The sequence below is a fragment of the Microbacterium halotolerans genome (genome assembly GCF_003569805.1).
GTDB classification, from domain to species: Bacteria; Actinomycetota; Actinomycetes; order Actinomycetales; family Microbacteriaceae; genus Microbacterium; species Microbacterium halotolerans.
Map to the genome: position 1 here is coordinate 129,342 of NZ_KZ984052.1, position 57,671 is coordinate 187,012.

54 protein-coding genes (2 of these 54 cut by a window edge) are annotated in these 57,671 nt (G+C 65.4%); 27 read left to right on the plus strand and 27 right to left on the minus strand.

Features of this window, described 5'->3' with window-relative positions:
- The 4 genes from DZG09_RS09895 to DZG09_RS16600 all read left to right on the plus strand — a co-directional run.
- Positions 1-1,804, plus strand: the 3' portion of a protein-coding gene (locus DZG09_RS09895) for a type I restriction endonuclease subunit R (protein WP_119697969.1). It extends 1,403 nt beyond the left edge of the window; only the last 1,804 of its 3,207 coding nucleotides appear in the window; its start codon lies off the left edge, out of view; its stop codon occupies positions 1,802-1,804.
- A 3-nt stretch (positions 1,805-1,807) separates the two neighbouring features.
- Entirely contained in the window at positions 1,808-3,013 is a 1,206-nt protein-coding gene (locus tag DZG09_RS09900) for a hypothetical protein (protein WP_119697584.1), read from the plus strand.
- Positions 3,014-3,083: 70 nt separating this feature from the next.
- A complete protein-coding gene (locus tag DZG09_RS09905) occupies positions 3,084-3,962 on the plus strand; it encodes a GIY-YIG nuclease family protein (RefSeq protein WP_119697585.1) in 879 nt (292 codons plus the stop codon).
- Complete coding sequence (locus DZG09_RS16600) at positions 3,959-5,290, plus strand: hypothetical protein (protein WP_162893261.1); 1,332 nt, start codon at positions 3,959-3,961, stop codon at positions 5,288-5,290. Before DZG09_RS09905 ends, DZG09_RS16600 begins: the two co-directional genes overlap by 4 nt.
- Positions 5,291-5,630: 340 nt before the next feature.
- Here the strand turns inward: DZG09_RS16600 and DZG09_RS09915 are convergent, their stop codons facing one another.
- From DZG09_RS09915 to DZG09_RS09925, 3 genes are all read right to left on the minus strand, one after another.
- A complete protein-coding gene (locus DZG09_RS09915) occupies positions 5,631-5,966 on the minus strand; it encodes a hypothetical protein (RefSeq protein ID WP_162893262.1) in 336 nt (111 codons plus the stop codon).
- Positions 5,967-6,701: 735 nt separating this feature from the next.
- Entirely contained in the window at positions 6,702-6,917 is a 216-nt protein-coding gene (locus DZG09_RS09920; protein ID WP_162893263.1) for a hypothetical protein, read from the minus strand.
- A gap of 397 nt (positions 6,918-7,314) precedes the next feature.
- On the minus strand, positions 7,315-7,545 hold the full coding sequence (locus DZG09_RS09925) for a helix-turn-helix domain-containing protein (RefSeq protein ID WP_119697589.1): 231 nt from the start codon (positions 7,543-7,545) through the stop codon (positions 7,315-7,317).
- 219 nt (positions 7,546-7,764) lie between these two features.
- On the opposite strand from DZG09_RS09925, the gene DZG09_RS09930 reads away from it, so the two are divergent.
- Together DZG09_RS09930 and DZG09_RS09935 are read left to right on the plus strand one after the other, a co-directional pair.
- A complete protein-coding gene (locus tag DZG09_RS09930; RefSeq protein WP_119697590.1) occupies positions 7,765-8,571 on the plus strand; it encodes a hypothetical protein in 807 nt (268 codons plus the stop codon).
- A gap of 151 nt (positions 8,572-8,722) precedes the next feature.
- A complete protein-coding gene (locus DZG09_RS09935) occupies positions 8,723-9,061 on the plus strand; it encodes a histone-like nucleoid-structuring protein Lsr2 (RefSeq protein WP_119697591.1) in 339 nt (112 codons plus the stop codon).
- Between the two features lie 197 nt (positions 9,062-9,258).
- Here DZG09_RS09935 and DZG09_RS16605 read toward each other — a convergent pair whose 3' ends face one another.
- The gene (locus tag DZG09_RS16605) at positions 9,259-9,720 is read right to left on the minus strand and encodes a hypothetical protein (RefSeq protein WP_162893264.1); all 462 of its coding nucleotides are present in this window, start codon (positions 9,718-9,720) and stop codon (positions 9,259-9,261) included.
- Between the two features lie 31 nt (positions 9,721-9,751).
- On the opposite strand from DZG09_RS16605, the gene DZG09_RS09945 reads away from it, so the two are divergent.
- Both DZG09_RS09945 and DZG09_RS09950 read left to right on the plus strand, forming a co-directional pair.
- Positions 9,752-10,666, plus strand: coding sequence for a hypothetical protein (locus DZG09_RS09945; protein WP_205529140.1), 915 nt, complete (start codon positions 9,752-9,754; stop codon positions 10,664-10,666).
- Positions 10,667-11,096: 430 nt separating this feature from the next.
- Positions 11,097-11,960 (plus strand): restriction endonuclease, encoded by an 864-nt coding sequence (locus tag DZG09_RS09950; protein ID WP_162893265.1) that lies wholly within the window; start codon positions 11,097-11,099, stop codon positions 11,958-11,960.
- Here the strand turns inward: DZG09_RS09950 and DZG09_RS09955 are convergent.
- From DZG09_RS09955 to DZG09_RS09970, 4 genes are all read right to left on the minus strand, one after another.
- Positions 11,957-12,421 (minus strand): PIN domain-containing protein, encoded by a 465-nt coding sequence (locus DZG09_RS09955; protein WP_119697971.1) that lies wholly within the window; start codon positions 12,419-12,421, stop codon positions 11,957-11,959. The two genes, DZG09_RS09950 and DZG09_RS09955, sit on opposite strands and share 4 nt — an antisense overlap.
- A 71-nt stretch (positions 12,422-12,492) precedes the next feature.
- Positions 12,493-13,614, minus strand: coding sequence for a helix-turn-helix domain-containing protein (locus tag DZG09_RS09960; protein WP_119697594.1), 1,122 nt, complete (start codon positions 13,612-13,614; stop codon positions 12,493-12,495).
- Between the two features lie 153 nt (positions 13,615-13,767).
- A complete protein-coding gene (locus tag DZG09_RS09965) occupies positions 13,768-14,817 on the minus strand; it encodes a HeH/LEM domain-containing protein (RefSeq protein ID WP_162893266.1) in 1,050 nt (349 codons plus the stop codon).
- 756 nt (positions 14,818-15,573) lie between these two features.
- Positions 15,574-15,957: a hypothetical protein gene (locus DZG09_RS09970; protein ID WP_119697596.1), complete on the minus strand. Its 384-nt coding sequence runs from the start codon at positions 15,955-15,957 to the stop codon at positions 15,574-15,576.
- 423 nt (positions 15,958-16,380) lie between these two features.
- Between DZG09_RS09970 and DZG09_RS09975 the strand changes: the two genes are divergently transcribed.
- Entirely contained in the window at positions 16,381-16,842 is a 462-nt protein-coding gene (locus DZG09_RS09975; protein ID WP_162893267.1) for a hypothetical protein, read from the plus strand.
- 489 nt (positions 16,843-17,331) lie between these two features.
- Here DZG09_RS09975 and DZG09_RS09980 read toward each other — a convergent pair whose 3' ends face one another.
- The 4 genes from DZG09_RS09980 to DZG09_RS09995 all read right to left on the minus strand — a co-directional run bounded on the left by DZG09_RS09980 (position 17,332) and on the right by DZG09_RS09995 (position 19,884).
- A complete protein-coding gene (locus DZG09_RS09980; RefSeq protein WP_119697598.1) occupies positions 17,332-17,985 on the minus strand; it encodes a hypothetical protein in 654 nt (217 codons plus the stop codon).
- Between the two features lie 413 nt (positions 17,986-18,398).
- Positions 18,399-18,941, minus strand: coding sequence for a DUF1643 domain-containing protein (locus DZG09_RS09985; protein ID WP_162893269.1), 543 nt, complete (start codon positions 18,939-18,941; stop codon positions 18,399-18,401).
- Between the two features lie 131 nt (positions 18,942-19,072).
- Complete coding sequence (locus DZG09_RS09990; RefSeq protein WP_119697600.1) at positions 19,073-19,423, minus strand: hypothetical protein; 351 nt, start codon at positions 19,421-19,423, stop codon at positions 19,073-19,075.
- A 2-nt stretch (positions 19,424-19,425) separates the two neighbouring features.
- Positions 19,426-19,884, minus strand: coding sequence for a prevent-host-death protein (locus tag DZG09_RS09995; RefSeq protein WP_119697601.1), 459 nt, complete (start codon positions 19,882-19,884; stop codon positions 19,426-19,428).
- Between the two features lie 90 nt (positions 19,885-19,974).
- Here DZG09_RS09995 and DZG09_RS10000 point away from each other — a divergent pair, with 90 nt between their 5' ends.
- Positions 19,975-20,247, plus strand: coding sequence for a helix-turn-helix domain-containing protein (locus DZG09_RS10000; RefSeq protein WP_119697602.1), 273 nt, complete (start codon positions 19,975-19,977; stop codon positions 20,245-20,247).
- Between the two features lie 115 nt (positions 20,248-20,362).
- Here DZG09_RS10000 and DZG09_RS16880 read toward each other — a convergent pair whose 3' ends face one another.
- From DZG09_RS16880 to DZG09_RS10055, 11 genes are all read right to left on the minus strand, one after another.
- A complete protein-coding gene (locus tag DZG09_RS16880; protein WP_240423919.1) occupies positions 20,363-21,592 on the minus strand; it encodes a TM2 domain-containing protein in 1,230 nt (409 codons plus the stop codon).
- Positions 21,593-21,932: 340 nt separating this feature from the next.
- Positions 21,933-22,835: an Abi family protein gene (locus tag DZG09_RS10010; protein ID WP_240423920.1), complete on the minus strand. Its 903-nt coding sequence runs from the start codon at positions 22,833-22,835 to the stop codon at positions 21,933-21,935.
- A gap of 131 nt (positions 22,836-22,966) precedes the next feature.
- Entirely contained in the window at positions 22,967-23,143 is a 177-nt protein-coding gene (locus DZG09_RS16610; protein WP_162893270.1) for a hypothetical protein, read from the minus strand.
- Positions 23,144-23,308: 165 nt separating this feature from the next.
- The gene (locus tag DZG09_RS10020) at positions 23,309-24,232 is read right to left on the minus strand and encodes a hypothetical protein (protein WP_119697604.1); all 924 of its coding nucleotides are present in this window, start codon (positions 24,230-24,232) and stop codon (positions 23,309-23,311) included.
- Between the two features lie 127 nt (positions 24,233-24,359).
- The gene (locus tag DZG09_RS10025; protein WP_119697605.1) at positions 24,360-24,575 is read right to left on the minus strand and encodes a hypothetical protein; all 216 of its coding nucleotides are present in this window, start codon (positions 24,573-24,575) and stop codon (positions 24,360-24,362) included.
- A 230-nt stretch (positions 24,576-24,805) separates the two neighbouring features.
- A complete protein-coding gene (locus DZG09_RS10030; protein ID WP_119697606.1) occupies positions 24,806-26,959 on the minus strand; it encodes a relaxase/mobilization nuclease domain-containing protein in 2,154 nt (717 codons plus the stop codon).
- A gap of 6 nt (positions 26,960-26,965) precedes the next feature.
- Complete coding sequence (locus DZG09_RS10035; protein ID WP_119697607.1) at positions 26,966-27,469, minus strand: hypothetical protein; 504 nt, start codon at positions 27,467-27,469, stop codon at positions 26,966-26,968.
- Positions 27,470-28,718: 1,249 nt separating this feature from the next.
- The gene (locus tag DZG09_RS10040; protein ID WP_119697608.1) at positions 28,719-29,042 is read right to left on the minus strand and encodes a hypothetical protein; all 324 of its coding nucleotides are present in this window, start codon (positions 29,040-29,042) and stop codon (positions 28,719-28,721) included.
- Positions 29,039-29,308 (minus strand): hypothetical protein, encoded by a 270-nt coding sequence (locus DZG09_RS10045; protein WP_119697609.1) that lies wholly within the window; start codon positions 29,306-29,308, stop codon positions 29,039-29,041. Before DZG09_RS10045 ends, DZG09_RS10040 begins: the two co-directional genes overlap by 4 nt.
- A gap of 26 nt (positions 29,309-29,334) precedes the next feature.
- Positions 29,335-31,269: a DNA primase family protein gene (locus tag DZG09_RS10050; RefSeq protein ID WP_119697610.1), complete on the minus strand. Its 1,935-nt coding sequence runs from the start codon at positions 31,267-31,269 to the stop codon at positions 29,335-29,337.
- Between the two features lie 86 nt (positions 31,270-31,355).
- Complete coding sequence (locus DZG09_RS10055; protein WP_119697611.1) at positions 31,356-31,730, minus strand: hypothetical protein; 375 nt, start codon at positions 31,728-31,730, stop codon at positions 31,356-31,358.
- Positions 31,731-31,998: 268 nt separating this feature from the next.
- Between DZG09_RS10055 and DZG09_RS10060 the strand changes: the two genes are divergently transcribed.
- The 4 genes from DZG09_RS10060 to DZG09_RS10070 all read left to right on the plus strand — a co-directional run bounded on the left by DZG09_RS10060 (position 31,999) and on the right by DZG09_RS10070 (position 35,947).
- Positions 31,999-32,385 carry a helix-turn-helix domain-containing protein gene (locus tag DZG09_RS10060; RefSeq protein WP_119697612.1) on the plus strand — a complete coding sequence of 129 codons (387 nt, stop codon included), beginning with the start codon at positions 31,999-32,001 and terminating at the stop codon, positions 32,383-32,385.
- Between the two features lie 729 nt (positions 32,386-33,114).
- Entirely contained in the window at positions 33,115-33,768 is a 654-nt protein-coding gene (locus tag DZG09_RS10065; RefSeq protein WP_162893271.1) for a hypothetical protein, read from the plus strand.
- A 236-nt stretch (positions 33,769-34,004) separates the two neighbouring features.
- Positions 34,005-34,154, plus strand: coding sequence for a GNAT family protein (locus tag DZG09_RS16615; RefSeq protein ID WP_162893272.1), 150 nt, complete (start codon positions 34,005-34,007; stop codon positions 34,152-34,154).
- 206 nt (positions 34,155-34,360) lie between these two features.
- Entirely contained in the window at positions 34,361-35,947 is a 1,587-nt protein-coding gene (locus DZG09_RS10070) for a HEPN domain-containing protein (protein WP_119697614.1), read from the plus strand.
- 172 nt (positions 35,948-36,119) lie between these two features.
- Here DZG09_RS10070 and DZG09_RS10075 read toward each other — a convergent pair whose 3' ends face one another.
- Together DZG09_RS10075 and DZG09_RS10080 are read right to left on the minus strand one after the other, a co-directional pair.
- Positions 36,120-36,431 carry a MerR family transcriptional regulator gene (locus DZG09_RS10075; RefSeq protein ID WP_119697615.1) on the minus strand — a complete coding sequence of 104 codons (312 nt, stop codon included), beginning with the start codon at positions 36,429-36,431 and terminating at the stop codon, positions 36,120-36,122.
- 346 nt (positions 36,432-36,777) lie between these two features.
- Entirely contained in the window at positions 36,778-38,310 is a 1,533-nt protein-coding gene (locus DZG09_RS10080; RefSeq protein ID WP_119697616.1) for a recombinase family protein, read from the minus strand.
- Between the two features lie 27 nt (positions 38,311-38,337).
- Here DZG09_RS10080 and DZG09_RS10085 point away from each other — a divergent pair, with 27 nt between their 5' ends.
- From DZG09_RS10085 to DZG09_RS10095, 3 genes are all read left to right on the plus strand, one after another.
- Complete coding sequence (locus DZG09_RS10085) at positions 38,338-39,939, plus strand: ComEC/Rec2 family competence protein (protein WP_276116240.1); 1,602 nt, start codon at positions 38,338-38,340, stop codon at positions 39,937-39,939.
- A gap of 54 nt (positions 39,940-39,993) precedes the next feature.
- Complete coding sequence (holA, locus tag DZG09_RS10090) at positions 39,994-41,058, plus strand: DNA polymerase III subunit delta (RefSeq protein ID WP_119697618.1); 1,065 nt, start codon at positions 39,994-39,996, stop codon at positions 41,056-41,058.
- A 194-nt stretch (positions 41,059-41,252) separates the two neighbouring features.
- Entirely contained in the window at positions 41,253-42,200 is a 948-nt protein-coding gene (locus DZG09_RS10095) for a type IV toxin-antitoxin system AbiEi family antitoxin domain-containing protein (RefSeq protein WP_162893273.1), read from the plus strand.
- 143 nt (positions 42,201-42,343) lie between these two features.
- Here the strand turns inward: DZG09_RS10095 and rpsT are convergent, their stop codons facing one another.
- The gene (gene rpsT, locus DZG09_RS10100) at positions 42,344-42,604 is read right to left on the minus strand and encodes a 30S ribosomal protein S20 (protein ID WP_119697620.1); all 261 of its coding nucleotides are present in this window, start codon (positions 42,602-42,604) and stop codon (positions 42,344-42,346) included.
- Between the two features lie 201 nt (positions 42,605-42,805).
- Here rpsT and lepA point away from each other — a divergent pair, with 201 nt between their 5' ends.
- The 10 genes from lepA (at position 42,806) to DZG09_RS10150 (ending at position 55,875) form a co-directional block, all read left to right on the plus strand.
- Positions 42,806-44,653, plus strand: a complete 1,848-nt coding sequence (lepA, locus tag DZG09_RS10105) for a translation elongation factor 4 (protein WP_119697621.1) — start codon at positions 42,806-42,808, stop codon at positions 44,651-44,653.
- Between the two features lie 9 nt (positions 44,654-44,662).
- Positions 44,663-45,307 (plus strand): DUF1990 family protein, encoded by a 645-nt coding sequence (locus DZG09_RS10110; protein WP_119697622.1) that lies wholly within the window; start codon positions 44,663-44,665, stop codon positions 45,305-45,307.
- On the plus strand, positions 45,307-46,524 hold the full coding sequence (gene hemW, locus DZG09_RS10115) for a radical SAM family heme chaperone HemW (protein ID WP_119697623.1): 1,218 nt from the start codon (positions 45,307-45,309) through the stop codon (positions 46,522-46,524). The genes DZG09_RS10110 and hemW overlap by 1 nt, the downstream gene beginning before the upstream one ends.
- A gap of 124 nt (positions 46,525-46,648) precedes the next feature.
- Positions 46,649-47,686, plus strand: a complete 1,038-nt coding sequence (gene hrcA, locus DZG09_RS10120) for a heat-inducible transcriptional repressor HrcA (protein WP_119697624.1) — start codon at positions 46,649-46,651, stop codon at positions 47,684-47,686.
- 55 nt (positions 47,687-47,741) lie between these two features.
- Positions 47,742-48,857, plus strand: a complete 1,116-nt coding sequence (dnaJ, locus tag DZG09_RS10125; RefSeq protein WP_119697625.1) for a molecular chaperone DnaJ — start codon at positions 47,742-47,744, stop codon at positions 48,855-48,857.
- A 9-nt stretch (positions 48,858-48,866) separates the two neighbouring features.
- On the plus strand, positions 48,867-49,598 hold the full coding sequence (locus tag DZG09_RS10130; RefSeq protein ID WP_119697626.1) for a 16S rRNA (uracil(1498)-N(3))-methyltransferase: 732 nt from the start codon (positions 48,867-48,869) through the stop codon (positions 49,596-49,598).
- Complete coding sequence (gene lnt / locus DZG09_RS10135) at positions 49,595-51,187, plus strand: apolipoprotein N-acyltransferase (RefSeq protein WP_119697974.1); 1,593 nt, start codon at positions 49,595-49,597, stop codon at positions 51,185-51,187. Before DZG09_RS10130 ends, lnt begins: the two co-directional genes overlap by 4 nt.
- A gap of 14 nt (positions 51,188-51,201) precedes the next feature.
- Positions 51,202-51,411 (plus strand): SPOR domain-containing protein, encoded by a 210-nt coding sequence (locus DZG09_RS10140; protein ID WP_119697627.1) that lies wholly within the window; start codon positions 51,202-51,204, stop codon positions 51,409-51,411.
- Positions 51,412-51,530: 119 nt separating this feature from the next.
- The gene (locus DZG09_RS10145; RefSeq protein ID WP_119697628.1) at positions 51,531-52,868 is read left to right on the plus strand and encodes a glutamine synthetase family protein; all 1,338 of its coding nucleotides are present in this window, start codon (positions 51,531-51,533) and stop codon (positions 52,866-52,868) included.
- 10 nt (positions 52,869-52,878) lie between these two features.
- Positions 52,879-55,875: a bifunctional [glutamine synthetase] adenylyltransferase/[glutamine synthetase]-adenylyl-L-tyrosine phosphorylase gene (locus tag DZG09_RS10150; RefSeq protein ID WP_119697629.1), complete on the plus strand. Its 2,997-nt coding sequence runs from the start codon at positions 52,879-52,881 to the stop codon at positions 55,873-55,875.
- Between the two features lie 116 nt (positions 55,876-55,991).
- Here DZG09_RS10150 and DZG09_RS10155 read toward each other — a convergent pair whose 3' ends face one another.
- A protein-coding gene (locus DZG09_RS10155; protein ID WP_119697630.1) for a D-apionate lactonase family protein crosses the window boundary here: on the minus strand, positions 55,992-57,671 show its 3' portion. 144 nt of this gene lie beyond the right edge of the window; the window shows 1,680 of its 1,824 coding nt (coding positions 145-1,824); its start codon lies beyond the right edge, outside the window — the gene reads right to left on this strand; the stop codon is at positions 55,992-55,994.

The following is a 57,671-nucleotide window of genomic DNA, read 5'->3' on the forward strand; positions in this document are numbered from 1 at the left end:
CGAGTTCGACGGCCAGGACGTGATCAACCAACTCGTCGAGTCAGACGTGACCCGCGAACGCCAGATCGCGGCGGAGACGGCGGCGCGTGCCGGGGCGCGGAACGTGTCGCTGCTGGCGTTCACGGCGACGCCGAAAGCGAAGACGAAGCAGCTGTTCGGTCGTACGGGCGAGGACGGCAAGCCGGTCTCGTTCGACGTGTACCCGATGCGGCAGGCGATCGAGGAGGGCTTTATTCTCGACGTGCTGCGCGGGTACCAGACGTACCGGACGGCGTTCGAAATCGAACAGCAGGGCAAGGCAGGCATCGCGACGGGCATCGGCCCCGACGATGACGACCTTCTTGTGGATCCGAAGACGGCGACGCGGAAGATCATGCGCTTCGCGAACCTGCATCCGACGAACATCGGCCAGAAGGTCGAGATCATCGTCGAGCACTTCCAAGCCAACGTCGCGCACCTGCTGGACGGGCACGCGAAGGCTATGGTCGTCACCGATTCGCGCCAGGCTGCGCTGCGGTACAAGATCGAGACTGACAAGTACCTCAAGCAGCGTGGGTATGCGTATCAGTCGATCGTCGCGTTCAGCGGCAACTTGAGCGACGAGGACTATGGCATCGAGGATGCGACCGAGGCGTCGCTGAACCCCGGCGTCGGGTCCGACCTCGCACGCGAGTTCCGTCGCCCCGAGTACCGGCTCATGATCGTCGCCGACAAGTTCCAGACGGGCTTCGATCAGCCGCTGCTGTGCGCGATGTACGTGGACAAGAAGCTCCCGGACGTGCACGCGGTGCAGACGTTGTCGCGCCTGAACCGTAAGTATCGTGCGCCGTCGGGCGAGATGAAGGACCGCACGTTCGTGCTCGACTTCGTCAACGATCCCGACGATATCCACGAGGCGTTCTTGATGTACTACCTCGAGGCACACGTGGAGAAGGAAACCGACCCGAACCACGTGCATGTGCTGGCGACGAAGCTCGCGCAGGCCCGGATCTACACGCCGAACGACGTCGAACGCTATGCGGAAGCCTGGTGGGCGCGGAAACAGTCGCACGCCGCGCTGGCCGCGGCTGTGACGCCCGCGCGCGACGAGTTCGTCGCGCGCTGGAATGATGCGCAGGCCGACGAAGACAGTGAGGCGCTTGACGAGCTGCGCACGTTCCGGAAGGACTGCGGCTCGTACGTCCGGTTGTACGACTTCATGTCACAGGTCGTGGATTACGGCACGAGCGATCTGGAGAAGCTCGCCGAGTTCCTGCGCCAGCTGGTGCGGCTGCTGCCGACCGACGGTGCTGATCCGGATGTGGACGTGTCGGGGCTGGAGATGCGGCGCGTCCGCCAGATCGACCAGGGCAAGGCCGACATCGCGTTGTCGGGCGACCAGACGACGCCGGGTCTGCAAGGCATCACGGGCGTCGGATCGCACGTGTCGCGCCAGGACCCGCAGCAGGCGCTGCTGTCGGAAGTGGTGTCGAAGATCAACGAGCTGTTCGGCTCCGAGTTCGCCGACCCGCAGATCGAAGGCTTCGTCCGTGCGGCGGCCGGCATGGCCGAAGAGGACACACGGATCGCTGACCAGATCGACCACAACGCCCTCGACCAGTTCATGTCCTCGCCCGAGCTGCGCGAGACCCTCACTGACGCCGCGGTGCTCAACGAGGGGGCATTCGGAAAGCTCACTGGTGCGCTCACGGGTGAGAGCGACCGTGCTGATGAGTTCATCCGCCTGATCGGGGAGTATCTGTACCGGTCGCGAAGGTGGCGGATGGGCGATGACGAGGACAGCCAAGACAGTCAGGAAAGGTAAGATATGGCGACCGGGAGTCAGCGATACCGCAAGCACAAGGTCTGGGAGACCCTGGATCTCAAGCTGGACGCTGTCAAAGGGGCCCGGTACGGCGACGCGAACCTCGAGCAGAAGCGCAAGGACCTCGTTGAGTGGCTCTCCGAAGCCAAGAAGACGAAGCTTGCCCAGCAGCCCGCACTGTATCTCAGCGCCCTCGACGAGGTGGGGCAAGCCCTCAACGAGCTGCAGACCGGTGACAACGAGTTCCGGCAGTACGCGGGCGTCCAGTACCAGCCGCAGAACCCTCAGCGTATCTGGCGGCTGCAGGCGGCGCTGCGCGCGCTGCCCCTGCCACCGCCGAAGGAGCTGAAGGAGACCTACGTCGAGCTCCTTGACCAGCAGATCAAGTTCAGCACCGCCCGGCTCGACGAACTGGAGCAGAAAGTCAAGGAGACCGAGACGGTTCTCCATGAGCGGCTCGAGAAGCTGAATGACCTCGACCAGGACCTCGACACCCTGCGCTCCGAGATCGCAACGGAGCGCGGGAAGATCGCCGAGGTCAGCGCCGCGGCCGAGACCAAGATCGATGTGGAGTGGACTGAGGCACTCAGCGGATGGCAAAAGGACCGTGCCTCGACGGACGAAAAGCACGACGCTCAGGCCCTTCAGCATGTCACGACCCTCGCTGCTACGGCGAAGACCGGGAACGCGCTCGCTGAGCATGCCGCGGGTGACCTTAGCGCGGCCGACTGGAACGGACGCGCGAAGCGTGAGCGTCGAGCCGCGCAGTGGATCCGTGCCGGTGCCGTTGCTGCGTTCGCGCTCGCGGGCGCTGTCGGCTGGTTCATCGTCAGCGAGGCCCTTGACAACGACTTCGACCTCACGCTTGGCGACGGGGTGCTCCGGTCGACTGTTGCCCTGGTCATCGCGGCGTTCGGCGCGTTGCTCTTGCGTGAAGCAGGTCGGCATTTTCGCGAGGCCGACACCGCGGAGGATGTCGCGCTCTCACTGCAGGCTCTCGCACCGTTCTATGCGGGATCCAAGGAGGACGTGCGGCTCGATGCGCGGAAACAGGTTGGCGATGCCGTGCTCGTGAGAAACGTGCTTTCCCGATTCGCTCACCGCGACGCAGCGAAGCACGCTCTCGAGATCAACCCAACCGAGTTGCCCGCACTGGTCGACGACGCTACTAGGGCGCTACGCGGCGGGCCTGGGCAATCGCAGGCCTGACATTGCGTGGTTGTATTCTTCAACGCCTGTCGCGTTAGACGAGATGACACGGGCACCAACCGAGATCACTATGACCCTGACCCTCGATCCCATCCTCCGCAGCGCGGGGATCGATCCCACTGATATCCAGGCGATCCGACACGCCTTCGTCGAGAGGCACGAGGACACCGGTGAGTCCGGCATCCATCTCGACTCCACCGACGACGAGGTCCTCGCGTACACGGCGAACCAGTCCGCGAGCACGAGGAAGTTCCCCGCGGATCCCCCTCGCTTCTGGCTCGTGTTCATCCGAGAGGGCGGTGACCGCGCGCGGCTGTGGTCTGTCGTCGAGAACCGGGGCGAGACGTCGAGCGACGGTCTTCGACGCACCTTCGACCTCGAGATATCCGATCACCTGGCCGACCTGAGGAACCGGCTCGTCATCGGATGGAGGTCGCCGCGAGCACGGCGTCTCAACGGCCCAACCGCTGCCCGCTATCCGGTGGTGGAGGTCGCGGATGCGAAGCCGATCCCGTTCCCGGGCTTCGATCGCATCGTCCTCGATCACGAGCGCCTCCAGGCGGTGATGCGTGAGCACCGCTACGCCGGATGGCGCACCGCCCTCTCCTCCGTCGCGGGCATCTACCTGATCACGGACACCAGCGACGGTCGTCAGTACGTCGGAAAGGCCGACGGCGCGGAGAGCCTCCGGCAGCGCTGGAGCGCATACGCAGCCAACGGGCACGGCGGCAGCGTCGAGCTGCGTGGCCTCGATCCGTCGAGCTTCCGCTTCTCGATCCTGCGCGTGTTCGATCCGGTGACGCCGACGTGGGAGGTCGACGAGGCCGAAAGTCACTTCAAGCACATCCTGGACACCTGGAAGCACGGGCTGAACCGGAACTGGTCAGCGAGCGAGAAGAGAGGCATGGCCATGGACGTCACAACGCATAGAGGAAGCCACGAACGATGACCGACGAAGAGCCGGTCGAGCGAGCGAAGTGCAGCGAGACAGGTTGCGACCTCGCGGACGCGCATGACCACTATTCTCGCTTTATCTTCCTTCTCCCGGAGCTCATCGGTCTGGAGGACCGATTCGAGAGCGTGCAGGTGTACCACAGTAGCGCTGGCGACCAGCGCCCAACTTTTGCGCGACTGACCGTCCATCAGGTGGAGACACCGGTGTCCGCTTCACTCGCAGCCGCGGACCACTGCACGGCGATTGTCGCATCGCGCGTAGGGCTATATCGCCAGCAAAAAGAACCAACGGATTCCGGTGACTCACCAACCGAGCTGCGCTCGGTCGCAGATGTGATCACACGCGTGTGCTCACCGACAAACCCACCCGTAGGTTGGGATGGAGCGCCAGCGAATCTTGGTCCGCACGAAGATGCGTTTATGCGAGCACTGCATGCAACCCGAACGGTTGTGAGAGCAGCGAATCTCATCGGAGATGGACGCCCAGCGGTCGAACCGACTTATGAACGCATGCCCCCGATCGTAGTGAAAGCGAACTCCGTATGCGACGCTCCTCCCTCTCTAGAAACGGCCATCGGGGCCGTTGACGAGCTGGAGTGGCCGGACATCGGAATCATGATCCTCGAGAACAGGAACTTCCCTGACGCTGCGGCCGAACCCACCAGCCGAGAGGTGTTCGATATCTGGCTAAAGCATGCTGCTGGGCGAACGCCAACCGTTCATGCGCGCGAGAAACTTGTCGAAGCCCGACGTCTTATTCACTATGAAGGCGAGTATGCGGCAGGAGTGACGATTGCAGCGACTGCTGTGGAAGTGCTGTGCGATGCGGTGCTGTCCGCGCTTCTCTGGGAGTCCGCGTTCAGTGATCCTACTTGTGATCTAGAACAAGCGCTCAAAGAGGCCGCATCAGTATTCTCGAACGACGTCACACCCTTGAAGCGCGCGACCAGCGAACTGGCACCCCGCCTGGGCGGTGACTGGACAAGCGAGAAGAGCCCCTGGAAAGAGCATCGCGGATGTGTCGCTGCGCTCAGGAATCGAATCGTTCACGCAGGATATGAACCTGCGCGACAGGAAGCGCTCGAGGTTCTTCAGAAAGCGCATGACACGCAGCATTTCATCATCACGCGACTGGCGGCACGGGCGAAGGATCATCCGCGGGTGACATATCTGTTCGTAGGGAAAGAAGGCCTTGAGAAGCGTGGTCAGTACTCGCATCATATGAAGACCTTCTTTGAAGAAACTGTGTTTCAGGAACCCTCGTGCGTCGAGTCGTTTACTGGATGGCACCAGGCGCTGATAGACATAGTGAACGAGCAATGAGGTGAGTCGGTGCTTCGGGGCGACCCGAGCATCACGCCAGCGTAGCGGTGTCCTTGAGGTGGATGACATGGAGCTGATAGGTGGGACCAATGCGTTGCGTGGCGACGCGTTCAGGCCTTTTCCTACTTTCTTGCAAACCGTACGCTCATAGCGGAGGAAGGGCGGGAAGGCTCGCAAAGTCGTTGTCGTGACATTCACGGACGGGCCGCCAGCGATTCCTCGCTGACAGGCAATCGGCAGTGGGTGTGGGGCTGAGTTAGAGTGGAAGGCGCAGCAGCCGCGCAGTCACTACTTGGAGGTGGTCGACGACAGGTTCTTCAGCTCGCGCGAGCGGCAACTCTCAATCCTCTACTTCCCAATGATGAGTGCAGAGATCGGATACGGCCTTCATGCTGGTGCGAAAAGCGAGCCATCTGCGAGTTGAAATCTCGCCGGTCTCAAGGTACTCGTCTGCGGTATCTGCCGTCTCGGTGGCGAGACTTGCTATCAACATCTCTATGTCGCTTCCGCCCGTGTCGCCGACGTCGAGTGCCTCGTCACCGAGCGTAAAGGCGAGCTTTTGCAGTGCCGCTCCGTACTCTTCTGGCGTTGGCGACTCGCGTGTTGCATCCCCGAATTCGCCGACGGCGATATTGGATGCGACGCAAGCAGCAGCCTTGTTCATTGCTTGCGTCACAGCGGGATTCGGGGTGCTAGCAGGCTCAGCTGGCTGGGAGGTTGCCAGAGGTGTTCGCTCTTCTGAAGCCAGAGCTGAGCAACCAACGGACGCGACCAGCAGTCCGCAGGTGAGCGAGAGGCTCAGACCCACACGCAACGTCCGCGATATCACGAGCTCAATATTATGGTCTTGCCTCGATCTTTCGCCCGTTCGAGAGGGCGTGTCTGCTTTCGTCTCCAGGCTTGAGGAGTGACTCTGTCGCCGAGGTGTGACGAACGGCCGGGTACCCGTCGTGCGCGACAGTCCTCCAGCTCGGGGCCCTCTGGGTCGCGGTGGGTGGACGATGCGAGGGCAACAGATTTCAGGAGTGGGCGCGCACCTGCTCGATCCCGGAGGGTCGAACGGCGTTTTCTATGACGGCGAGAGCCACTACTACATCGACGGCGCAGTCGAGATGACCGGGCAATTGAATGTTCTGCGGTACGACGTGGCGACCAGGGTTCACGAGGGAGTCACAGTCGGCTAATGCGGCCTTCTGCCGCGCGGCCATATTGCGCGCATCTCGGCGCGCTCGCATGCCTGGTGACGTCCACGGGTCAGCCTTCTTCGGTCAACGCGGCGTTGATGCAGTCCCAGACGCGGTGAGTGGCCTCCGAGTTGGTCATGCGACAAAGGTGGGGGAGAGCTCGGGAAACCTCGCCTCCCAGGCCTTGCGGATGTACTCGGGGAGACCGAGGGCGCTCCAGAGCCTGATCAGACTGCCACGATCCACGTACTCGGCGAGTTTGGCAGTGAGTGGGCCGCGCGCAGCACGATGCGGAGCATTGCGCAGAGTTCTTTGTCATCATCCAGGTCGAACGGGTCCGGAGGGTTCCACAGCAGGTGGTTCGGCAGGGTGACCTCCCCGGTCGTCGGCCCATGCAGGTCGTCGAGGGAGTCAGCGACGACGAACGAGGGTGTATACGACACGTGGTCCATGATGATCGCTCCCTCCGGCATGTTGACCCGGTTGCCAACTTGCCCATGAGTACGAGCTCTCGCGGAGCTGCTGCTGGTCCGAACTGACCTGGCGCATGGTTCTGGTCATTGCTGTTCGCATGTTGCTCCTCCGGTCTCCTGTGCGGGACCCCGCTGCGCACGGTTGATGCCGGCGGTCCAAGTGCGACCACAGCGCGGCTCGCGGCAGTCTGATCGCGTGGTCGACGCCATGTAGAGGAAGGCCGTGGGCGAGCACCAAGTCTCGGCTGGCTCCGGCTTCGTTCATCTCAATGTTGTCGTGAACGACGGTGTCGTGTGTCCAGTCGACGAGCATGAGGGTACTGATGGATGCCTCCACGAAGTGGTGCAGGTCCTCCGAATGCTGTTGCTAGTCCTCGTCGGCACTCGCGTCGAGAACGACCGAAGGTGACACCGCCAGCTGTTTCGCCAATGCGTCCACGGAATCGAGCGTGAGGTTCCTCTCACCGCGTTCGACGCCGGCGAGGTATCGCGGCGTCACCTGGAGCTGTTCCGCGAGCTGTTCTTGTGTGAGCCCGCGAGCACGGCGCAGTGCGCGCAGCTGCGCACCGAGCGACGATTTGAGAGCTTCAGAAGGCACTACTCAACCGTCGAATGAGGAATCTATGACTACCAGGTACTCATCAGTTCCACTATGCTCGATATCGCGCTATTGCTGGGGGAGGAAGAGCAGTCGCATCATGACCGAGAAGAATGACGTCGCCGTGTGGCGGCCAGGACGAATCGCACGAGCCCTCATTGCTTCGGCCCGAACCTCGGGCCGAATACAGGGATCCAGAGGCACATCAGGATGCACGCGATGACCGCCGGCAACCGCGCGCAGTTGGAGGAACGTCTCGCGCTGCTGCACAACCTCTTGTCTCAAGCCCAGGAGATACCGGCGCGAGTGGATGCGATCTACGCTCACCACGCACGTCGGTATCTGCCGTTCCGTGACAAGTGGGGCGGTGGGGCTTACATCGGCCTCGTGCTCGCTGGCACGCTCGCGCTGTACGTGGTGCTGGCGATCTTCGTCTTCGGAGCGCTGATGATCCTTGCGCTCATCGACGCTGTGGACGGCCAGTCGCCCGGCCGGACGTGGCTCACGGACGTGCCGCTCATGCAGCTGGCGCTTCTGGTCGCGTTCGCACTATCGTTCTTCGTTGCAGCGTTCGCGGTGAAGCGCCACAACGCCCGACTCGTTCGCGCGAACGAGAAGATCGCGGCGCAGAACGAGCAGATCGCGCAGCAGATCCAGCGCGACATCACTCCTGAGATGCAGTCCCTGGACAACCAGCTCAAGACAGTGCAGAGGCAGTACCGGAGCGAGCGGTTCGCCGACTGGTTCCCCGAGACGTATCAGACGCTTGAGGATGTCGCGGCGTGCTGGCAGCTCGTGCACGATCATCAGGCGTCGACCGTCCAAGAGGTGATCAACGTGTATCGGCAGGAGCTGCACAACCAGTATCTGCGCGATGCCGCCGACGCGCAGCTCGCCGAGCAGCAGCGCACGGCGCGCGCGGTGATGCTCGGGAACGTCATCAACGCCGCGGGTCACGCCGCCACGATCGGCACGATCCGTGACGAAGGGGCGGCCACGCGCGCAGCGATGCCGCGCGTCGAGTAGGCCGCCGTGCATATGACAAAGCCCCCTGACGCGCGCTGCGCGACGGTGAACCGGCCCTGCAGATAACCGGCCTGAAAGACACACACCACAGACCCGAGCGACCGCTGCGTCGCTGTCCATTGAAGAGAGGTAAGAGCGAACAGGAGTACACATGGCAACGCGCTATATCGTGGTGTCGGACCTGAGTGGAGAGTACGAGGCAGAGTCGGTACGAGTCGGATTCGACGGCACGTGGTACGAGCTGGACGCGACAGAGTCGGAGCGAGTCGAGCTCGAGAAGACGCTGCGGCCGTATCTCCAGGTGGGACGGAAGTCGACTTCCACCTCGTCTCGGACTCCGACGGCGCGCGTCGTGCCGCCGATGCGCCATCGCGAGCGTGCGGCGATCCGCGAGTGGGCACGGGGGCAGGGCTTCACCATCGCAGATCGCGGGCGGATCCCATACCGGATCTGGCGCGCGTACCAGGAGGCTGCTGTCACGGTTCAGTAGACGATCTGCGGAACGGCACGTGACGGTCTCGCGAGTTCGTCAGGCGTCCGACTTCTCCAGCCCGAGCGTCTGGTGGCGTGTTATCGGCTTTGAAGTCCTGTACGGAGGTCATAGCGGCACGCGACGCCGCGCCCTCCGGCGCAGTGACGGCACGGCTATCACTGCGCCGGAGGGCGCGGCGTCGTGCGGTCGACGATTCAGGAGTCGATGAGCATGTCTTGAGCCGCCATGCGGATCTTGGCCGCCAACTCAACCACGAGCCGATTCACGTCGATGTCGTGCCCATCGTGCCACGCGTGGATCGACGCTTCGTCGACGTCGACGTCACGGTCTCTTCCGGCAGTGCCGGCAATGCGCACGACGAGTCGTTCCTTCTGCTCGACCGGTTCGAACTCGACCGGTTCGTCGAGTTCGAACGAGCGCTCCGTTTCGCGGATCGCAGCCCTCGTGACGTTGATCGCGTTGATGGCGAAGAGCTCGCCGATCATTGCACGTTCCGGGACGGGTCGATGATGCTCTGGGCCTTGTGCGCGAAGCAAACGACCGCGATGTACTCCAGCGTGGTCAGCACTGACCGTCGGATCGGGTTCGCAGTCGCTACCGCATTCAGCGCACGTGCAAGAGCTGTTGTGCTCGAATCCGAAGGGGGCGATGCTCATGGTTCGACCCGACGTCGACTCGGACTGTCTGATGAAGGCCGACCCTCGTCGTGCGACGGCGAAGTCGGAGCCTGCCAATAGCATGGGCGCTATGGCAGCTAAGGATGAGGTCGAACGCAGCGGGTCCAAGTTCTCCCAGGCTTTGGAAGCCGCGGTCCGGTTGCCGGGCGTGCGGATCAACCGAGCAGCCTATCTTCGCAATGCGCTCAAGCGTCACTGCACCGACGAGCAGATCGAACAGGCCATTGTGGGAAGTCCTGCCGCTGCGGGCATCCCTTTCGAGATCATCACGGAAGCGGCGAACACCTCGATCAAGTACGAAACCGCGAAGGTCACCGGGATCTCGACGGTCGCCGGCATCCCCGGTGGCCTCGCGATGATCGGCACGGTGCCTGCCGATCTCGCTCAGTACATGGGCCACATGGTTCGGATCGTCCAGAAGCTCGCGTACATCTACAGCTGGCCCGATCTGCTCGCTGACGAGGGCGAGGAGCTGGACGAGGCGACCGAAGGCATGCTGGTTCTCTTCATCGGTGTCATGTTCGGCGCGCACCTCGCCCAGAGCGGAGTGACGAAGGCCGCGACCATGATCTCCGCGCAAGTCGCGAAGAAGCTCCCTCAACAAGCGTTGACTAAAGGGGCGATCTACCCCATCGTGAAGAAGGTCGCTACGTACCTCGGCGCGCGCATGACCACGCAGATATTTGCCAGCGGTGTCGCGAAGGTCGTCCCAGTCATCGGGGGACTTGTCTCCGGTGGTGTCACGCTTGGCACGTTCTTGCCGATGGCGAAGCGACTCCAGAAGCATCTCGCCAGCCTCGAGCTGACCAAGCCTGACCTCCGACCGCAGGATGACGACATCGTCACGCAGGAAGTAGTCGACGACGATCCGCAGGAGAGCGAGCACGCTTCGTCTGACCTGATCAGCGAGGACAAGACTCACTGATCAGCTCCTTTTGATGTGTACTGCGTCGGCTGCTCACCCTGTCTGGGAATCTGCGCTCCGAGCATCTCGGCCATCGCGAAGCAGAAGATTGCAGTTTGACGCTACGGACGATCCGTCAGCTGGTCGCGGTCTTGCACGCCACGGCAAGCTCATCTACCGCGCGCACCGCTCTCTCCTCGGGGTACACGATGCGGACCGGCTCCGACACGACGCCTCCTTGGCAACGCTGGAAACGAAGTTGCGCGTTACTCCTGTTGCTCACGTTGTTCGCACGTCGTCGACAGCAGCCCAATACGAACCACCGACATTCCGTTCGTGCACGCTGACCCGTCGGGTGACGCAGACCCGTGACGCCGACGTCCGGCAGAGCCAGTTGTTGTCATTTTCCCGGAGAAGCTGTCGTGTCCGGACCCCTGCATACGATGGGCCCGTGGCAGAACAATGGAATGACGAGTTGAGGATCCCTGCGATCCGTTACGGGGAGCAGCTTGCCGCTCATCACCCCAACGTCTGGGATCCGGCGGACACGCTGAGCGCAGCCGCCAAGGCTCAGGCGGAGTCGTGGGCAGTTAAAGCGGTGCCTGTCAAAGCGCCGCACGGCAAGGTTCCGACGATTCTGCTTTTCTGCATCGGGTTTGTCGTATTCATCACAGGTTTCGTCGTCGGCGATGAAGCAATCACACCGATGCTCGTACTTTGGCTCGGCATCAGCTTCGTGTTCGCGCTCTCGGCGCTCGGCGTGGTGAAGAGCTTCGAGAGGAACACAGCAGAGGCGGAGAAGCGCCGTGTCGACGCCGTGCAGGTCGTCGTCCGAACCTTCTTCGCCACGATCGACGAACGACGCAACGCCGCCCGCAACTACACGCCGCCTGAGCCGGGCGACAGCACCGCCGCCCGGAGATCTCGCGCTCCTGCCCCGCAGCCGCAGCCCTACGGTGTCAGCCCGCAGGGCGCGGAAGAGATCGTCGCGGTGTGGATGCGGTATCTGGGCGAAGACGATGCGGCGACGACCCAGTACTCCGGCGACGGCGGCGTGGACGTGACGAGCCTGCACTACATCGCGCAGGTGAAGCACTACACCGGCACGGTCGGTGTCGGAGAGGTGCGTGAGTTCGCCGGCGTCGCCGGTGTCGATGGCCGTCGTGCGCTGTTCTTCACCAGCGGCCAGTATGCGCGTGGCGCGATCGACTTCGCCGATAACGCCGGCATCGCCCTGTTCCGCTACGACGTGCACCACGGCGAGCTCGTGGGAGCGAATCTGCGCGGGACGCACGCGATGGAGAACGGGCTCTAGAACAGTCCTTGTTCGGCGGCCCACTCGGTGAATCCGCCTCTGTGGAAGGGGAGGCGGTATTCGCCGGTGATGAGATCGTCGGCGAGGTCGGAGACCATGGCCACCGTGAGTTTCTTCTCGTGGATGGCGTCGACGAGAAGCGCAAGCGTACGCCGGCTGTTCAGGCCTGCCTGTTTTGCGATGTTGTGAGCCACCCCGTCGTCGATGAGGAGCTCGTGGCCCCGGGTTCTGCCGAGAGCCAGGACCCCGCACTCACCTCGGTTCCGTTCTCCGACCGCGAGCTGCTGTTCGAACTCGGCGAACGCCTGCAGAAAGGCCTGATCGGTGCTGCGGTCGACCGTGATCCAGTCGGCATCGAGCACCAGCCCCAAGGCTGGATCGGTCCGGCTCTGGTCTTTGAGCTCGACCTCGACACTCTCCGGGATCCACACCTGATGGTCACGCGTCAGATGCTTCAGCACGCCGAGCCATCCCTGTAGCGCGAAGTGACGCAGCGGACCGGTGTCGAATACGATTCCCGGCCGTGGCTCTGTCACGACGCGTACTGCCACAGGTCGACGTTCTCCGGGATGTGCGGCTCAGGCAGCTCGTCTTCGCCCACCGTCCCCCAGAGCAGGTCGAGCGCCCGAGCCTCAGAGATCAGCTCACGCCGCACCAGTTGCAGAACTGCTTTCTGGAAGACGGGGGGCTGGGTGGTCCCCGTCATGTCGTCGTGCGCGTGCAGATCGTGCTCGATGATGTCGGTGCGGGTTGTTCGGACCCCACGGATCTGACCGGCCTGAGCGCCGGTCACCAGATCAAGTTCGGTGAGCCGGCGGGCGAGCGTGGCCATGTCGACACGGAACGTGCTGGCAGTGACCACGGCGGCAGCACGTAGGTCGTCGGCGGACATGCGCGACTCCCACACGGCGCGCAGCCCCTTCTCGGGGAGCAGGAACGCCCGAGCGAATCGATCAAGGAGGGCTTCGGTCTGCTGCAGGTCGTTACCGGTGACTCTCCAGTCGATCGAGTACTCGTCCGCGACGAGGAAGTGTCCGAACTCGTGCGCAGCGGCGAGCCGGCGACGGCCCACCTTCTGCGTGCTGTTGACGATCGACACCCCCGTTCCGTCCCGCAGCAGGACGGTGCCGGCATCCGCGGTGTCGGTGCCGAGGTCGCGGGAGAACACCAACAGACCGGCGGCCTCGAAGAGTCGCTGCAGATCATTCGCATGGGTGTCGTTGTCGAGATCCACGATTTTCCGCGCACGCTGTGCCATCGACTCGGCTTCCGCGTAGGAAGTGGGCATCTCCATCAGCGCGTCCGGTGCGTCGCGACGGTCGAGCCCGCCGAGGTCCTGCACGAGTTCGACATCGACGACGAGCTGATCCAGCAGTGCATCGATCTGGGAGTCGACCACGTCCGTCCCCTGCGACGAGCGATGCGAGACGATCGCGGGAACGGGATCGGTGAAGAACGACGCCATCCGAACGCCGAGCGCTTCCGCGAACTGTGAGAGCTCGAGTGCCGACACCTTCCGGATACCGGCTTCGATCTTGTTCACCACCGTGCGATCCATCTGCACACGTGCGCCGAGCTCGGACTGGTTCAACCCGCGCCGGTCTCGGGCGTCACGGATGCGCGCACCGAGTTCGGCCGACGTCAATTCCTCCATGTGTGCGATTCTCGCACACTGACCTCGGTGGGTAGGCCTCGAGGCGGTACGAGCGTGGAGTTGGCGTGCGCTGCTTCCCTTCTGATCTCGTCACGCGACATCCATCGTTCTCCATGCCCCGAGAAGAGGGATTCACTTGATCGCTACGGAGGTTTACGGATACACCGTGAGCGCAGTGTCGTCATCTGCCCCGATCAGGCGGAGCAGTTCCACGAGGTAGGCCACAGCGTCATCCTCACTCGCCCAGGAGACGGATCTCTCTGGGGCCTCGTAGAAGCCCCAGCCGTTCTGCTGGAAGCCTCTGCTCTCCAACTCGGCGATGGCTCCAGGAAGACCGGCGGGTTGCACCTCGAGGTCTTGCGCCAGGAGTAGCCCGCCACTGGGTGTGATGGTCCATTGGACGAACGGTTCGATGCCATTCCTCGCAGGAAGCATGACGCCCATGCCGTAGGCGTCACCTTCGGCGATCTGCTCGGAGCGGGCGCGACGGACTGCGCTGACGATGTGAGGGTGATCATCGACCTTGAGCATCGTCGGGTGAGCGGCTTGCGGTTGCGGCGTCTCAGTCGCGGTACTGCGCTCGTACCATCTGCCATGGTCGACCCAGGTAGCCCACATCGCGAAGGTGTCGGTGACACGCTGTCTGAACTCGGCGATGATCTGCTCGCCGGCGCTGGACAACGCGTAGATGGGACTTACGTCATGCGCCGCGTCGAGTTGGGCTCCGCAGTGTTGGACTGCTAAGTCGACGAACTGCTGTTTTCGCCCGTGCGTCGGGGCGGACACACCAGAGTCGTGAAGCATCTCGCGCAACTGGGCGACCGTGAGATGCTCGGCTGCGTGCGGACGTGACTCGGCGGGGTCGTCCAGCACTCGGAGGACTCCGAGGTCGACCAAAGTGCGGAATCCCTCTTCTCGGTCGTATCCGGTGAGCCTCGTGGGATTATGCTCGGCGAACACATGTGGCGGCCCTGGACGACCTGTCCGGTCACGGACTCCCAGGTCCACCAGATGCGATCTCACTCCGAGAGGAGCCGCCAAGACTGCTCGATCCTTGACGGGGCTCGTCGTGGGAACGACGTCGGCCGGGCTCGGTCGGAAATCCGGATCCGTAGACGGATCGGTGTTGAAGGTATTGAGATAGGGATTCATAATCTTCAGCTCGAAACGAGCAGATGTTGCTTCCGGGTCGACCAGCGTCACATCGAACGGAGCCATTGCGGCAGCGATGTACGTGTAGTCATCGCTCAGCAGAAGTGCGGTGCGGAGGGTGCGCTCTGCTTCGTCGGTGAGACCGATGAGCCCTCGCAACGGCGCGTCAATAGGGCGAAGTTGCTCCTTTTCGACCATGCCGTAGCGCTGTCGGATGAACTCGCGGATCGCCGGCTTGTCGTTTTCAGTGAGACGCGAAGAGATCCACGGGCTGAAATCGGCGCACGGCATGTGCCTATACGGAGGGAAATCTCTCCGCAGTACCGGGCGTTCCGGCAGTCCTCGTCCAGCAGCGTACTCCACGGCATCTCGTGGTGTGGTCCGATCCATGTCTACTCCTCGTCACCCGCGTAAAGATCCTCTGGCACAGCCTAGATAATCGCGACGGTCCCGTCCCGATCTCGTCACGCGACATCCATCGTTCTCCATGCCCCGAGAAGAGCCATTACCAGGGACCCGGACGAACAGGGCGCGCCGCGACGCGCTGATGTGGGAGTGGATTGTGTCCTGTCTCATCGAGGTTGTCAGGATCTTGCCTACTTGGGGAGATAGGTGACGAGAACTGTCACCTATCCGTGCAGAGGTCCCAAGCGCTGCCGAGAATCTCATTCTCATGCTGACCGCTGTCTTCTTCTCCTTCGCTCCCGATGCGCATGACCGTGCAGCAACCGGCGAAGTGGGTGGATCTTCTCTCAGCGCAACCAGCCGAGGCGATGAGCGAGTTGCCTGCGACGTCGCTCTCGAAAGCTAACTTGTCATGCAGGTGGTGGGCCTGTCTGTATAGAAGGCGAAGACTTCGCCGTGGAACAGCAACTGCGCCATTCCGAGAGCGATCAGGCTCGCGACGAAGAGTACAACGAGAGTGACCCACGTCGCTGTTGACTTTCTTCTAAACGCGACCAATGCGACGACCCACATGGCAAGCAACATCGCAGCGTGGAAGATAAGGAGTGGCATGACGCTGAACCAGATCCCGCTGTCTACGCGATCGTCTCGGATGTTGATGCAGTAGTCATCGAGCATCCCGCTTTGCCATACAGTGAAGAACACCCAGGCCACCGCGATCACGAAGGGGGCCAGCGCGCCCAGGAGCCAGAACCCCCACTGTCCCGCGACTTTGCGCTTGTCCATGACCAGACACTTTACTATGCAAGCCCCTGCTGTCCAGCAACCGTCCGTGACGACATCGAATGTGCTTGCGGAGAAGTCGCTGTCACGGACAATGTCGACAACACCCTCCCGCCAATCGTCCTTGACGTTGATGGTCTCCTGGTGGTCGCCATCGGTACTCTGATTCCACGAACGTGGAAATTCCCCACATGTGCGGCCATTTTCCCCGCTTCGTCAAGATACGCTTCTGCATCACTGGCGCGATACACTTCCAACTGCGCCCGCTCCACTGCGCATAGCCACCAGTGGTGGGCCGAAGCTCGGTGCTCGCGCACGCAAAGACAGAACTTCAGTAGAGCCCGGGTAGCTCACCGCACCAATCGCGCCCGAGTGTCGTCAGGTCAGCGCGTGACACCGCGCGCTGTTTGATTGCGAGGCGGGAGCGTGGAATGCCTGCTCAAAGATTCATTACATCTCGATCCTCAACGTGACGCTGCGATGACTCGCACGGGAAGGTGGTCGATCGTCATTGCGACGGTCGCAGCGGCGACGGTGGGAGTGCTCGCGTCATGTGCGGAGCCTGATACGGAACCGCCAGGCGAGTTCGCGGTCTATGAGAGCGCCGGAGCCGAGAACGGCGGCTTCGCGGCCGGACTCATGGGGACCATGACCGAGCAAGATGGCTGTATCTACGTCACCTCTCAGGACGGTGAACGCTGGCTCCCCGTCTTCGACGAAGCGACGACGTCGTGGTCCGATGAGACGATCAGGCACGGTTCTGAGACGTTCGCGCTGGGGGCGGAAGTGAAGCTCGGCGGCGCGGAGGCTTCTCCCTCATTCGGAAGTGCCGTCCTTCCGGATGCGTGCGACCTGGATGCGCCGCAATGGGCGCTGACCCCACGCTGAGTCCCGAGCTCTTCCGCGCGTGCGCCCCGCGGAGGCACACTGCCTGACGGCATCGATGATCGACGCCACGTTGGCCATCAGCAGGTCGGCCGGGATGGCGTTGTGTTCGTCGATACCGGTTGCGAACTCGCCACACCGGGCGGGAACCTACCTGTTGCTGGCGGAGCGTTTCCGTCCGCGGCGTCGGTCGGCGACGAATGCCGCCAGCGGGCTCACCGCGTGGACGATTCCACACGAGCGTCCGCGTGGTCTGCTCAAGATCTCGACGGGCCCATGAAGCGACCCGAAACGCTTTGCGGTCCGCAGAGTCTCTTAGCGTCATCGGGCCATACAGAATGACTGGCGAAGTACCGCTGCGCGCCTCGTCTGGTGCCGCAGCGGCGCTTTATCGTGGGGGCTTACGAGTCGACGGTGCTGACCCGAAGCTCGGCTTCGTCGCACCGATACGTTGCCCTTGGGGGCTGTCAACTCTCGCTGAAAGCCCGCAGGTCACCGGCAGTCGAAGGATACGGCGCGATTGTCCTCAGAGGTTGTCGCGGGCTCGTCAGACCCGAAAACACCTTCAGGGGCGTGGAGGGTGGCTGATTCGTCGGTCCACGAGACTGCCCAGTCAGGGTCGATGAGTTGTCCGTCATCGTAGGACCACGTGATACCGGTTTCGATGAGGCTGTTCGCGGACGGTGGCTGCAGAAGTACACGTCCGTTCTGACTCGCCGCTGCGGTGCGCGTCTCGAGGACGACCTGACAGCCGCCCTCGCTCGACGGTGCGAGCCGCTGGAACCCCGTGGGGAAGACGATGCTGAGTGCGACATGGAACAGCGCGACAATCATGACGCCGCACGTGATGATCGACAACAGCACCCGCCCCGCCCAGGTGGCTGCCCCGGTTCGATGCTGGTCACGTCGAGATCGCGTCACATCGAAGTTCTTCAGTGCAATTGAGGCGACGAAGCAGAGACACGCGAGGACGAACCCGATCGTCAGCCAGTTGCTCGGCAAGAGGAAGAAAGGCCCCAGCAGCATCGGCAACCCGTATAACCTCTCCTCGGTCGCGTGAACGAGGTAAAAAACCAGGGCCGGCCAGACGAGAGCGTGACCAGAGAGGAACATGATCAGCGCGGCGGTCTTGAACCGGCGTTTCACTCGTGGCACACGTTCACTCACAGGCGCTCACTACTCTTCGAGGCGATCCGACGTATGAACAGCGTACATACCTCCGTTGATTGACAGCTGGCGGTACGGATCTTGTTATAGACGTCCTTCATCCGGCCGAGGATATCCGAGTAGGTTTCAACGTCCGCGTCGAACTGACGGACGTCGCGAACGATCCGTCAGTTCGACTTTGACCTAGGAAGGTCGTCTCCCGCCCGACCACAGTCAGGCGGGAAGGGCATGTCGCGACGAGCACGAGTGGCTGTGTTCGGGCGATCATTTTAGCGGGCTGCTGTGAGCCCAGAGCGAGACCATGCGGGGACCGTTGTTCGCGCGCCAGTGTCGGTGTGGTCTTCCCAGCGCCTCGACGAGACCATGAAAGACCAGTGAATGACCGTCGCGCGCTATGCGGTTCGCAGGGTCTCTCGGCGGTAGCGGTCGATGTCGAATGGCAGGAGCGGGGTGTTCGCTGCGCGCCTCGACGGATGCCGCGGGTGGTTCATCTTCGTCGGCTCCCCGAGCGTCACCCACGAGCAGCCCGCCGCGGCAGTGACCTGCTGGATCTCATCCAGTGTGTCTCGGAGGTAGGTACGTGACGTGATCAGGTTCCCCCACGCTGCGAGGAGTGTCAGAGGACGATCATCGATCAGCGCCCGGATGCGATCGACGTTGGCGGCCATCAGCTGCTTGTCGGCTACGCGTGGAAGGTCGTCAGGATTCGTCGCGCGGAGCGGGTAGACGTTGAGCATGATCCAACTGTCGTAGCCGTTGGTCGCGGCGAAGTTTGCCACGCGTGTCACGGTCCGGTCCGGCTCGCCGGGCTTGGCGGTGCTGGGGTTGACTCCGACGCAGATCAGCGGGTTCTCGCCGACGGTGCCGAGCACGAAACGGGCTGTGTCATCGCTGCTGGGCTCATAGATCCACTTGTGATCAGCGGTCGCGCTCATGACGGCCACTCTATGCGTCTGGTGTTGTTCGGCGAGCCGGCCCGATCGGTGTTGGTGCCATTTCGATGAGGAGCACCCCGGGCGACAGTGCGCTTCGGCGATGGAACACCGTCCCTCCATCGGGGACGCCCCTACTTCGTCTCGTGGGGATGGTGCGTGTGCACCTGTTCGATGTAAACGCTGCGCTCGTTGACGTAGAACCAGATCCGTGCCGTGCCTCCAGCGGTCGGCTTGTGCTGCCAACGCTGATGGGTAGATCCGTTGCGTGATAACGTCGCGAGCTCACCTTTGAGGGGGCAGTTCGTCGGCGTCACATCGAGCGGTGTCCTGGTGAGGAAATCCCAGGTCTCCGCCATGGGGTTGCGCCTCGTCGCAATCAGGTCGTTCCAGCCCTTGCGCGCCTGCGTGGTTGCGAATCGGATCGTGTACTCCGTCTTCTTCGCTGGACGCGGGACGAGGTTGTCTCCCTTGGCGGATGCCACGACTACGGGCGCTCTACCGGATCGGCGTCCTCGATCCATTCGAGGTCAGTGTCGCCGAGGCCGGCAGCGACAGCGGTGGCCGTCTCCTGCCACGACACGAGCTCCGCGAGAGCCCGGTGCGGCTGGTCCGTGGAGAACGACGCGCGTGCGGCATCGACGAGGTCCTGGGCGCAGGCCTTGCGGTCCTCGTTCGAGAGGGCGAGCATCCACGGGAAGACGCGGGACATGCGCTCGGCGAGGGTGCCGTTGTCGTCGAGTGTGACGGTGATCAGCTGTGCGGCCAGCCCCAGCAGCCGGGAGCGTCCGTCTGCATCGCGCTGGGACATGAGCACCAGGTTTTCGCCGTCACGTCGGGTGATGGTGACCGGGTGGTCTTCCGCTTCGGCGAACACGTCGGCCGAGTGCTTGCTCAAATCCGAGGAACGCCGGGTAGCCCGGGGCAGGGATGCGGTTGCTGTCATAGGAGTGATTCTATTCGGAATGTGTTCGGAATTCAGATGCCATCGGTGAAGCCGGGCACTTAGACCCGTGTCCTGTGACATGATTCCTGCATGGCCCGCATCACGTCCCCCGCCGCCGTGCGCATCGGCGAGAACATCCGTGCCGCGCGCATCCGACGCGGTCTCAGCCAGGATCAGTTGGCCGTGGCCACGAGCATCAACTCGTCGAACATTCGCTCCTACGAAACCGGGCGATCGCTTCTGGCGGTGCCGTCTCTGGTGCGCATCGCCGATGCGCTCGAGGTCGATCCTGGCGAATTGCTGGCCGAGGTGACCTCCGAGATGCTGGCACCGCGGGCGAGGAAGGCTCCCGACGCGAGGTGACATGGTCGGCGTCGGGTCTTCGTCGCACGCGACTCAGCCGATGCGTTGCTGCTCAGCGCCGACGTCGGTGGTGAACCGCGTCGCGGCCAACGTGTGTGCCTTGGCGTCAGCCGGTTCACACATCCTCGCGCCGTCGATGACGGCGGTGAGTCCGTAGCGTGCGCGTCATGAGCGGTGCGTTGTGGTCGACAACGTCGCGTGGCAATGCGAAGAGTTCAGGCACCAAGAACATGATCATCAGTATCGAAAGGACAATCGTTACTCCGGTAGTCGCGGACGTCAACATGGGGACGCCGTCGCCAGAAACATCGTTCAGGCCTTCAGCGACTGCGGCTATCCCGAATGCACATGTAGCGAGTCCTGTGAGCAAGATGCCCACGCCGTGTCCGATGTTCCCCATGTAGAAACGGTGAGCGCCGAACCAGCCGAGTGAGAAGAACAGCAGGTATGCCACCGCGAGGCTCTTCGACTCAGGATGAGGGACCGTATACACGGTCTGCACTCTCGGAGGCGGAGGGTAGGGCCCCCACTGACTACCGTCCCACCATTGCTCATCTCCGTCGTGGTTCTGATACCATCCCGGGCCTGGCTCGGGCGGGGCGTTTGCCCGGGTCGCGCCGGTCTTCCCGGTGCGTCCGGCACCGCCGGGCGGTGTCGGCTGAGGTGACTTCGTGCCTGCAGGGGCGAGCGACTCCTGCAAGATCGGCCCCTTTGTCGGGGAGGACTTCGTGACCTGGACGTCGAGTGCGCTGAGCTCTGTTCGGGACTGCTCCCGGAGCCATTCCCGACAGGCAAGGACGACGCCGCGCACGAAAACGGCCATTCGATGAGCGCCAGACTGGGTCAGGGTGTGGCCGTCCGCCTCCAAGAAATCGCTCGGCTGTGCGGAAAGCTGCTTCAGATAGACGTTCCACTTCCGGTCATCCGGGCCTTCGATCCTCAGACTGTGGAGATTGTTCTCATCGGCGACGCGCCGCTCAGCGGCCGCGGCCGCATTGCGTAGGTTGTCGTCTGCGCCCACGAACTGCACACCGTGAACGTTCTCCCCGGCCGCATTCTGCTCGAGAGTGGGGACCGGGACTCCGTTGCCGATCGTGTCCCCGAAGAAGCCAGGGAACGCGGCCAGAACAACGCGTTCCCGCGGGACGTCGATGAGGACCATCACCGGCTCCAGGACGACTCCGCGCTGCGTGTGCAGGGCATTGAACACACGCATGAGGTTTCTTCCGGTGAATGCGGATGAGTCGAATTTTCTCGCTTCGTCGACGATCGCTGATCGCCAGTATTCGCTGTGTGCCGTCCAGCTCGAAACGCCCGGCAGACGGACGGAGAACCATTTCGGCATCAGCTTCCTCCAGAGACCTGCGCGACTCGCCCTGTCAGCGGGTGCGACCAGCATTCTGCGCTACACCCTACAGCGGTGCCCACGGTCCGGACCAAGCTGACGTGATGCGGAGCGACGCCGGCGAGCTCACGGACCTGCGCGACGGGAACCGAGGGGCCGGGAGCGAGATTCTTCACCTGGGTGATGATACGTGCGCTGGACACGTCGCCCCCGCCGTCACACGAGTACTGCGTTACTCGCGCGTCGTGGACTCCGAGGTGCCGCATCCAGTCGGCGGCGAGCTACGCGGCTCCCTGGTGTGGGACCCGTAGGGAAGCGCGTGCCTAGAAGACTGCGGTGGTCACGGGCCCCACAGTCGACTATCACGGTCCCACATGGGCGGCGCACCAAGATTCGCCATCGTCACAAACTGAACCTCGGGGAATCTCCGGAGGACAGCGGGAAGCATGGTTCGCCGCCCCAGGCCGAACCGATCGAGCAGAAACTGCACCAGGGTGAGTTGAGCGAACGTGCGCTGCCATTGCGACGTCGCCGCATCCAGATCAGGATGCACGCCCAGACCGGGGAGCTTGGGGCGTCCATGGACACGATTGAAGAGTCGACCCTGGTGCGCACAGGTGTTGCGCACCAGATTCAGTTTTCGAAGCCAGTCGCCCAGCTGTGGGGCTCGGAGCCCACAGTCACCGGCGACCGAGTCCTGTACCGTGCGCGGAGAAATGCTGAACAGCCACGCAAGACTTCCCCAGTCCAATAGCTCCACAGCCACCCACACGGGAAGCCGTCCGTCGTAGTTCTCCTTGTGATGAACGACGAAGTCTGCGCGAGACTTGTCCAACTCCTTCTCGTACCCCCGCAGCCACTTCGCATAATGTTTGCTTGCTTCCGTACCGAGCTTGTCCGGCATAAGATGCACGCAGGGATCGATTCGACCGAGCTCATGGCCGAGCCGAGATCTGACGAAGGTCTCGATGCGGGAGAGCTCGGCGAACGTCGCAGCGCGAAGCTGAACATCGAAGTCATACAGTGCCTTGACATCGCTCAAACGTGTGCCCGGCCTGAACGTACTGCTGCGACCGTCATCGCTGAATTGGCGAAACGGGTACCAGTACCCGCTGAGACGGTAGTAGCTGACCCGTTGCAGCAATGCCACTGCATCGTCTTCGTCTCCGACGTCCATGCCTCGATCGACAAGGCGTTGGACCTGCTCCGCATACGAGGTGTGCCGCTTGACAGCTTCGCCCACGTGGACCACCCAGAAAGAATGAGAACCGGCCCTGGACCTCCCGAAGGAGGCGGAACCGGTTGTTGTGTATGACACTATACGCTCTAGCGCACATCTCAGCAAGGCGGCGAGACCCTGTCTGCCGGATGATCTCAGCGTCCAGCCGGCAGCGCCGCACCAAGTCGGACCCGGTAGGCCCGCATCACCTTCGCCAGCGTACGCAGATTCTCAGGATGCGCCGTTCCCTCTTCGAGCTCTTTGAGGCGGATCGGGCGCACGCCGGCGATCGCCGCGACCTGTGTGCGCGTGGCCTTGCCGCGCAGCTTCACCAGCAGGTCGGGAAGATCCTCTTCGAGGTCCTCGAACCTGCGGAAACGCTTGTCGTTGCGGGTCTGGTCCGACTCATGTGACTTCCTCTCGTGCCTGGATAGGAGACCTTCGCGGGCTCACGATCAGGATCCTCCCGCTTCGCGAATAGGGAGGGCGTCAATCAATCAAACAGCCCCGGCAGGGACGTCAGCCGATGAAGGCGTCAATTTCCGTTGTCTGAACAGCTCGAGAGCCTGGCGGAAGTGCATCGCGAACGTCTCGATCGCGGTTCGCGACATGTCCGACTTGTTCGTCACAACGGCGGTTACGGTAGGGCTATCGGGTACGTCCCGGGTGATGGTGACGTTATGGGCCGACATGCCCCGCGACAGGGAGGGGTGTGACAGTCCGCTGATCGCGCGCCAGCAGAATTCTGCGGTCGCACCCGGCATTCGGGTGTGCTCTCCAGCTTCTCGAACGATTGTTGCGAAGCCCACGTTCGAGTCGAAGTTCAGCTTGATCCCGAGTTCTTCGCTCACCTGTGTCAGTAGCTTGCGGCGCGCGGCTCGCCACTTCTTCTGTGACTTGCGAACTTTGTCGGTCTTGGACCCGGTGAACGTTTCGGGGTAGAGTTCCCTGCCCATTGAAGTCGCGTGCTTGAAGTAGCTGTCCTCTTCATTCACCTCTCGGATGATGTTCCTCATATGCCGCTCGAGTCGGTGCCTCGGATCGTCGGGTCCGAGTATCCAAAGGGCGAGGGAGGCCGATTCGAGTCCGCTCCGCGCTACCGCGTAGTGCGCAGAGAAAGGCTCGGGCCGAGAGCGATCTTCGGGGTACAGCGCGCGGAGTGCGGTGAGGGCATCGGCGGCCTGAGTGAATGCGTAGTTCACGCCCTGGCTCACGTTAAGCCACCGCATCGTCTGGTCATCAGTCCCGAGCTGGCTCGTGGGTTTGACGGGCGGTTTCGAGAGGCGATTCCACAAGAGGATGGGGTCGGGATCCAAGTGAAGCCGACGTTGGATGGCGGTAGCATCGTCGATGGACGACTCGTCGTTCACGCTCCACTCCGAATAGCCATGGAAAACGTGTGTATCGGCGTACTGCGTCATGGTTCTCTCTACCTCCCGAGTGTCTTCCGCTGGCCTGTGGGCAGGCTAGTCCGGACTCCCGACATCCGCTGATCTCAAGACCTGGTTCAGGTCATCGAATCGGAGTTCGTCGGCCGAAGCCTGCGACTCACGAAAGCGCCAGGGGAGAGTTCAGTCCTCTTCCCAGGTCGCCGCCATGTCCTCGAGCCAGACCTCTGTCGCGCGCCACAGCCCGCTGCCCCGATCGCAGCGCGTCTTCGCCGAAGCGATGCACGACAGCCCGCTCGTTCTCCTTGGCAAGGAGCCGCCGCATCCGGTCGACCTTCTGGCGGTCGACCTTCTGGCGGTCGACCTTCCGTTTCATCCCCGTTCTCCTCTCGTTGTGCCTGTCCGGGCTACGTGCAGGGCCGGCACTGCTCACGTGCGGTGGGACGTTTCACCTCCGCACGGTCGGGCGCGGTCCAGTGGTGGTGGCTCGCCTCGCGCCCGACCATCAACCGTGCGTTGACGAGCGTGTCGTCGCGCTCGGCCTCGGCGGTACGTCGTTCCAGCCAAACCGGGTAGGCACTCGGTGTTGTCATCGTCGTCACCCCCTCACAACTCCATTCCGGCGCTTCGGTCGGGGACGTGAGCGGCCTTGCCGACGTCCGCGTCGAACTCCTTTGCGGCCGCCCGTTTCGACGCCGCCTGCTGGCGATCCGTCTCGCGGTAGGCGTGGGCCGCGCCGACGGCGTCGCCGTAGCGCGCCTCGTCGACCAGGTCTCGCAGCTCCTTGTGCCGTTCGTGGCGCTTGCCGAACTTGCGGTCGGCGCTCTTGAGCCTTTCCCGCACGTCCCTGGCGCGCGCGTTGTCACGCCATCCGATCGGGTCGTGCCTCTCCCCGCTCGTGCGTATCCTGTCGTACTCCTCCCGCATCGCTAGGCGGCCTTTGAACGACGCTTTCGCCCGTGTGAAGGCGTCGTCGCGGACCATCAGAGCCTCCACTCTCAACGTCAGCGTCTCGTAGAGCTCCGGCGAGAGGTGCTCGCCGTACTGCTGCAGGAACTGAGTGTTGACGCCACCGATGTCGTCGTTGTCGAGGATGCGGCGCTCGAACGCGGCGTCGGGCGTCCGATTCTGATAGTCCTCCTCGAGTTGGGCGACACCGTCGATGCGCTGTTGCACCCGCGGAGTCGTCGCCTTCACGCCGCGCAGCCGCGAGCGGAACGCGGGTGCGTCGGGCTCGTCATCGTCAATGGGGGTGGGATCGTCGCGCTCGGCGGCCGCGTTCTGGTTGTGTCTCGCGGTGTCGCTCAGCACAGGGGCGGGCTGGTCGGGAGCGAGGCGCTGCCGCAGATGCTCGATGTGATCGTCGGCAGCGCGGATCTGCTCGTCGAAGTTCCGGCGCGGCGCGTCCGCGGCGGCGGGGATCGATTTGTCCGCAGCAGGCTTGCGAGCGGGTGCGCCACGTGCATCAGCGGGCGACTGTCGCTTGGCGAGCATGCGCTCGATCGTGTCGTCGTATTCGGTGGGGCGTGTGGCGATGTCCTTGAGTTCGCGGTCGATTGCGACGAGCTTCGGTTCGCGCGGCTGCGACTGGTACTCGTCGATCCAGTTCAGGTCCATCGCGAATGGGTCAGCGTGCTTGTCGAGACTGTGACGGTGCGCGGCCATCACGTCTTCGACGTCGCTCCGCCGGAATCCGGCACCGAGACCCTTGCCCGAGCCTTCGACGCCGCCGCGGCGGATGTGCGCGCGGGCGGGAGCGGCGATCGTGCCGTCGGGCCGGGCGAGCATCATGCCGTAGCTGACGTCGCGGCCGCGCGGGGTGATCGTCGCGCCGTGCTCGGGAGCGATCTCTGCGAGTGCCTCCCATGACGTCGCGCGCGGATCCTCGAGCGCTTCCCTGATGCGCGATTCGAGCACGACCTCGCTGAAGCGCTCTGGTTCCGGTTCGATGCCTATGGCCACGGCCGCGTCCCGCTGCTGCTCGTTCAGCACGTAGCGCTCGTACTCGCGCTGCCGCCTGTCCTCGCGCTGCTGGGAGACGTGCTGGCCGGTGCCGCCCTGCAGCTTCACCGTGTTCTCGGCTGCCGTGAGCCTGCGCCGGCACTGGTTCTCGCTCAGACCCGTCGGCATGTTCGCCACGGTGTGAGCGCGCGCGTCGTCGATGCGCTGCCGTGCGTCTGCAGCGATGTCGCGCATATCGTCGCGCTGGTGGAAGCCGTGCTCGGCGAGGATGCGGTCGTGCGCGAGCGCGAGGCGGGAGTGCGTGACGAGGTTGGAGTCGATACTCTTCCCGGTCTCCGCATGGATCGCGCCGACGATGAGGTGGTTGTGCACGCATCCGCTGCGTCCGCTGACCTCCGTGGCGATCAGCACCGGATGGCCGGGGAAGTGCTCCTCGGCGACGGCACGGCCCAACTCCTGTGCGCGTGTCCACGAGTCCGGATCGTCGGGGTCGAGCGCGTCGGGGCCGAAGCTCTGCACGAGCGAATAGGCCTGCACGTAGCGTGACTCGTACACGGTGCGCCCCTGGGCGTCCTTCTTCGCGACCGGTTGGCCGTGCTGGTCTCGAACGATCCGTCCGTCGTCGTGGACCGGCACCGGGCGCATACCGTCCTTGCCGTGCACGATGCGGATCTCGCGGAGACGCTGCTCGAACAGCGGCACCGGTGCGCCGACGGCCGAGATCATCACGGGCCCCTTCTTGCCGTAGCTCTGTGCCCGGCCCGAGGACCGCGTCGACTGCGCCGAGATGGTCGCCATGGCGGATCAGTCCGACTCCGCGGCGGACTGCGCTACCGCTTCGTCCGCCGCCCCCGTCACCAGATCGACGAGCCGATCTTCGATCCGAGTGAGCGCGAGCTTGGACTCCTGCACCGCGGCGAACGCCTCGCGCACTTCGTCCTGGCCCACGACTTCGTCGAAGTTGAGTTTGCGCATGATCGTGTAGATCGAGCCCTGCGAGTGCGACACACGATTCCGGCAGTCGGAGAGGATCGCCCACGCTTCGTCGGGCACGCGCAGCGTGCGCGACGAGGTCCACGCTTCGGGCCGGCCGGCGAGTACGCGGGCTGCCTTCTCGTTCTCGGTGAGCAGGAGGCGCAACGCATCTGAGAACGGCACCTCGTCGACTCCGACGCCGCGGCTCTTGGCGAGTGCCGTGCGCATGCGAGCGACGGCGGCTTCTTCGGCGTCGCCGAGGCGGAGTGCGCGGCGCTGACCGTAGTTGCGCGGCTTCGGCCGGCGGTGTTTCGGCTGCGACGGTGCGGACATCAGGACCTCCCAAAAGCAAGAGTTCCCATGTGTCCGGCGTTCCGGGATTCGGAGGTCGCCGCCACCCAGGTGAGCGTAGTGTGTGGACGGTGACGAAACGCGACCTATCGCGTTTCTATTTTAGAGGGTGTACGGGTCTGCGACAATAAGCGAGGACCAGTTTGATCCGTCATACATATCCCTCGCATTCGCTCGGGCCCGGCCTTCGGCCGATTCCGGATCCTGGTCCATCGCCCTCCGGGCTGAGTGGCTTCCTTCGGCTTCGCCGGGCCTCCCCACCTCGCGAGCTCGGAGGGGCCCCATGGCCCGGCTTCGCCAGGTGAGTGAGAGCGTGCAGGCGCAGCGCGACGTTGAGGTGGAGACGATGGCGAGGCGTCGCCGGCGCGGTGCGGACAGTGTGGGGCCTTGCCGTCACGGTGCGTCGGTCGCATGCGAATCCGCGGCGATCCTGGCATGACCACCGGGAGCGCAGCACTCTCGTGTCGCGTGGCGGACGGTGGGCACATCGAGAGTCACGATGTGGCCTCAGAGGGACCTATCGGTGTCCTTTCCGGGTCACTCGAGTGACTCGGACGCCCGCGAGGTCATTCTCATGCCCTGAAAGTGCTCCGGTGAGAGCACATCGATGTCTCTTCCGTGTCCTCCGAGGGACACAGGCATGCCGAGGGCATCAATGTGCTCTCAGGATGCCCTATTGATGCCCTCCGAAGGACACTCGAGTGTCCCGCCGAAGTGGCAAGCTCCGCGCCGTCGGGATTCGGGGCAGTGTCTCTCCGCTGAGCCTCTACACTGCGCGCTGCTCGATGGGATGCCGCGGTCCGGCTTCCTCATTCCAGCGTCAGTTTGGAGCAACGGCAGGGGAGTCAGGGCCGAGGTCGCTGTCGGCGCGATCGGTGTGCTCGGAGCCGTGACAATGCAACGAAGGACGGCGGTCTCGTTGTGGGCTTCGGGGGACCACAGGGAGACCGCGCAAAGCCCGCCTGGACGCGGTGGTCTTCGGATGGGCTCGGGCTGGTCTCGTTGTGGGCTTCGGGGGACCACGGAGAGACCGCGCAAAGCCCGCCTGGACGCGGTGGTCTTCGGATGGGCTCGGGCTGGTCTCGTTGTGGGCTTCGGGGGACCACAAGGAGACCACGTCCAGCGTCTGTCTCCGTGAAATCTGGTCGGCGGCCCCTCTGCGGTCTCCAAGAGACCACGAAAGGGCCACCGACGGCAGTACTCGTTCAGCACTCAAGCCGCTCGGAGGCGGTCACGTGATCGAGTGCAGTTCGCGCAGTGCAGCTTCCACGCACCTGTACTGCCTCTGCACCTCGCTGTGCGCGAGCTTCTGATCTAAAGTCCGCGAGTTCAGCCTCCTCAACGGCGGCATTCCCGCTTCGCGAATTGCGACATCCCCGAGATCTGAGAGCTCTTCGACTGCTCCCTCGTGCTGATCGAGCTCGTGCATCAGCCGGATCTGCAGACGGGCGAGTGCCTGCGTGCACCAAGCCTTGCAACGCTCGGGGTTGGCCTCACGCTTCGTCCGGATGCGTGCCGGAAGCCACCAGCTGTGCGGAATCGACGAGCGACTCATCGACGGCCTCCGTCCGGTCTCAGCGGGGGTTCCTCCTCGCCGCGTCGAACAGCTTCGAGGCGCGCCTCGATCCACTCGTCCCGTGACAGGCGCGGAACGTCGTCGACGCCGGGCCACGGCGTCACGTTCTCCGCAGCGACGCCCGCGCGAATGAGCCCCGGCTGCCCCGGGCGCGGACGGCCATCGAACTCGGGGTGGCGCTTGAGATGGTCGTACGCCGCGGCGTAGACGAGGCGCAGCATCGGATCAGTGGTGGGGTCAGGCATAATCAGGTCCTTTCGTTGCGTCTGTGTCAGTGCGTTGGATCGAAGAAGCCGGTCTTGCGCAGGTGCCTCTCGAACTCTCGGGCGATGGTCTTGGCCGGGTGGGTATCCCCGGCCAAGCAGGGCGGCAATGGGCCTCTTTCTTTGATCCATGCCTCAGCCGCCTCAAGACATCGGTCGCACTTGTGAAAGTGAGGCATGCCGTTCGTCATAGCTGCGACGTGATCCGCATCCAGGAGGCCGTAGTCATGCTCCGCGGCTGCGGCCCATGCCTCGATCACGTCGGCTTTGCGATTGTCACCTTCAGGCGGCTGCTGGTCATGCTCCGCTGTTGCCATCCGGCCCCGCTGAAGTTCGGCATCGTTGTTGTGATCGGAGGGCTCCTGCTGAGCTTGTTCTGTGCCTGCCCGTTCGATGACGCACGGAGCGCCGTCCTGGTAGGTGTGAGCGACGTTCGACGCCGTCTCCATCGCACGTTCCGTTGCGCGGGCTTCGTCATCATCGGGAAGCAGCCTCAGCCCTTGACGGAATCGACGTGAGCCTGTTCGCTTCGTCGGGTAACCGAGCTCGGTCAGACGGGTGCCGAAATCGCGCTGGCCGAGCGTGTGCTCTCGCATTACGCCGTTGGCCCGACAGTAGCGCAGATAGTCGGCGTGGAGGGTCTTCACTGCATCGCTATGGTGGTCACTGCAACCGTCCTCGCAGCGCTCGCGGATAAACGTTGAGACGGTGTCCTGGTCGGATTTGTAGGCCTCAGTGGCCTCGGCAACGCGATCGGGGGCAGTGAGACCTTCGCGTACGTACCGTTGCAGCCCGGCCAGCGCCCATGCAAGTACGGCGTCGACCTCTTTCGTGAGTTTGCCTTCGAGTCGAGGGTCCCGCTCGTGGGGAGGTACCACGATATCCCACGGCACTAGCCGCACGCGCTCCCAGACGGCTGGGTCGTCTGCGGGGAGCTGTGGAGCATGGTTGGTAATTAGGAGGAGCTGATGCGAGGGGGTGAACTCGACAAGTGTCTTGCTGTGGACACCGCGCGCTTTGATCGGATCGCCGCCGGTGAGAGCCTTGATCTTCGCCGCGTCCATCTCGGCCGACTTAGCCGTCTCGGACATGAAGACAATGCGCCGCCCCTTGAGAGCGAGTAGGGCGGGATTCGGCTTGTCCGCAGTTGCATGGCGATCGACATTGAACAGGTTCGGGCTCGCGACTGCGGCGTAGCTGCCGAGAGCATGCCGAATCGTGCCGTAGAACACGCCTTTGCCATTCCGCCCTGCCCCAGTGAGGATAGGCAAGAAGTGTTCGGGCTGTTCGCCGATGAGGCAGACACCCGCTGCGGTCTGGAGGAAGGCGCGCACATCCTCATCCGGGAGGCTCCTGCTCACGAAGCGGTCCCAGAGCGAGGAATGTGCGGCAGGATCGTACTCGGCATTGGTGATCTGCGTCATCCGAAAAGATGGATCGTGCAGGTGCACTGTGAGCGAGGGCCAGTCCACGCCGTCCTCGAGCTCCCGGAGATCAAGGACACCCGTGGGAGTGTTCAGGAGCCACGGGTCCGCGTCGAGCTCCTGAGGCTCGGCGGTGAGGTGCTTGATCGTGGACATGAGCCGCACGACACCTGCGACCCCTGTCGACGTCTGGGACTTGGTGAGATCCGCCAGCAGCTCCTTGTCGGTGAGAGCATCCGGCGCGAGCTTTCTGACGACACTTGTAACTGCGCGGGTGACCGCTTTGTCCTCGAGATCCGGGACAAAACAGCGCCCGTTCCACTGGTACCAGCCGAGGCCAGCGACGTGGAGGAATCTCCCAACGCAGTCGGCAGCAGCCAGGTAAGCGATCCGAGCGTGAGACCGGAGCAGACCAGCGAACGCGCGCAGATCTTCAGGCGGGGCGGAATCGGTGAGCTCGTCGAGATCGGACAAGCTCTGGTCCCAAGTCTCAAGATCTGAGAACATGGCATCGGACATTAGAGTGACCTCCCTGCAAGGTCCTCGTGTCGGGGTCGCCGAGTTACCGCTCGGTGACCCCAACTGCGTGAAGAGGCGGGAGCAGCTCAGACGAGGAGGAGATGCCCGAGCTCGCGCTTGCGTTCGTCGTCAAGGCGGGGCCACGTCGTGACCAGGCGTGCGGCCATCGTCGCCAGTTCGTCGTCGGGGTGCTCAGAAGCGTGCCCCGGAGGGGACGCGTGGCTCGGCTCGGCGTCCGCGGTGCGGATGCCATCATTGCGGGGTACCGCAAGCAGAGGCAGATCCGAGTGACGGATCTTGTACGCGTTGCCCACCTGCACAGCGGGGATCTCGTCTGCGGAAATGCGGGCGAGCAGCGACTTGCGGCTACCGTATCCGGCTGCTGCAAGCTCGCGAAGCGAGTGGAGAGATTCGGGTCGTTCGAAGACGACAACGGGTGAGTATTTGCTGCGATCAGACATGCTCGGACCTCGCGGTAGAGCGGATAGCCTGGAGTGGCGGCTGGGCTTGCTCCCAGCGTGATTCGAGTCCGTCCCTCGATCCTGCAGCCCCGGCACTCCGTGTGCCTGGCGTTAACAGTCTGACCATCATGGTCTGGATTGCCGGGGTGTATCTCCGTACGCTCGCCCCGACTTGCCTCAAGCGTACCAACTTTACTTCGATATGGGAAGCTCTGCCGTGAACGGTTTCTAATATCGCATTTTTGGCTCGTTTATGAGGAGATTCGCCATGGATACACCAGCAGACGTCTTCGCGCGCAGGCTCCGACATGAGCGCGAAGTGAAGCGGATTAGCCAGTCGGAGTTGGCCCGTCGGCTCAGTGACCGAACCGGCACAGGCGTGTCCGCTACAGCAATCACGAAGATCGAATCAGGCGATCGCTCCGTGCGCATTGACGAGGCGGTTTACCTGGCGGAGATCCTCGACGTGCCGCTTTCAGCGCTGCTCAGTGATCGCGGCCCGGACGAGATTCGCATGAGCGAGCTTCGTCGTCAGATCGAGCAGCAGCGATCTCTCGCCAACACGGCTGAGCACGAATGGAGCCAAGCTAACGCAGCTTGGGCTCGTCTCCATATGGAGCTCGAAGAGCTCGAAGCCAGCTTCGATGACGACTGAACTCTTGCCGTGCCCGTTGCGTCCCTCCTGGCGTGAATCGTGGGTGGAAGGGAGCTCGCTCGGGTGCACGCGCAGACGTGTTGCCCGCAGAGCTCTGCCAGGGCGCGCAGGCACCGTCTCCGACTGGCGTTCGGCGCACAGCTGAGCCGCTCGCTCTCGCTTCGCTCGGAGCTCGCGCTCGAGCTAGACCCCTGGGCCCGGCCGGACTGTCCCGAGCGGGGTGGGCGGTGCAAATCGGGGCCGGGGTGACGCAAGTGACATGTCAGCCAGGTTCTTCCTTAAACGCCTGCGTGTGGGAACTTGTGGCTCTCAACGTCACTAGCGTCACTTTGTCAGAGCAGAGGCACATTCTGTGACACATCGCCATGACCCGGCACATCCGTTGAAGGGCTCACGACTTGCATCCACGTCCAGCCTGGCGCGGAGCGCCGCCCGTGGAGGGCAAGACTGGGCGCGAGCAGAGGCGAGCAGCCCCGCGTGACCGGTGCACGGGTCGTCGGCCCTTCCTCGACGAGTCTGACGGGGCTTGAACCACCCTCGGTCGGGAGGGCTCCATCAAAGGAGCCTGCAAAGTGCGCTTGAGTACTCCATGACTACTCAGTAGGCTTCTGTTCTATGAATGAACGCAGTGCGCGCCGTACCGAGCTGGGGTTCACCCAGAGCTCCGCTGCTCAACGCAGCGGAGTCAGCCTCGCGACCTGGCGGCGCTGGGAGGAGAATCCGGATTCCGTGAGCGTCAAGACGCGTGCCGTGTGCGAGCGAGCTCTCGCCGCCGTTCCGTATGCCTCGTCTGCCGAGGTTTTCGAAGCTGTCTGGGGAAGCAGCTCGAGCCGCTTGACTCCACGACAGGCCCACGCGATGGCTGGGGAACTCGCTTTCTGGGCTGATGGCGAGATCGCCGATTGGATTCTGGACGCGAATGGTCCCCTTCATGACGTGCGACCCTTCAATCTCTTCGATCTCCGAGTGATGATGTTCGTGGGGGAGAGTCGCTCCTGGGCGGAGGCTGTGAGGCAGCGCTGCTACAAGCTCTCGGAGGAGATCGAGGCGGGCGTGCTGCCGTTCGACCGTCCCGGCCCGTTCATTGACGAAGTACTGATTGGCATGGCACTCCGCGCCGTTCAGATACTGCGCGAAGAGGATCCCAGTCGTCCCGATGACGTCATGCCTCGTGAGGGCCTCTCCGACGCGGAGAACGACGTATACGTGATCGGTGACGATGACTGGGGCATGGTTTTTGACGAGTTCGATGAGCAGTGTCGTTGGGGGGACTGGGACATGCCGATCGCGATCGGACACTCGCTACTACCCGCGTTCCTCGCGGCCAATCATCCATTCAGGTGGTTCGACGCAATCGAACCGTTCGGCCTCAGCGAAGCGTGATAGTTCGTGGTGAACTGACCGGCCTGCGCGGGCATGCTCTCTCGTTTGAGGCTTCACTCGTGTCGTTTCGGGTGTTCTGCGATAGGAGTCGCGGCATCTTCGCCTGAGGCTTCCTCAATAGCGGCCGCAACACCTTCGAACGGGACATCCGCGTACATGCTGTGCTGCTCGGTGGCGGTGTGATCGGACGAAAGCGCCTCGAGTCATCTCCTGCGTGCCCGTGTAGCGTGGAATCGATGAGCGGCGATGTTCAACTTCGCCCGACGACAGGGCCGGGGGAGTACCCGTGGCTCTTTGGGGTGTGGCGCACGGCGGTCGACGCCACGCACGACTTCCTCGCTGATGAGCATCGAGCCGCGATCGAGGATCGACTCGCGACGGAGTAGTTCCCGCAGGCTCGATCATGCCAGCTGTACGCTGCTGGAGCCTCCAGTCAATCCGCTTGCGGACACGTGGCGCTGGTGCGGTCATCGGTGAGACCAGCTCGAGTCGATCGTGCCCTCTGCGTCAGCACCGGGGGAGGGTCTGCCCTTGTTTCCAAGTCCCACACGAGCTTGGTCGTTGCGTTGCATCACCGGGCTACGATCGAGCCGTGACTGGTGAACAGCAGAGACTTGAAGCTTGGGATCTCGCCTGCGCGAACTACGGTGACGCCACCCTTGCGTACATTCTCGACCTACCGAGGGGCGATCTGCCGGAGGCGATGGACTCGCAGCGGTGGGAGGCCGTTGGTGAGCTGGGATCTTTGGTGGTCACCGACGGCCATCTGGCTCCGGGACAGAAGCTCTCCCTACGAACAGGTCGGCTGCTCCGCGTTTCACCAGGCCTTGGGATGACCTATGTCGAGCAGGTCAGGCAGCAGGTAGGAGGGCGGCTGCCAACCATGACCGGTGAGCCGCTCGTGGACACACTGGTGAGGCTCGTCTTCAACGGCTTGGCGATCGAGCTTGTGCCCGGTGCGGAGACCGATCGCATCCTCGTTTCGGCATCTTTTCAGAATCCGCAGCTACTGCTGCCGGCCGCGACCGCTTTCCTGTCCGATCCGGATCTCAGCTTGCTCTTTCCTGATACAGATCGCCAGGTTGACGACCTGCGGAGAATCAAAGCGACATCCATACTTACGTGGCTCCCGGCAGGCGGAGGGTCAATGTATCTCGGCATCGTTCTGGGCAGCCTGGTGGAGCAGACTCTTGCCCGCATGAGATTGCTGGATTCTCTCTCCGAGGACGCCATCGACGAGTTCGTCCGGGAAACGATCGATCTCCTCCGCAAGTTTGCGCGTGGTGAGAAAGTCGAGATGTACGTTGCAACCGGGTTGCTTGGGATCGACGTTGTCGAACCCATCGACAGAGGCACGTGGGGTATCCGCACGGCGTCTGGCCTGGCCATAGAAGAGGCGCCCAGCAGTAAGGAATCACGCCCGAGAAGCGTTCTGTGGATGAAAACCCCGCATCGACTCCTCAGCATTGATCGGGCTGATCTAGACGAAGCAGAGATTCTTCGCGCCTTCGATGAGGTGAGCGAACTCAAGCGGAGTTTCCATGCCGAACTAACGCGGAAAATCTCCGCGTTGCGCTTCGCGATTCTCGCCTGGGCAGTTGAGTCCGAGCGCAGCGCAGCTGTCAGCGTCCAGGCGACCTCATCGTGGAGCTTTCTGCCAATGTCGCATACTCAGCCGCCCTGGGTGCATGCTGATTCCAGGCCAGTCAGTGCAGTTTCCCTGAGCGCCTCCGAATTGGAACGGGTCGCTGAGATCGTGGAGGAACTGGGCGAAGTTACTCCACGGCTCGACATCGCCCTGAACCGCATGATCCGGGTGGCCTCAGAGCGCCGTGACCCCGCTGACGCCCTCATTGATGCAGTCATCGCTTGGGAGAACATGCTCGGGTCGAAGACCGAGACGACCTTCAAGGTCTGTGCCTCGATGGCCTGGCTTCTCGAGCCTCATGATGAAGAGCGTCGTCGTCAAGTATTCTCGAGGGTGAAGAAGATCTACGAGTTGCGCAGTGGACTCGTTCACGGTGCCGAGGATCCAGACTTCCAGAACTCCTCTGAGAAGGCTCAGGACGCTCTGACCCTTGCAATCCAGGCCTTCTGTGCCATCCATTTGAACCCGGAGCTTGTCGACATGAAGAGCAATTCGCGGTGCGAGGCGATCCTGATGCGCGCGAGAGAGTGAGCGGGGCTCAAAGGACGATTTCATCGCAAGCGGGTTCTCCCGTTCCGTGGTCGTGCGGGCAGCGCGTCGCGGTCGAGAGTGCCTCGTAGATAAACTCCCGACTTTAGCAACACGGCCTAGTCAGGGTGGATGGGACGCGCACGTTGCTCGTGGGTAGGCGCGAAGGTGTCCATCACGCGCTTCGCAGGATCGAGGCGATCAGCTCGCGACGCTCGGCGCTGATCGGTGGAGCCTGCTTCGCGGCCCTCTTGGCCGCCGCTACGAGGCCGGCGTACGCCCGCTCGGAGGTCTTCTTCTCGACCATGGCATCGAGGTCGTCGCGGGAGACGTAGTACTTGCCGTCTCGCATCTCGGACGGCAGGGCACCGCTCTTCACCTTGCGGCGGAGCGTGTCGATTGAGCCGTAGCGACGGTGCCCGATCGGATTGCGGATCTCGGACGCCTCGGCGAGGGTGAGGTGGTCGGTAGTCAGGATGATGGTCATGAGACCTCCAGGGAGCCAGAGCACGAAGATGTGCTGATTTCCCTGGCTGACGCACTCACAGGTGGCGATCTACTTCACGCCTGCGCTACCAGTTGGAGTTCCACCCGTCGGTCACCTCTGGCCGACTGGCTCCCTCCGCCCGTTCTAGTTGCTCCTGCGTCGGTGTCGGAGGGACTAGGTCGCGGTCCTTCGCGATGAGGTGGGCATTCCTCGGATGTTCTCTTAAGGGGCGTGCGAGACCCCACACGTTCCAATCGTCATTCGCCTAGTCGAATGACCACTCACAAGCCTACGCAGTATTGACTCGATTGCCTATAACCAGCGAGAGTCGAAATTCCTATCCGTCTCACCTCCACCCCGGGACCACTCGTTCGACGTCCACACCCTTCGCACCGTGACGCTCCGAGCGCTTGATGCGCGGCTGCATCACGGCACGGATGACCCTGCGCTTGTCCGCGAACTCGAGGAGCGCCCAGGCAGCCCGCACGTCGCCGGACTGCGCGAGGTCGAGCACGAGTGGGTCCGCCGCTGACAACTGCTCCAGCTTCGTCTGAGCGACTGCGATCTTCGGCCTGATGAGGTCTTCCTGCGTGAAGAGGATGTTCAGGTCATGCCGAGCCGCGGCCTGCTCACGCACATCTTCGAGGTACTGCTGATGGGCGTCGATCTCGTCGATGAGCGCCTGTCGCTCATCATCGGCCCGTCCGTCATTCTGGCCGAGAGTCGCGAGGAAGTCTGGGCGCTCCAGACGTGCCAGCAGCAGCTCCGTCACAACGAGGTCGAGGTACTCCTCCTTCATCGTCACGTGGAAGCCGGTCTTGCCCGGCACGCCGACGCAGACATACGTGTTGTAGTGCTCCCGCGGCAGTTTCACGCCGTTCTCGTCGTACTGTGGAGAACCCTTGTTCTGCTTGCCGACCCGCGTCCTCGCGCCGCACTCGTCGCATACGGCGATGCCCGCCAGCAGGTGACGCGCGGGCCAGTCGTTCGTGCGCTTCCTCGTTGGGTCGTTCAATAGGGGGAGCAGCGTGTGGGACCATACGTCCGGGTCGATCAGCGGAGGCCACTGCGCGTCTGCGACGACCTCGCCGTTGTGCTGACGCTTCCCAGCGTACGAGGGCGTCGTGAGCATCTGTTTGACCGCCGGAGGCGTCCATCCGAGGTGACGGCGATGGGCTTTGAACGTGGGGCGACGCGGTGGGATGCCGCGGGTGTTGAAGTCCCGCGCGATCGCGTAGAACGTCTCGCCGGCGAGCACGCGACGCGCAGCCTCCTTCACGATCGGAGCCTGATCCGGGTGTTCTTCGATCCGCAGCAGCTCGCGGGTGCGCTCGTCGTAGACCCGGCGGTACCCGTAGAGGTGCTTCCCGTGGGCGCGACCTTCTTCGGCCGCCGCGCGCACGTCGCGCTGAATGCGTTCTGAGGTCTTCGCGGACTCATACTCGCTGTCGACCGCGTCTTCGAGCATCGAGCGTCGGTCGCGGGCGTTCGCGGGGTCGTAGTCTCGTCCGTGCGTCGTCACAAAGATGCGCACACCGCGTTCTTCGCACAGCTCGATGAGCGTCACCCACTCGCCCGTCCGCCGCGATCCTCGCGACGACTCCCAGATGACGAGAATGTCCGCGTCGAAGCGATCGTCCTCGAGGTCGTCCGTCAGCTTCCGGAAGTCCTCGCGGTCACGACGCGCGTACCGCGATGCCGAGCGATCGTCGTCGCGGTACGCGTCCGGATGCAGCGTCCATCCGCGATTCGCGACAGCAGCTGCATTCTCTGCGTGCTGCTGGTCTGGGCTCTTGCCTCTTCCGTGCCGATCGCGAGACACTCGTAGGTACTGTCGCGCGACGACCTGTTTGCCTGTGCGACCCGGGTTTTTCTGCATAAGATCCACTCACCTCTAAAGAAAACTATCACTGGGGCGAACTGCGCACTTGTCGTCGCGCTCGCATTCGGGGCGTGCGCCGCGCTGGGAGCGGCTCGGAGCATCCGGATCGTGAGCTCGCTCGTCGCGCTGGCGGGCTTCGTCGCGCTCGTCACTCCGGAGGCGAGCGTGATCCGTGCCGCGACGATGGCGGCCATCGCCATGCTCGCGCTGCTGTTGGGCCGGGCAGGTGCTGGAGTCGCCGTGCTGTCGCTGGCGGTGACGGGCATCCTGCTCGCCGATCCGTGGCTCGCGCTGAACTTCGGGTTCCTGCTGTCGGTGGCGGCCACGGGGGCGCTGCTGCTGCTCGCCGGCCCGCTCGCGCGGGGGCTGGAGCGGTTCATGCCGGGGCCGCTCGCCCTTGCTCTTGCCGTGCCGTTGGCAGCGCAGCTCGCGTGCGGGCCGATCATCGTGCTGTTCGCGCCGCAGGTGCCGCTGTACGGCGTGCCGGCGAACCTCATCGCGGCTCCCGCCGCGCCGATCGCGACGGTGGCGGGGCTCGGGGCGTGCCTGTTCGCGTCGGTTCCCGGGGTCGGCGCCGCCGCGGCGTGGATCGCCTGGCTGCCGTCGGCGTGGGTGGCGCACACCGCCGAGGCATTCGCGGGGCTGCCGCGCGCACGACTCGACTGGTGGGAGGGCGCCGCGGGGTTCACGGCGCTCGCGGTCGTCGGCGCATGCGTCGCGGTGCTGATCGCCGTGCCGCCGCTGCGGTCGGGCCGCGCTTCGGGCGTGCGCGTCGTGCGGGTGTCGCTTCGTCGGGTCGCCGCTGGTCTGCTGGCGATCACACTGGGCGGTGCCGCCGGGACGGCAGCGGTGTCGGGCGCGGTCGTCGGGCCGCTGACCGTGCCGCGGGATTGGGCGATCGCGGCGTGCGACGTGGGGCAGGGCGATGCGGTGCTGGTGCGCTCGGAGGGGGAGACGATGCTGATCGACACCGGACCGGAACCGGATGTGCTGGCGGACTGTCTGAGCAGGTTGGGCATCCGGAGCATTGATCTGCTCGTGCTCACGCATTTCGACGCCGACCACACCGGCGGCGCCGAGGCCGTCGAGGGCCGAGTCGGGCACGTCCTGCACGGGCCGGAGGATGATCGAGCCGGTGCGGTGTGGCGCGCGCTCGGCGACCCGCCGCATACCGAGGTGGTCGCGGGAGACGAGGGAGCGCTGGGCGCCGCGCGCTGGCTTGTGCGGTGGCCCGCTGCCGTCGCCGCCTTCGAAGCGGGCAACGACGCCAGCGTCGTGATCGACATCTCCGGCGGCGGCGTGCCTCAGGCACTGATGCTCGGCGACACGTCGGAGGGTTCTCAGGCGGCGATGCTGCGAGGCGCATCGCTGGCTGCGTCGTACGAGGTGGTGAAGGTCGCCCACCACGGCAGCGGCGACCAGCTCGCCCGGCTGTACAGCGAGGTCGGTGCAGCCGTGGCGATCATCCCCGTCGGAGAGAACGACTACGGGCACCCGCGTGAACGGACGCTCGGCGTGCTCCGAACATCCGGTGCGTCGGTCGCCCGCACCGACGTGTCGGGGCTGGTGCTGATCGCCGCGGGAGACGACGGCGGGCTGCGCGTCTGGCGGGAGCGGGGCGGGTGAGTGTGGGCGCTGTCCCGGCAGCTTTCCGTCCGTGGCCACCGGTAGGCTGGAGGCATGGCAGCCGCGTCCGCTCGTTCCGGAGGAAGAACCGCTCGTGCGGGCGGAAAACAGGCGGCGAAGACGAAGATTCCGCAGCAGTCGTGGCGCAACCCGCAGCCGGCGCCGATCGTTCTGGTAAGCGGGCCGGAGGAGGTCTGCGCCGAGCGCGGCATCGGGGCGATCCGCGACTATCTGAAGGCGGAGGATCCGTCCGTCGAGGTCACCGACATCCGGGCTGATGACTACACGGCGGGCACTCTGCTTGCGGTGACGTCGCCTTCGCTGTTCGGCGAGCCGAGGTTGGTGCGCGTCGCCGGGGTCGAGAAGTGCTCAGACGCATTCCTCGATGAGGCGCTGAAGTACATCGAGGCGCCGCAGGAGGGTGCGACCCTCGTGCTCCGCCACACGGGCGCGACCGTGCGCGGTAAGAAGCTGCTCGACGCGATCCGCTCCGGCATCGGCGGCGGAGCGGAGGTGCCCTGCCCAGCGATCAAGCGCGATGCCGAGCGGCACGACTTCGCGGCAGGCGAGTTCAGGGCGGCGGGGCGCGCGATCGCACCGAAGGCGCTGCAGGCGCTGACCTCGGCGTTCGCCGACGACCTCACGGAGCTCGCCGGCGCCTGTCAGCAGCTGCTCGCCGACGTCGACGGCGACATCACGGCGGAAGTCGTGGCGAGGTACTACGGCGGTCGGGTCGAGACGAACGCGTTCGCCGTCGCCGACACGGCGATCGCAGGCCAGTACGGTGAAGCGCTCGTCGCGCTGCGGCACGCGCTGGCATCAGGCGCCGACCCCGTGCCGATGGTGGCGGCCTTCGCGATGAAGATGCGCACGATGGCACGAGTCGCGGGGCAGCGCGGATCCTCCCGCGACATCGCGATGCGCGTCGGCATGAAGGACTGGCAGGTCGATCGCGCGCGCCGCGACCTCCAGGCCGGGTGGAGCCCGCGCAGCCTCGGCGCCGCGATCCAGGCGATCGCCCGTGCCGATGCCGAGGTGAAGGGCGCCTCCCGCGACCCGATCTTCGCGCTCGAGCGCATGGTGACGGTCGTCGCCACCCGCCGCCCCTTCGCCGCCTGAGCGCTTGCCCCACCTCGTGAACTGCCTGGGCTTCGTCGAGATGCCACGGAATGGCGGGGAAAGTGATCCACTCCATGGCATCTCGTGAATGCTAGAGATCAGAGTTTCCCTCACAGGCATCGGAATCGACGGATTGCTGTCCACAGGCGCCGCCAGCGTTGGTCGCAGCGAGGCCATCGCGTCAGGGTGACAGTATGTCTGAACTTCTCACCCATTCGCGTTCTGATCTCACTCGGTCGGGGGTGAGCGATCGAGCGCTGCGCGAGGCGCTGCGGTCAGGACAGCTCCTCCGGATTCGCAATGGTCACTTCGTCGATGCAGGAAAGTGGGAGTCTGCGCATCCGGAGCAAAAAGAAGTCGCGGCGGCGCGCGCAGCGCAGCGGGATGCGCACGGCCGCCACGTGTTCTCACATGCGACTGCCGCGGCACTGCACGGCCTGCCACTGTTCCGCCACCGCCCTGGGCGACCGCACGTGATGATCGGCAACGACACGCTCTCCGGCACCAGCCCCGCAGTCGCGCGCCACCATGACCTGTGGGACGGCGAAACGACCGAACGCGACGGATTGCTGGCGACGACGCTTGTCCGTACGACGTTCGACGTGCTGCGTACCTGTCGTGCCGAGACTGCCGTCGCCTGCATCGACGCTGCGATGCGACGGGTCGCATTGCAGGAGGACCGGCGCATCGACCATCACCGAGCCGAGGAGTTTCGCGACGAGGTGATTCGTCTGATCCGGACTGCAACCGGGAAACGGGGCGTGAAGCAGGCCCGCGAGTTGACTGCGTTCGCCGATCCGCGGGCGGAGTCACCCGGAGAGAGCGTGAGTCGGATGTACTTGGCCCGCCTGGGCTTCGATGGGATCGAGCAGCAGGTGCCGATCACCGCTCCTAACGGTCGCACGTACACCGTGGATTTCAGAGTGTCAGGCGTGCTCGGCGAATTCGACGGCGCGCGTAAATACATCGATCGCGGCATGCGCGGAGGACGATCCGTGGAGCAGGTGGTGCTCGACGAGAAGCGACGCGAAGACTGGATCCGTGCCCGGTCCGGCGAGAGGCTCATCCGGTGGACGAATCAGGAGATCACCACGCCCGATCACTTCCTCCGATTCCTGCGGTCGATCAACGTGTGGCCGTGAGCGGTGCGTGAGATGCCCTGGGATGGTTCAGAATGCCGTTCATTCTCCGGCATCTCGGTAAAGCCCAGGCATCTCGCGAGGGAGAGGGAACGAAACGAAGGGCCCGCCTCCAAGGAGACGGACCCTTCGTTTCGCGGATCAGCTCAGAGAGCGGCGATCTGCTTGGCGACCTTCGACTTGCGGTTCGCCGCCTGGTTCTTGTGGATGACGCCCTTGCTGACAGCCTTGTCCAGCTTCTTGGAGGCCTTGGCGTAGGCCGCCTCGGCTGCGGACTTGTCGCCGGAGGCGATCGCCTTGCGCGTGTTGCGCACGAGCGACTTCAGTTCGGAGCGCACGATGCGATTGCGGTCGCGAGCCTTCTCGTTGGTCTTGATGCGCTTGAGCTGCGACTTGATGTTTGCCACGTGTCGGATGACCTTCGTTCGTAAGTGGATCGGATGTCGCCGCACAGCGAGAGAGGGGCGCCGGGCGGCAGGTGTGGGAGGCCCCACACGCAAGCCAAAGGCCAATACTACCAGCAACCGCCCGTGCGTACGTGCAGGCTTCGGAGCATCCCGACCGGCCGCGCGGGAAGATCGCCCGTCCGCCGGTAGACTGACCGGAACATGTCTCCTCGCGCCAACACGCCGCTCCAGCCCGCAGCGACTCCGCCGTCGCAGATCCGCAACTTCTGCATCATCGCGCACATCGATCACGGCAAGTCGACCCTCGCCGACCGCATGCTGCAGCTGACGGGCGTCGTCGCCGACCGCGACATGCGCGCGCAGTATCTCGACCGGATGGACATCGAGCGCGAGCGCGGCATCACGGTGAAGAGCCAGGCGGTGCGCGTGCCGTGGCAACTCGACGCAGACACATTCGCCCTCAACATGATCGACACGCCGGGCCACGTCGACTTCAGCTACGAGGTATCGCGCTCCCTCGCCGCGTGTGAGGGAGCCGTCCTGCTCGTCGATGCGGCGCAGGGCATCGAGGCGCAGACGCTGGCGAACCTCTACCTGGCGCTCGAGAACGACCTCGCGATCATCCCGGTGCTCAACAAGATCGACCTGCCCGCGGCCGATCCGGAGCGTTTCGCGAAGGAGCTCGCCGACCTCATCGGAGGCGACCCGGCGGATGTGCTGCGCGTCTCCGGCAAGACCGGCCAGGGCGTCGAGGAGCTTCTCGACCGCATCGTGCGCGACATCCCCGCTCCGTCCGGAGATGCCGACGGGCCGGCCAGGGCGATGATCTTCGACTCGGTGTACGACGCGTACCGAGGCGTGGTGACTTACATACGTATGGTCGATGGCTGCCTGTCACCGCGCGAGCGCATCCAGATGATGTCGACCGGCGCACAGCACGAACTGCTCGAGATCGGCGTCTCCAGCCCTGAGCCCGCACCGTCGAAGGGGCTGGCAGTCGGCGAGGTCGGCTATCTCATCACCGGCGTGAAGGACGTGCGCCAGTCGAAGGTCGGCGACACCGTGACGACCCATCGCGGGCCTGCCAAAAGCGCATTGCCCGGCTACGTGGATCCGAAGCCGATGGTGTTCTCCGGCCTGTATCCGATCGATGCCGGCGACTATCCCGAGCTGCGCGACGCCCTCGACAAGCTCAAGCTCTCGGATGCAGCGCTCGCGTACGAGCCGGAGACATCCGTGGCGCTCGGCTTCGGCTTCCGCTGTGGATTCCTCGGGCTGCTGCACCTCGAGATCGTCACGGAGCGGCTCTCGCGCGAGTTCGGCCTCGACCTCATCACCACAGCGCCCAGCGTGATCTACGAGGTGAAGTCGGAGAACGGCGACATCGTCACCGTCACGAACCCGAGCGAGTACCCAGAAGGGAAGATCGACTCGGTCTCAGAACCGGTCGTGCGCGCGTCCGTGCTCACGCCGAAGGACTACGTCGGAGCCGTGATGGACCTCTGCCAGAGCCGACGGGCCAGCCTTCAGGGCATGGACTACCTGTCCGAGGAGCGCGTCGAGCTGAAGTACACCATCCCGCTCGGCGAGATCGTGTTCGACTTCTTCGACCAGCTCAAGAGTCGCACCCAGGGATACGCGAGCTTCGACTACGAGCCGGAGGGGCGACAGGATGCGGATCTGGTCAAGGTCGACATCCTGCTGCAGGGCGAGCGGGTCGACGCGTTCAGCGCGATCGTGCACAGGGACAAGGCGTACTCCTACGGCACGCTCATGGCGGATCGGCTGCGCAAGCTGATTCCGCGACAGCAGTTCGAGGTGCCCATCCAAGCGGCGATCGGTGCGCGCATCATCGCAAGGGAGACCATCCGAGCCATCCGCAAGGATGTCCTCGCCAAGTGCTACGGCGGCGACATCTCGCGCAAGCGAAAGCTGCTCGAGAAGCAGAAGGAGGGCAAGAAGCGGATGAAGATGGTGGGGCGCGTCGAGGTGCCGCAGGAGGCGTTCATCGCGGCGCTCTCGGGAGACGTGGAGACCAAGGGAAAGTAGGCTGACGGGATGCGCCGGGGGAACTTCCGAGACGAAACCGTGGACTACGCCGCCGTCGGGGCGACGCAGGCGACCGATCTGATGCAGTTCCCACCGGAGCAGAGCCTGCCGGCGTCGGAGTCTCGCCGCATCGGCAGCGGGGAGGATCGTTTCCGCGCCGCGAGCGAGCTTCTGCTGGGCTGGGCGGCCCAGCGCGCGGCAGGTCAGGTCGTCGAGGTCAAGCCCGCGGCCGGGCCCGCCTACACGGGTGTGAGCTTCGACGCGGAGGGCAACGCCGTCGCTCCCGCTGACCTGGCGGGCGAGCAGCGCTTCGACGCCGAGGGGCTGCCGCTGGTGTCAGGCGGCGCGACCATCACTCTGCGCGGTCGTGTGAAGGGCAAGCGCGTGACGGGGGAGTACCGGGTGATCTTCCTGTCGGAGAGCGGGCGCCGCGTCGCGTTCGCCCTCGGAACCGTGGGCGGTGCCGTCGTCAGCGGCGAGGAGCTGTTCGCGCTGGAATGGCGCGATGACGATGAGGTGTGGCTCGAGCTGCGCGCCTTCGACCGGCCGACCAAGCTCTTCGGACGCATGTTCAAGGGGCTCGTCCGCTCGCGTCGGCGCGCCCTGTTCGACCGCTACCTGCGTGCGATCTCGCCGCTTTACAAGACGCCGTAATGGGAGCAGCGCTCCCTCTCGGAGACCCTGCGCCGGCAGACGGCGCGCTTCCGGAGGACATCCGGATCGATGGCGAGGCCGACTTCGGCGCGTACCTGCACGTTCCGTTCTGCCGCGTGCGCTGCGGGTACTGCGACTTCAATACGTACACGGCGACCGAGCTGCGCGGCGCACGCCAGGATCAGTACGCAGACGAAGTGCTGCGCGAGATCGACCTCGCCGTGAACGTGCTCGGCGCGCGCGGCGCTCTGCGCCCCGCCAGCACGGTGTTCTTCGGCGGAGGCACGCCGACGCTGCTTCCCGCGGGCGATCTTGCGCGGATGCTGAACGGGGTGCGCGACGCCTTCGGACTCGCCGACGATGCGGAGGTCACGGTCGAGGCGAACCCGGACACGGTGACGGACGCCGTCGTGAGCCGGCTCGCCGACGCCGGTGTGAACCGGATGTCGATCGGCATGCAGTCATCGGTGCCGCACGTGCTGCGCTCGCTGGACCGCACCCACACACCCGAGAACGTGGTCCGCGCCGTCGAAGCCGGACGTGCGCACGGCCTCGACGTCAGCGTCGACCTGATCTACGGTGCGCCCGGCGAGAGCCTGGCCGATTGGCGGGCGTCGCTGGAGGAGGCGATCTCCCTCGAGCCCGATCACATCTCGGCGTACGCGCTGATCATCGAGGAGGGCACGAAGCTGCACCGGCAGATCAGCCGCGGCGAGGTGCCCGCTCCGGATGACGACCTGCAGGCCGACATGTACGAGCTCGCCGATGCGGCGCTCGCGGGTGCGGGATACGACTGGTACGAGGTGTCGAACTGGTCGAAGGGCACGGCGCACCGTTCGCGCCACAACCTGGCCTACTGGCGGAATCAGGACTGGTGGGGGTTCGGCCCCGGTGCGCACAGCCACGTCGCCGGACTGCGCTGGTGGAACGCCAAGCATCCGGCCGCGTATGCGCAGCGGCTCGCGGCGGGGGAGTCTCCCGCCGTCGGCACCGAGCGCCCCGATGCGGATGCGCGGCTGCTCGAGGCGGTGCTGCTCGAGAGCCGCATCCGCGACGGTCTCGACCTGGCACGGCTCCCTGCCGATGCCCGCCGGGCCGTGGCCGGCCTCATCGCGGACGCCCTCGTCGAGCCTGCCGACGCCATCCGCGGTCGCCTCGTCCTCACCCTGCGCGGCCGCCTCCTCGCCGACGCCGTCGTGCGCGCACTCACGGCCTGATTCTTCATTTCTGGCACATCTCCGGGCGGGCGCCCACCCGGAGATGTGCCAGAAATGAAGAGTTGAGCGGGGGAGCCGGTAGGATTGGCAGTCAGACGGGGCGAGTGCAAACGCGGGAGGTGTCATGGTCTCTGAGCGGGGACTGCGGGTGCTCCGGGCGATCGTGCAGGACTACGTCGACACGCACGAGCCGGTCGGGAGCAGGTCGATCGTCGACCGGCACGCGTTCGACGTCTCGGCGGCGACGATCCGCAACGATATGGCGCTGCTCGAGGAGGAGGACCTCATCGCCGCGCCGCACACGTCGTCGGGGCGCGTTCCGACCGACAAGGGCTACCGGCTGTTCGTCGATCACCTCGCGGAGATCCGTCCGCTGACGCCGGCGCAGCGCGCGGCGATCACCGCATTCCTCGCCGACCCGCATGACCTCGACGACCTGCTGGCGCGCACGGTGCGCCTGCTCACACAGCTGACCGGTCAGGTCGCCCTCGTGCAGTACCCCTCGTTCTCGCGCGCACACGTGACGCACGTCGAGCTCGTCTCGCTCGATGAGCGCCGTCTGCTGGTGATTCTGGTCACCGACACCGGCAGGGTCTCCCAGCGCATCGCCACGGTGCCAGCCGATCTCGCCGAGGAGGACGTAGCGCTGCTGCGCGCCCAGCTGGGCACCCTGGTGAGCGGTCGGGCCGTCGGCGACGGCGCGGAGCGCATCCGGGCGCTGCAGGAGACCGCGATCGAGCCCCGCGATCTGATCGCGGCGAGCCTCGTGGCGCTGGCGAGCGTCATCGGTGAGGAGCTCGAGGAATTTCGTCAGAACCGCCTGGTGATGGCGGGGGCGGCGACGCTCGCCAAGCGCGAACAGGACTTCCGTGGCAGCATCCATCCGCTCCTCGAGGCGATCGAGGAGCAGGTGACGCTGCTGCGGCTGATGTCGGAGATGCAGACCGGCGAGGACGGACTCTCCGCATCGATCGGGCGCGAGAACGATGCGTTCGGGCTCGGTGAGGCCTCGATCATCACCAGTCGTTATGACGCGCAGGTCGGCTCGGCGCGCGTCGGCGTGATGGGGCCGACCCGGATGGACTATCCCAGCAATCTTTCGGCGGCGCGTGCCGTCGCGCGGTACTTGACCCGCGTGCTGGAAGAAGACGGCAAGCGCTGACACGGCGCGCCGAAGGCAACGACTGAGCCCGGATCGGGCTGAGGAAGGGTGACGAGTGGCTGACCACTACGACGTTCTGGGCGTCTCGCGCGAGGCGAGCGACGAGGAGATCAAGAAGGCGTATCGAAAGCTGGCGCGCAGGCTGCATCCGGATGTGAATCCCAGCCCGGAGGCGGCTGAGGAGTTCAAGAGCGTCACCCACGCGTATGACGTGCTGAGCGACGCCGAGCAGCGGCGCCGCTACGACATGGGCGGCGACGAGAACCCGTTCGGGGGCGCAGGCGGCTTCGGCGGCTTCGGTGACATCTTCGAGACCTTCTTCGGTGGCGGTGGTGCCGGCGGCCGAGGCGGCGGCCGCCCCCGCGAGCGCAGGGAGCGGGGCGAGGATGCGCTCGTGCACGTCAGGCTCGATCTCGGCGAGGTCGTCTTCGGTGTGCACCGCGACATCGAGATCGACACGGCCGTGCTGTGCGAGACCTGCAGCGGCAGCTGCTGCCAACCGGGCACCCAGCCTGAGCGCTGCGACGTATGCGGCGGCTCGGGTCACGTGCGCACGCAGGTGCGCAGTCTGCTCGGCAACATGGTGACGACGCAGCCGTGCGGCTCCTGCCAGGGCTACGGCACGACGATCCCGTCCCCGTGCGTCAGCTGCGGCGGTCATGGCCGCGTGCGCGCGCGGCGCACCGTTTCGGTCGACGTTCCGGCCGGTGTCGAGACGGGACTGCGTCTGCAGATGCCGGGCTCAGGAGAAGTCGGCGAGGGCGGCGGCCCCAACGGCGACCTCTACCTGCAGGTCGAGGTGGCGCCCCACCCGTCGTTCAGCAGGGAGGGTGACGACCTGCTGGCGACCCTCGACGTGGCGATGACCGACGCGATCCTCGGCACGACGACATCCATCGACGGACTCGACGGATCCGTCGACCTCGAGGTGCGCCCCGGCGTGCAGTCGGGCGACGAACTGAAGATCGCGGGCCGGGGCATCACCGGCCTGCGCTCGAAGAGCCGCGGCGACCTGCGGGTCGCGGTGCGGGTGGTCACTCCGACCAAGCTCGACGCGAAGCAGCGGGCCCTCATCGAGGAGTTCGCCACCAGGGGCAAGGCGGACGGTCCCAAGCTGGCGGAGCACAGCCCCGGCCTGTTCTCCAAGCTGCGCGACAGGTTCCGCCACTAGACAGACACCATGGCACTTCATTTCGTCGCGGATGCCGCGGGCACCGCGCGCGCGGGCGGGGTCGTCGAGCTGACCGGCGCGGAGGCGCACCACGCCGCCGCGGTTCGACGCGTGCGCACCGGCGAGCAGATCACGATCACCGACGGGCGAGGCGCTTGGATCGATGGCACGATCGAGAGCGCGGAACCTTCGTCGGTGTCGGTGCGGGTGATCTCCCGCACCGACACCGACGAACCGACCCCCCGGCTCGTGCTGGTCCAGGCGCTTGCCAAGGGCGACCGTGACGAGATGGCGGTGCAGGCGGCCACAGAGCTCGGTGTCGATGAGGTCGTGCCGTGGCAGGCCGCGCGCAGCGTCTCGCGCTGGGAGGGCAAGAAGATCGCCAGAGGCAGGGAGCGCTGGGCGTCGATCGTGCGGGAGGCGGCCAAACAGGCGCATCGCGCATGGCTGCCAGAGGTGTCGGAGCCGGTGTCGACGAAGCAGCTGGTTTCGCGCGCGGGAACGGCGACGATGCTGCTGCTCGACCCGCGGTCCGACAGCGCGCTCACCGCGACGGAGCTTCCGGATGACGGCGAGGTGATCCTCGTCGTGGGTCCGGAAGGCGGCATCTCCGCGGACGAGATCGACGAACTCACGGACGCGGGCGCACGCGGCGTCAGACTGGGCGAGACCGTGCTGCGCACGTCGACGGCGGGTCCCGCCGCCCTCGCCGTGCTCAACGCCAGGTGGGGCCGCTGGTGACGTCCGGCGCCGCCCGCCGAGATGCGGCACTCCGCGCCCCGCTGCCGCTGTGGGCGGCCGTGCTCGTCGCGGCTGCTGGCGGCTTCGCCCTCGATCTGGCCTTCCCCAGCGTCGGCGTCTGGCCTCTCGCCTTCGTCGCGATCGCGCTCCAGCTCGTCGCGCTCATCGGCCGTCGCGCCTGGTCGGCGTTCCTCGTCGGCCTCGCGTTCGGGGCGGCGTTCTTCTATCCGCACATCGACTGGATCACCCAGTTCCTCGGCGACAACCCGCTGCGCTGGGTTCCCTGGGTCGCTCTCGCCGGCCTGCAGAGCGTCTTCACCGGCGCTGGCGCCGTCCTCGTCGCGCTGGCCTACCGATGGACGGCTCGTTGGGCCGGCTGGGTGCGGCTCATCGGCGTGCCAGCGCTCGTCGCCGGCGTATGGACTCTGCGCGAGAATGTGATGGGGTCGTGGCCGTATGGCGGTTTCGCCTGGGGCCGGATCGGAATGAGCCAGTCGGAATCGCCGCTCGCACCGGTCGCTTCGTGGGTGGGGATCGCCGGGCTGACGTTTCTCATCGTCTGGCTGTGCGCGATGCTCGTCGAACTCGTGCGCGCATGGTCGCGGCATCGCGCCGCCGACACGGGGTCGCCGCGCGGGTGGCTCGCGCCCCTGCCTGCAGCTGCGCTCGCGCTGCTCGTCGTGCTCCTGCCGCAGTTTCCCACGACGCCGGCGGGAACGCTCGCGGTCGGTGCCGTGCAGGGCAACGGTCCGACGGCGTATCTCGACGAGCGCGGCTACCTCGACGCGGGGCGCGCACAGCTCGACGCCTCCGGCGACGTGTTCGACCAGGACGTCGACGTCGTGCTCTGGCCGGAGGGCGGGCTCGGCGGCGATCCCCGCTCCGACGGCCAGGCGGCCGCACTGCTCGACGGCGCGACCGCACTGTACGGTGCTCCGCTCATCATGAACGCCGCCAGCTCATCCGGAGACGACGTCTACAACATGTCGATGCTGTGGGAGCAGGGCGGCGCGACGCAGACGCACTCAAAGCGGAACCCGGTTCCGTTCGGCGAGTACGTACCGGATCGGGAGATCTTCGAGAGCATCGCACCCTCCCTGATCGGCCTGCTGCAGCGCGAGTACACGCCGGGAACCGACGCTCCTGTGTTCGACGTCGCGGGCACGAAGATCGGCCTGGCGATCTGCTTCGACGTGATCAGCGACGCGCTGATGCGAGAGGCGGTCGTCGGCGGTGCACAGGTCTACATGCTGCAGACCAACAACGCCGACTTCCGGGGCACGGACGAGAATCTGCAGCAGCTTGCGTTCGCGAGGATGCGGGCGATAGAAACGGGCAGAACCGTCGTGAATCTCTCCACGGTCGGCACGAGCCAGATGATCGCGCCGGATGGCACGACGACCGACGCGATCGGCATCGACGAGGCCGGCGCGATGGTCGACGACGTCGAGCTCCGCACCGGGCTCACCCCCGCCGTGACGCTCGGCGCCTGGTTGTCAGGGCTGATCGCGTGGGGCGCCCTTGCGATGCTCGTCCTCGCCGGGCTTCACGTGCGGCTCAGAAGGCCCGCATCGCGGGCGACGGTGTGACGTACGCTGAGGCCATGAGCGATGACATCCGGTCGGAGTTGTCCGACGAGAAGTACTGGTTCAACACCAAGACGAACTCCGTCGAGTTCGGCAAGCTCTCCGCCGCGGTGTACCGGATCGGTCCGTTCGACACCGAGGACGAGGCGTCGAACGCGCGCGAGAAGGTCGCCGAGCGCAGCAGGGCGTGGGCGGAGGACGAGGCGCGCGACGACAGCTGGGAGTGAAGCGCGCTGTTCGCTTCCGTGTGAGCTGCGCGCCCGTGTGAACCGTGCGCGTAACCGGCGCGCAATGTGCATGTCATAGGCTGAGTGCGACGTAGACGCTTCGGCCCGAGAGGACCCAGATGGACAAACAGATGGACTTCGTTTTGCGCACCATCGAGGAGCGCGGCGTCAAGTTCGTGCGCCTGTGGTTCACTGATGTGATCGGCACGCTGAAATCGGTCTCGATCGCGCCTGCCGAGGTCGAGGGCGCGTTCAGCGAGGGGATCGGCTTCGACGGCTCGGCGATCGAGGGACTGACCCGTTCGCACGAGTCCGACCTGCTCGCCCATCCGGAGCCGTCGACGTTCCAGGTGCTGCCGTGGCGCGGCACCGTCGACCCGGCCGCCGGCATGTTCTGCGAACTGCGCACACCGGACGGGCAGCCGGCTGTCTCGGACCCGCGCAACGTGCTGAAGCGCTCGCTCGAGAACGCGGCGGATGCGGGCTTCAGCTTCTACACGCATCCGGAGATCGAGTTCTATCTGCTGAAGTCGCGCTCGTTCGGCGACGACGGCCCCATCCCCGTCGATTCGGCAGGCTACTTCGACAACGTGCCGGGCGGCACGGCCCACGACTTCCGTCGCAGCTCGGTCCGGATGCTCGAGGACCTGGGCATCTCCGTCGAGTACTCGCACCACGAGGGCGGGCCAGGCCAGAACGAGATCGACCTGCGCTACGCCGACGCGCTGACGATGGCGGACAACATCATGACGTTCCGCACGGTCGTCAAGGAGGTCGCGATCGAGCAGGGCGTCCACGCGACATTCATGCCGAAGCCGTTCGCCGAGCACCCGGGTTCCGGTATGCACACGCACATGTCGCTGTTCGAGGGCGACGTGAATGCGTTCTACGAGGAGGGCGGCGAGTACCAGCTCTCCAACGTGGGGCGGCAGTTCATCGCGGGGCTGATGATGCACGCGCGGGAGATCGCAGGCGTGACCAACCAGTTCACGAACTCCTACAAGCGGCTGTGGGGCGGCGACGAGGCGCCCAGCTACGTGACCTGGGGCCATCTGAACCGCTCCGCGCTGGTGCGCGTGCCGCGCTACAAGCCGGGCAAGGGCAGCTCGGCGCGCATAGAGCACCGCGGCATCGACGCCGCGGCGAACCCGTATCTGGCATACGCGCTGATGCTCGCTGCAGGCCTGAAGGGCATCCAGGAGGAGTACGAGCTCCCGGCGGAGGCCGCTGACAACGTGTGGGCTCTCAACGAGCGCGAGCGCCGCGCCCTCGGGTACAAGGCGCTGCCGCAGTCGCTCGATGAGGCGGTCGCCGCGATGGAGGACAGCGAGCTCGTCGCAGAGACTCTGGGAGAGACCGTCTTCAGCTATGTGCTGGCGAACAAGCGCGAGGAGTTCCAGCGCTACCGGCAGCAGATCACGCCGTTCGAGCTGAAGACCCAGATGAACATCGTCTGAGGTCAGCGCGATGGTCGGCAGGGATCGGGTCAATCAGCACACGCGGCTCATCCGGCTCGGTTTCACACGCATCGATGAGGTGCTCGCGATGCTCGACGAGCTCATCGAGCGGACCGGGGCGTCTCGGGAGGAGCTGGTCGACGCCAGCGTCGAGGCAGCCGACCCCAACGAGGCGCTGCGGTCGCTGACGTGGGCGGCGCGCAACGACGGCGACGCCGTCGCACGAGTGCTCGCCGATGCGCACGGCAGCCGCGTCGCGTGGCGGCTGCTCGGCGCGTCGCGCGGCTTCGGAGAGTTCTACCTGCGCAGGCCGGACAGCCTCTCCGGTCTGCTGACCGCAGGGGAGTCGCTGCCGACGCCGCAGGAGATGCGCGAGGCGCTGTTCGCGGCCGTCGGCAGCTCATCGGACGGCTTCGCCGCCGAGTGCGACGAGGGCGCGTGGGTGTCGATGCGCGTGGCGTATCGCGAGCAGCTCGCCCGCATCGCCGCGTACGACCTGCTCGTCGACGACCCGATCGAGGCGCTGAACGCTGTGGCCGCCGCGTTGGCGGACCTCGCATCCGCCGCGCTGGACGCCTCGCTCGCGATCGCACGGGCACAGCTCGTCGAGGGTGCCGCTGGCGTCGGGCGATTCACACGCGAGGAGGTAGATGCGACGCGCTTCGCCGTCATCGGCATGGGAAAGGCCGGGGCGCGCGAGCTGAACTACGTCAGCGACGTCGACGTGATCTTCGTCGCCGATCGGGCAGACGGCGCCGAGATCGCCGAACCGCGCATGCTCGATGTCGCCACCAGGCTCGCCAGGCAGACGATGCGCGGCATCTCGGGCTTCGAGATCGAGCCGCCGCTGTGGGAGGTCGACGCGAATCTGCGCCCCGAGGGAAAGAAGGGCGCGCTGGTGCGCACTCTCGCCTCGCACATCGCCTACTACGACCGCTGGGCCGAGAACTGGGAGTTCCAGGCACTGCTGAAGGCGCGCCCGCTCGCCGGCGACGCGGCGCTCGGAGACGCGTACATCGAGGCGATCTGGCCGCACGTGTGGGAGAGCGCGGGGCGCGACGGCTTCGTCGGCGGCGTGCAGCGGATGAGGCAGCGCGTCGAGGAGCACATCCCCGATGAGGAGATGGAGCGCCAGCTCAAGCTCGGCGCGGGAGGCTTGCGCGACATCGAGTTCGCGGTGCAGCTGCTGCAGCTGGTGCACGGCCGTACCGACGACGCGATCCGGCTTCGCGGCACGCTGGAGGCACTCGATGCGCTGGCGCGCGAGGCGTACATCAGCCGTCAGGATGCGGCGCAGTTCGACGCCGACTACCGCAGGCTGCGCCTCTGGGAGCACCGTCTGCAGCTGCAGGGGCTCAACCGCACGCACCTGATGCCGGCCGATGAGGAGGGCATGCGCGTCCTTGCCCGTGCCTCGGGTCTGGGATCGGCCGGCGAGCTGACCAGCGAGTGGAGCCGTGTGCGCCGCGAGGTGCGCGACATCCACGTGCGCATCTTCTACCGGCCGCTGCTCGGTGCGGTCGCCGCGCTCGGCGACGAAGAGGTGCGGCTGTCGACGACATCGGCGCGGGCGCGATTGGCGGCGATCGGGTTCCGCGATCCGGATGGTTCGCTGCGGCATCTGCACGCGCTCACCCGCGGCATGAGCCGTAAGGCGCAGATCCTGCGTCATCTCGCCCCCGTGATGCTGCGCTGGTTCGCCGACGGTGTCGATCCGGACTACGGCCTGCTCACCTTCCGCAAGATCAGCGAAGCGATCGGCACGACGAGCTGGTTCCTCCGGATGCTCCGCGACTCCGCCGGTGCCGCCGAGGGGCTGACGAAGCTGCTGTCCGGGTCGAAGTTCGTCGGCGACCTGATGGAGATGATCCCCGAATCGGTGGGATGGCTCGAAAGCGAGCAGAAGCTGCGGCCGCGCTCGACGGAGCAGATCGACGGCGAGGCCCGGGCCATTCAGGCGCGCCACGCCACGATCGAGTCGGCGATGAAGGCCGTGCGGGCGATGCGGCGCCGCGAGCTGCTGCGCGCGGCGATGGCATCGATGCTCGGGGTCATCTCGATGCCGGAGCTGTCGGCGGCGCTGACCCGGATCACCGAAGCGACCATCCAGGCGACTCTGCGGGCTGTGTTCCGCGCGGTCGTTCCGGACGACGCGCAGGATCTCGATTTCGCGATCGTCGGCATGGGCAGGCTCGGCGGCGCCGAGATCGGCTTCGGCAGCGACGCTGACATCCTGTACGTGTACCGCCCGGAGTCCGTCGCCCCCGAGGTCGCGCAGAAACTCGCCGAGCGGATCGTCGCGGAGTTCCGGCGGGTCGTCGAGGACGCGCGGGTGCCGCTGGAACTCGACGCCGATCTGCGCCCCGAGGGCAAGAAGGGTCCGCTCGTGCGCAGCCTCGAGGCCTACCGCGCGTACTACGCGCGCTGGTCGCTGTCGTGGGAGGCGCAGGCGCTGCTGCGGGCACGGGGCATCGCTGGGTCGACGAAGCTGATCGACGCGTTCATGGCGATGGCCGATGAAGTGCGCTACCCGGAGCATCCGTCGGAGCAGGGCCTGCGCGAGATCCGGGTGATCAAGGCGCGCGTCGAGGGGGAGAGGCTGCCGCGGGGCGTGGACCCGAAGCGTCATCTCAAGCTCGGGCCGGGCGGCCTCAGCGACGTCGAGTGGCTGGTGCAGCTGATGCAGCTTCAGCACGCCCACCGGGTGCCCAGCCTGCGTACGACGTCGACTCTCGATGCTCTGGCGGCGGCAGAGGACGTCGAGTTGGTCGACGCCGACGCGGCGGAGCGGTTCCGTGAGGCGTGGCAGCTGGCGACCCGGCTGCGCTCGGCGAACACTCTGCTGACGGGCAGGACGAGCGATGTGCTCCCGACCGATACCCGCGACCTCGACGGCATCGCCCGCATCCTCGAGTACCCGCCGGGCTCGGCGGTCGAACTCGACGAGGACTGGGCCAGAACGTCTCGCCGCGCTCGCTATTCCTTCGAGCGCCTCTTCTACGGCTGAGCAGGCTGCCGAGACGCGTGGCGGCGGCCCAGCGACGAGTCAGCGCGCATGGGCTCCGGATGACGCCCGGCTGTGGTCGACGCGGCACTGATCGTTCCGCGGCTTCGGAGGCCGCATCACAGTCGGCGCCATGCACGCGGTCCGAGTGCGACCGCACGGCCGTCGATGACGACTGTGCGCGGGACCTCCGACAGGCTCGCCGCCAGTGTCGTGCTGCCGGCGCGGAGGGCCCAGACTCGGTCGTCGGAGGAGCGAGCCGTCTGCAGCGGGGCTCCCGCACAGACAGCGAGCGCCCGGATGGCCTCGGCCACAGGCAGGTCGTCACCTGACGCCGTGCGGATGCCGCGCGGGCCCCACTCCTCGAAGAAGCTGAGCGTCGTCACTCCGGGGACGGAGAGTGCGGAGGCTGACGCGATCACCCACGCGGCGAGTTCCGGGGCGCTCTGGCGCGGGTCGTCGGCGTCGAGCAGCTCTGGACCATAGCCGTTCGACAGATCGGCGACCGAAGGCCGTGGGAGCGTCCTCGTGGCGACATTGTTCACGTGCGCGCGCAGCGTGATCGGCCCGACGTGCACGGGCGCGTCGCCGGCGATGCGCACGGCCTGCTCGGCGACGAGTCGCTGCATGGCGATCGACTGCTCGACCTGCAGCGTCTCGAACGCATGGAATGTCGGTGTGAGGCTGAACACTACGCCGTCGAGCCCGGCAGGAAGCCGGTGGTGCTCACGGTTCAGCTCCGTGAAGTGGCTGCGCGTGCCGCCGATGACCGGCACAGTCATCCCGGCCTCGGTCAGCGCGGCGCGGAGCAGCGCGATCGCGCCGGTGTCCGAGACATGCTGCGCATCGTGCCCCGAGGGCCGGAACGCTGTCGCGCGGGCGATGTCGAGGTCGGCCAGCGCGCGAGCGGCGTCACGCAGCGCGGTCGCGTCTTCGGTCTCGGGCAGAACGAGCCGCACGTCGAGCGGCAGGCCGCTGCGAGCCGCGCGCTTGAGGACAGCGGGCCACCCGTCCCAGCCGAGGTCGACCTCGACCAGCAGATCCGCGCCGACCGGGGCGGGAGCGGGCCCGACACCCGGAGCCGTCGACGCTCCGACGGAGACGGCAGGCATCGCGCCGGCGTCGGAGAACGCGAGGGCTTCGGCTCCTGCTGAACCGCCTGCGTCACCGGGAGCGGTCCGTGAGCCGTCGGATGCCGCCGACCCGGTGAGCTGGGCCGCGGGGCCGTTCGCACCGGACGAGGTCGAGCGTTCCGATGCGGTGCCCGACTTCGCATCCGGCACGGCAGCATCCGGATCAGCCTCGGCGGTCAGCCTGACCGACTGACGCACGGTCTCGCCCGCCGCGATGGGATAGGGGAACGGCAGTGCGAGCGGCCGGCTGTACGTCTTGTAGGAAGCATCGGTCCAGTTGCGCTGATCCTCCATCTCGAACACATCGCCGTCGAAGGCGCAGCTGATGCGCACGCGGTTGTGCGACCAGGCCAGACTTCGGATGTCGAGGGCAGGCTGGTGCGGCGAGATGTCGACAGGGAAGGCGGTGCTCTCCGCCGAGCCGTCTGAGTGCTCGATGTGCAGCGCGGCACCGGAGAGCTGCGGCGGATGCAGCACGATGAGCCCGGTGCGGTTGGTGAGGTAGTCGTGCCTGCTCGTGGCCTCCAGGTCGACGGCGAGTGCGCCGCCGTCGACCGAGACGGAAACGGATGCGTCGAATCCGGCGCCGAGTCGGTCGGTGACCAGTTCGATCCGGATGCCGTCAGCCCCTGCCTCGACGCCGGCGACGGTCCACACCGGTGTCGC

Bases quoted from the DNA above. Each gene is read 5' to 3' on its own strand.
- DZG09_RS10055 (WP_119697611.1), bottom strand. From the start codon at position 31,730: ATGTCTGATCGCAGCAAATACTCACCCGTTGTCGTCTTCGAACGACCC.
- DZG09_RS10075 (WP_119697615.1), bottom strand. From the start codon at position 36,431: ATGACCATCATCCTGACTACCGACCACCTCACCCTCGCCGAGGCGTCC.
- DZG09_RS09985 (WP_162893269.1), bottom strand. From the start codon at position 18,941: ATGAGCGCGACCGCTGATCACAAGTGGATCTATGAGCCCAGCAGCGAT.
- DZG09_RS10080 (WP_119697616.1), bottom strand. From the start codon at position 38,310: ATGCAGAAAAACCCGGGTCGCACAGGCAAACAGGTCGTCGCGCGACAG.
- DZG09_RS10000 (WP_119697602.1), top strand. From the start codon at position 19,975: ATGGCCCGCATCACGTCCCCCGCCGCCGTGCGCATCGGCGAGAACATC.
- DZG09_RS09970 (WP_119697596.1), bottom strand. From the start codon at position 15,957: ATGGACAAGCGCAAAGTCGCGGGACAGTGGGGGTTCTGGCTCCTGGGC.
- DZG09_RS10060 (WP_119697612.1), top strand. From the start codon at position 31,999: ATGGATACACCAGCAGACGTCTTCGCGCGCAGGCTCCGACATGAGCGC.
- DZG09_RS10030 (WP_119697606.1), bottom strand. From the start codon at position 26,959: ATGGCGACCATCTCGGCGCAGTCGACGCGGTCCTCGGGCCGGGCACAG.
- DZG09_RS10035 (WP_119697607.1), bottom strand. From the start codon at position 27,469: ATGTCCGCACCGTCGCAGCCGAAACACCGCCGGCCGAAGCCGCGCAAC.
- DZG09_RS09960 (WP_119697594.1), bottom strand. From the start codon at position 13,614: ATGGAGGAATTGACGTCGGCCGAACTCGGTGCGCGCATCCGTGACGCC.
- DZG09_RS09900 (WP_119697584.1), top strand. From the start codon at position 1,808: ATGGCGACCGGGAGTCAGCGATACCGCAAGCACAAGGTCTGGGAGACC.
- DZG09_RS10095 (WP_162893273.1), top strand. From the start codon at position 41,253: ATGTCTGAACTTCTCACCCATTCGCGTTCTGATCTCACTCGGTCGGGG.
- holA (WP_119697618.1), top strand. From the start codon at position 39,994: ATGGCAGCCGCGTCCGCTCGTTCCGGAGGAAGAACCGCTCGTGCGGGC.
- hemW (WP_119697623.1), top strand. From the start codon at position 45,307: ATGGGAGCAGCGCTCCCTCTCGGAGACCCTGCGCCGGCAGACGGCGCG.
- DZG09_RS10040 (WP_119697608.1), bottom strand. From the start codon at position 29,042: ATGAGTCGCTCGTCGATTCCGCACAGCTGGTGGCTTCCGGCACGCATC.
- DZG09_RS16600 (WP_162893261.1), top strand. From the start codon at position 3,959: ATGACCGACGAAGAGCCGGTCGAGCGAGCGAAGTGCAGCGAGACAGGT.
- DZG09_RS16605 (WP_162893264.1), bottom strand. From the start codon at position 9,720: ATGAGCATCGCCCCCTTCGGATTCGAGCACAACAGCTCTTGCACGTGC.
- DZG09_RS09905 (WP_119697585.1), top strand. From the start codon at position 3,084: ATGACCCTGACCCTCGATCCCATCCTCCGCAGCGCGGGGATCGATCCC.
- DZG09_RS10050 (WP_119697610.1), bottom strand. From the start codon at position 31,269: ATGTCCGATGCCATGTTCTCAGATCTTGAGACTTGGGACCAGAGCTTG.
- DZG09_RS10045 (WP_119697609.1), bottom strand. From the start codon at position 29,308: ATGCCTGACCCCACCACTGATCCGATGCTGCGCCTCGTCTACGCCGCG.
- DZG09_RS09945 (WP_205529140.1), top strand. From the start codon at position 9,752: ATGAAGGCCGACCCTCGTCGTGCGACGGCGAAGTCGGAGCCTGCCAAT.
- DZG09_RS16880 (WP_240423919.1), bottom strand. From the start codon at position 21,592: ATGCCGAAATGGTTCTCCGTCCGTCTGCCGGGCGTTTCGAGCTGGACG.
- lepA (WP_119697621.1), top strand. From the start codon at position 42,806: ATGTCTCCTCGCGCCAACACGCCGCTCCAGCCCGCAGCGACTCCGCCG.
- DZG09_RS10110 (WP_119697622.1), top strand. From the start codon at position 44,663: ATGCGCCGGGGGAACTTCCGAGACGAAACCGTGGACTACGCCGCCGTC.
- DZG09_RS10140 (WP_119697627.1), top strand. From the start codon at position 51,202: ATGAGCGATGACATCCGGTCGGAGTTGTCCGACGAGAAGTACTGGTTC.
- DZG09_RS10020 (WP_119697604.1), bottom strand. From the start codon at position 24,232: ATGACGCAGTACGCCGATACACACGTTTTCCATGGCTATTCGGAGTGG.
- DZG09_RS10130 (WP_119697626.1), top strand. From the start codon at position 48,867: ATGGCACTTCATTTCGTCGCGGATGCCGCGGGCACCGCGCGCGCGGGC.
- DZG09_RS16615 (WP_162893272.1), top strand. From the start codon at position 34,005: ATGAGCGGCGATGTTCAACTTCGCCCGACGACAGGGCCGGGGGAGTAC.
- hrcA (WP_119697624.1), top strand. From the start codon at position 46,649: ATGGTCTCTGAGCGGGGACTGCGGGTGCTCCGGGCGATCGTGCAGGAC.
- DZG09_RS09995 (WP_119697601.1), bottom strand. From the start codon at position 19,884: ATGACAGCAACCGCATCCCTGCCCCGGGCTACCCGGCGTTCCTCGGAT.
- DZG09_RS09935 (WP_119697591.1), top strand. From the start codon at position 8,723: ATGGCAACGCGCTATATCGTGGTGTCGGACCTGAGTGGAGAGTACGAG.
- DZG09_RS10145 (WP_119697628.1), top strand. From the start codon at position 51,531: ATGGACAAACAGATGGACTTCGTTTTGCGCACCATCGAGGAGCGCGGC.
- DZG09_RS10025 (WP_119697605.1), bottom strand. From the start codon at position 24,575: ATGAAACGGAAGGTCGACCGCCAGAAGGTCGACCGCCAGAAGGTCGAC.
- DZG09_RS09930 (WP_119697590.1), top strand. From the start codon at position 7,765: ATGACCGCCGGCAACCGCGCGCAGTTGGAGGAACGTCTCGCGCTGCTG.
- DZG09_RS10150 (WP_119697629.1), top strand. From the start codon at position 52,879: ATGGTCGGCAGGGATCGGGTCAATCAGCACACGCGGCTCATCCGGCTC.